The 56,438-nt window shown below is 71.3% G+C and carries 49 protein-coding genes and 3 pseudogenes (1 of these 52 running past the window's edge); 26 read left to right on the forward strand and 26 right to left on the reverse strand.

Going from position 1 to position 56,438, the window contains the following annotated elements; all coding sequences use genetic code 11:
• Positions 1-206: 206 nt before the first annotated feature.
• The 3 genes from ACFWWR_RS35960 to ACFWWR_RS35970 form a co-directional block, all read right to left on the reverse strand.
• A complete protein-coding gene (locus ACFWWR_RS35960) occupies positions 207-911 on the reverse strand; it encodes a DUF4142 domain-containing protein (protein WP_383865748.1) in 705 nt (234 codons plus the stop codon).
• A gap of 90 nt (positions 912-1,001) precedes the next feature.
• The gene (locus tag ACFWWR_RS35965) at positions 1,002-3,386 is read right to left on the reverse strand and encodes a tetratricopeptide repeat protein (protein ID WP_383865641.1); all 2,385 of its coding nucleotides are present in this window, start codon (positions 3,384-3,386) and stop codon (positions 1,002-1,004) included.
• A gap of 129 nt (positions 3,387-3,515) precedes the next feature.
• On the reverse strand, positions 3,516-4,640 hold the full coding sequence (locus tag ACFWWR_RS35970; RefSeq protein WP_384307759.1) for a M24 family metallopeptidase: 1,125 nt from the start codon (positions 4,638-4,640) through the stop codon (positions 3,516-3,518).
• Between the two features lie 306 nt (positions 4,641-4,946).
• On the opposite strand from ACFWWR_RS35970, the gene ACFWWR_RS35975 reads away from it, so the two are divergent.
• Positions 4,947-5,492, forward strand: coding sequence for a hypothetical protein (locus ACFWWR_RS35975; RefSeq protein ID WP_384307762.1), 546 nt, complete (start codon positions 4,947-4,949; stop codon positions 5,490-5,492).
• Positions 5,493-5,581: 89 nt separating this feature from the next.
• Here ACFWWR_RS35975 and ACFWWR_RS35980 read toward each other — a convergent pair whose 3' ends face one another.
• Complete coding sequence (locus tag ACFWWR_RS35980) at positions 5,582-5,953, reverse strand: DUF6479 family protein (RefSeq protein ID WP_383865647.1); 372 nt, start codon at positions 5,951-5,953, stop codon at positions 5,582-5,584.
• Positions 5,954-6,160: 207 nt separating this feature from the next.
• Complete coding sequence (locus ACFWWR_RS35985; RefSeq protein WP_383865649.1) at positions 6,161-6,718, reverse strand: TetR family transcriptional regulator; 558 nt, start codon at positions 6,716-6,718, stop codon at positions 6,161-6,163.
• On the opposite strand from ACFWWR_RS35985, the pseudogene ACFWWR_RS35990 reads away from it, so the two are divergent.
• The 3 genes and pseudogenes from ACFWWR_RS35990 to ACFWWR_RS36000 all read left to right on the forward strand — a co-directional run.
• Positions 6,671-6,919 (forward strand): annotated as a pseudogene (locus ACFWWR_RS35990) (dienelactone hydrolase family protein); the annotation flags it as partial. The gene ACFWWR_RS35985 and the pseudogene ACFWWR_RS35990 sit on opposite strands and share 48 nt — an antisense overlap.
• 477 nt (positions 6,920-7,396) lie before the next feature.
• On the forward strand, positions 7,397-7,561 hold the full coding sequence (locus ACFWWR_RS35995; RefSeq protein WP_383865651.1) for a hypothetical protein: 165 nt from the start codon (positions 7,397-7,399) through the stop codon (positions 7,559-7,561).
• Positions 7,562-7,683: 122 nt separating this feature from the next.
• The gene (locus ACFWWR_RS36000; protein WP_384307765.1) at positions 7,684-9,366 is read left to right on the forward strand and encodes a lysyl oxidase family protein; all 1,683 of its coding nucleotides are present in this window, start codon (positions 7,684-7,686) and stop codon (positions 9,364-9,366) included.
• Between the two features lie 292 nt (positions 9,367-9,658).
• Here ACFWWR_RS36000 and ACFWWR_RS36005 read toward each other — a convergent pair whose 3' ends face one another.
• Positions 9,659-10,018, reverse strand: a complete 360-nt coding sequence (locus tag ACFWWR_RS36005; RefSeq protein ID WP_383865655.1) for a hypothetical protein — start codon at positions 10,016-10,018, stop codon at positions 9,659-9,661.
• A 129-nt stretch (positions 10,019-10,147) separates the two neighbouring features.
• Between ACFWWR_RS36005 and ACFWWR_RS36010 the strand changes: the two genes are divergently transcribed.
• The 5 genes from ACFWWR_RS36010 (at position 10,148) to ACFWWR_RS36030 (ending at position 12,789) form a co-directional block, all read left to right on the forward strand.
• Positions 10,148-10,495 (forward strand): MerR family transcriptional regulator, encoded by a 348-nt coding sequence (locus ACFWWR_RS36010; protein WP_383865656.1) that lies wholly within the window; start codon positions 10,148-10,150, stop codon positions 10,493-10,495.
• Between the two features lie 256 nt (positions 10,496-10,751).
• A complete protein-coding gene (locus tag ACFWWR_RS36015; RefSeq protein ID WP_010986199.1) occupies positions 10,752-10,955 on the forward strand; it encodes a cold-shock protein in 204 nt (67 codons plus the stop codon).
• Between the two features lie 132 nt (positions 10,956-11,087).
• The gene (locus ACFWWR_RS36020; RefSeq protein WP_384307768.1) at positions 11,088-11,381 is read left to right on the forward strand and encodes an SCO5918 family protein; all 294 of its coding nucleotides are present in this window, start codon (positions 11,088-11,090) and stop codon (positions 11,379-11,381) included.
• A gap of 133 nt (positions 11,382-11,514) precedes the next feature.
• A complete protein-coding gene (locus ACFWWR_RS36025) occupies positions 11,515-12,102 on the forward strand; it encodes a TIGR03086 family metal-binding protein (protein ID WP_383865661.1) in 588 nt (195 codons plus the stop codon).
• 75 nt (positions 12,103-12,177) lie between these two features.
• Positions 12,178-12,789, forward strand: coding sequence for a phosphoribosylanthranilate isomerase (locus tag ACFWWR_RS36030; RefSeq protein WP_384307771.1), 612 nt, complete (start codon positions 12,178-12,180; stop codon positions 12,787-12,789).
• Between the two features lie 6 nt (positions 12,790-12,795).
• Here the strand turns inward: ACFWWR_RS36030 and ACFWWR_RS36035 are convergent, their stop codons facing one another.
• Positions 12,796-13,134: a MerR family transcriptional regulator gene (locus ACFWWR_RS36035; protein ID WP_383865665.1), complete on the reverse strand. Its 339-nt coding sequence runs from the start codon at positions 13,132-13,134 to the stop codon at positions 12,796-12,798.
• A gap of 439 nt (positions 13,135-13,573) precedes the next feature.
• On the opposite strand from ACFWWR_RS36035, the gene ACFWWR_RS36040 reads away from it, so the two are divergent.
• Entirely contained in the window at positions 13,574-13,948 is a 375-nt protein-coding gene (locus tag ACFWWR_RS36040) for a hypothetical protein (protein ID WP_383865667.1), read from the forward strand.
• A 75-nt stretch (positions 13,949-14,023) separates the two neighbouring features.
• On the opposite strand, the gene ACFWWR_RS36045 is transcribed toward ACFWWR_RS36040, so the two are convergent.
• From ACFWWR_RS36045 to ACFWWR_RS36080, 8 genes and pseudogenes are all read right to left on the reverse strand, one after another.
• Positions 14,024-14,341, reverse strand: coding sequence for an SCO5918 family protein (locus ACFWWR_RS36045; RefSeq protein WP_383865669.1), 318 nt, complete (start codon positions 14,339-14,341; stop codon positions 14,024-14,026).
• 6 nt (positions 14,342-14,347) lie between these two features.
• Positions 14,348-14,644 (reverse strand): hypothetical protein, encoded by a 297-nt coding sequence (locus ACFWWR_RS36050; protein WP_383865670.1) that lies wholly within the window; start codon positions 14,642-14,644, stop codon positions 14,348-14,350.
• A gap of 119 nt (positions 14,645-14,763) precedes the next feature.
• A complete protein-coding gene (locus ACFWWR_RS36055) occupies positions 14,764-16,344 on the reverse strand; it encodes a DEAD/DEAH box helicase (protein ID WP_383865672.1) in 1,581 nt (526 codons plus the stop codon).
• A gap of 238 nt (positions 16,345-16,582) precedes the next feature.
• Positions 16,583-16,786: a cold-shock protein gene (locus ACFWWR_RS36060; protein WP_030600152.1), complete on the reverse strand. Its 204-nt coding sequence runs from the start codon at positions 16,784-16,786 to the stop codon at positions 16,583-16,585.
• A 236-nt stretch (positions 16,787-17,022) separates the two neighbouring features.
• The gene (locus tag ACFWWR_RS36065; protein ID WP_384307773.1) at positions 17,023-17,193 is read right to left on the reverse strand and encodes a hypothetical protein; all 171 of its coding nucleotides are present in this window, start codon (positions 17,191-17,193) and stop codon (positions 17,023-17,025) included.
• Between the two features lie 35 nt (positions 17,194-17,228).
• A pseudogene (locus tag ACFWWR_RS36070) lies at positions 17,229-17,584 on the reverse strand (PRC-barrel domain-containing protein).
• An 89-nt stretch (positions 17,585-17,673) separates the two neighbouring features.
• Positions 17,674-18,891, reverse strand: coding sequence for a cytochrome P450 (locus ACFWWR_RS36075; RefSeq protein ID WP_383865676.1), 1,218 nt, complete (start codon positions 18,889-18,891; stop codon positions 17,674-17,676).
• A gap of 32 nt (positions 18,892-18,923) precedes the next feature.
• Positions 18,924-19,832 carry a patatin-like phospholipase family protein gene (locus ACFWWR_RS36080; RefSeq protein WP_384307806.1) on the reverse strand — a complete coding sequence of 303 codons (909 nt, stop codon included), beginning with the start codon at positions 19,830-19,832 and terminating at the stop codon, positions 18,924-18,926.
• Between the two features lie 192 nt (positions 19,833-20,024).
• On the opposite strand from ACFWWR_RS36080, the gene ACFWWR_RS36085 reads away from it, so the two are divergent.
• Positions 20,025-20,717, forward strand: coding sequence for a TetR/AcrR family transcriptional regulator (locus tag ACFWWR_RS36085; RefSeq protein ID WP_384307808.1), 693 nt, complete (start codon positions 20,025-20,027; stop codon positions 20,715-20,717).
• A 37-nt stretch (positions 20,718-20,754) separates the two neighbouring features.
• Here ACFWWR_RS36085 and ACFWWR_RS36090 read toward each other — a convergent pair whose 3' ends face one another.
• Entirely contained in the window at positions 20,755-23,883 is a 3,129-nt protein-coding gene (locus tag ACFWWR_RS36090) for a hypothetical protein (RefSeq protein ID WP_384307776.1), read from the reverse strand.
• A 343-nt stretch (positions 23,884-24,226) separates the two neighbouring features.
• Between ACFWWR_RS36090 and ACFWWR_RS36095 the strand changes: the two genes are divergently transcribed.
• Positions 24,227-24,739, forward strand: coding sequence for a signal peptide protein (locus tag ACFWWR_RS36095; protein ID WP_384307779.1), 513 nt, complete (start codon positions 24,227-24,229; stop codon positions 24,737-24,739).
• Positions 24,740-24,853: 114 nt separating this feature from the next.
• On the opposite strand, the gene ACFWWR_RS36100 is transcribed toward ACFWWR_RS36095, so the two are convergent.
• The 4 genes from ACFWWR_RS36100 to ACFWWR_RS36115 all read right to left on the reverse strand — a co-directional run bounded on the left by ACFWWR_RS36100 (position 24,854) and on the right by ACFWWR_RS36115 (position 31,367).
• Complete coding sequence (locus ACFWWR_RS36100; RefSeq protein WP_384307782.1) at positions 24,854-27,988, reverse strand: S8 family serine peptidase; 3,135 nt, start codon at positions 27,986-27,988, stop codon at positions 24,854-24,856.
• Between the two features lie 297 nt (positions 27,989-28,285).
• A complete protein-coding gene (locus tag ACFWWR_RS36105) occupies positions 28,286-28,813 on the reverse strand; it encodes a hypothetical protein (RefSeq protein ID WP_383865686.1) in 528 nt (175 codons plus the stop codon).
• Between the two features lie 197 nt (positions 28,814-29,010).
• Positions 29,011-30,375 (reverse strand): MFS transporter, encoded by a 1,365-nt coding sequence (locus ACFWWR_RS36110; protein ID WP_384307785.1) that lies wholly within the window; start codon positions 30,373-30,375, stop codon positions 29,011-29,013.
• 47 nt (positions 30,376-30,422) lie between these two features.
• A complete protein-coding gene (locus tag ACFWWR_RS36115; protein WP_383865690.1) occupies positions 30,423-31,367 on the reverse strand; it encodes an amidohydrolase family protein in 945 nt (314 codons plus the stop codon).
• Positions 31,368-31,531: 164 nt separating this feature from the next.
• Between ACFWWR_RS36115 and ACFWWR_RS36120 the strand changes: the two genes are divergently transcribed.
• From ACFWWR_RS36120 to ACFWWR_RS36130, 3 genes are read left to right on the forward strand one after another with little or no spacing between them, the layout of a single operon-like run.
• The gene (locus ACFWWR_RS36120; protein ID WP_383865692.1) at positions 31,532-32,200 is read left to right on the forward strand and encodes a response regulator transcription factor; all 669 of its coding nucleotides are present in this window, start codon (positions 31,532-31,534) and stop codon (positions 32,198-32,200) included.
• A gap of 11 nt (positions 32,201-32,211) precedes the next feature.
• On the forward strand, positions 32,212-33,654 hold the full coding sequence (locus ACFWWR_RS36125) for a sensor histidine kinase (protein ID WP_384307787.1): 1,443 nt from the start codon (positions 32,212-32,214) through the stop codon (positions 33,652-33,654).
• Positions 33,651-34,643: a TAXI family TRAP transporter solute-binding subunit gene (locus ACFWWR_RS36130; protein ID WP_384307789.1), complete on the forward strand. Its 993-nt coding sequence runs from the start codon at positions 33,651-33,653 to the stop codon at positions 34,641-34,643. Before ACFWWR_RS36125 ends, ACFWWR_RS36130 begins: the two co-directional genes overlap by 4 nt.
• Before the next feature lie 42 nt (positions 34,644-34,685).
• On the opposite strand, the gene ACFWWR_RS36135 is transcribed toward ACFWWR_RS36130, so the two are convergent.
• Positions 34,686-35,990 carry a helix-turn-helix domain-containing protein gene (locus ACFWWR_RS36135; RefSeq protein ID WP_383865698.1) on the reverse strand — a complete coding sequence of 435 codons (1,305 nt, stop codon included), beginning with the start codon at positions 35,988-35,990 and terminating at the stop codon, positions 34,686-34,688.
• Positions 35,991-36,206: 216 nt separating this feature from the next.
• Here ACFWWR_RS36135 and ACFWWR_RS36140 point away from each other — a divergent pair, with 216 nt between their 5' ends.
• Together ACFWWR_RS36140 and ACFWWR_RS36145 are read left to right on the forward strand one after the other, a co-directional pair.
• Positions 36,207-36,983, forward strand: coding sequence for a DUF4232 domain-containing protein (locus tag ACFWWR_RS36140; protein ID WP_383865700.1), 777 nt, complete (start codon positions 36,207-36,209; stop codon positions 36,981-36,983).
• 127 nt (positions 36,984-37,110) lie between these two features.
• Positions 37,111-37,902, forward strand: coding sequence for an Fpg/Nei family DNA glycosylase (locus tag ACFWWR_RS36145; RefSeq protein ID WP_383865702.1), 792 nt, complete (start codon positions 37,111-37,113; stop codon positions 37,900-37,902).
• 89 nt (positions 37,903-37,991) lie between these two features.
• Here the strand turns inward: ACFWWR_RS36145 and ACFWWR_RS36150 are convergent, their stop codons facing one another.
• A complete protein-coding gene (locus ACFWWR_RS36150; RefSeq protein WP_383865704.1) occupies positions 37,992-39,941 on the reverse strand; it encodes a glycoside hydrolase family 97 catalytic domain-containing protein in 1,950 nt (649 codons plus the stop codon).
• Positions 39,942-40,230: 289 nt separating this feature from the next.
• Between ACFWWR_RS36150 and ACFWWR_RS36155 the strand changes: the two genes are divergently transcribed.
• Positions 40,231-42,696 (forward strand): SpoIIE family protein phosphatase, encoded by a 2,466-nt coding sequence (locus ACFWWR_RS36155; protein WP_384307792.1) that lies wholly within the window; start codon positions 40,231-40,233, stop codon positions 42,694-42,696.
• Positions 42,697-42,737: 41 nt separating this feature from the next.
• Here the strand turns inward: ACFWWR_RS36155 and ACFWWR_RS36160 are convergent, their stop codons facing one another.
• Complete coding sequence (locus tag ACFWWR_RS36160) at positions 42,738-43,004, reverse strand: hypothetical protein (RefSeq protein ID WP_383865708.1); 267 nt, start codon at positions 43,002-43,004, stop codon at positions 42,738-42,740.
• Positions 43,005-43,352: 348 nt separating this feature from the next.
• Between ACFWWR_RS36160 and ACFWWR_RS36165 the strand changes: the two genes are divergently transcribed.
• The 4 genes from ACFWWR_RS36165 to ACFWWR_RS36180 all read left to right on the forward strand — a co-directional run bounded on the left by ACFWWR_RS36165 (position 43,353) and on the right by ACFWWR_RS36180 (position 47,334).
• A complete protein-coding gene (locus tag ACFWWR_RS36165; RefSeq protein WP_383865710.1) occupies positions 43,353-44,999 on the forward strand; it encodes a serine/threonine-protein kinase in 1,647 nt (548 codons plus the stop codon).
• Positions 44,996-46,078, forward strand: a complete 1,083-nt coding sequence (locus ACFWWR_RS36170) for a hypothetical protein (protein WP_384307795.1) — start codon at positions 44,996-44,998, stop codon at positions 46,076-46,078. The genes ACFWWR_RS36165 and ACFWWR_RS36170 overlap by 4 nt, the downstream gene beginning before the upstream one ends.
• Before the next feature lie 139 nt (positions 46,079-46,217).
• Positions 46,218-46,694 carry an SRPBCC family protein gene (locus ACFWWR_RS36175; protein WP_383865714.1) on the forward strand — a complete coding sequence of 159 codons (477 nt, stop codon included), beginning with the start codon at positions 46,218-46,220 and terminating at the stop codon, positions 46,692-46,694.
• A gap of 133 nt (positions 46,695-46,827) precedes the next feature.
• Positions 46,828-47,334, forward strand: coding sequence for an MSMEG_6728 family protein (locus ACFWWR_RS36180; protein ID WP_384307798.1), 507 nt, complete (start codon positions 46,828-46,830; stop codon positions 47,332-47,334).
• A gap of 24 nt (positions 47,335-47,358) precedes the next feature.
• Here ACFWWR_RS36180 and ACFWWR_RS36185 read toward each other — a convergent pair whose 3' ends face one another.
• Together ACFWWR_RS36185 and ACFWWR_RS36190 are read right to left on the reverse strand one after the other, a co-directional pair.
• The gene (locus tag ACFWWR_RS36185; RefSeq protein WP_383865718.1) at positions 47,359-48,051 is read right to left on the reverse strand and encodes a response regulator; all 693 of its coding nucleotides are present in this window, start codon (positions 48,049-48,051) and stop codon (positions 47,359-47,361) included.
• Complete coding sequence (locus tag ACFWWR_RS36190; RefSeq protein WP_383865720.1) at positions 48,048-49,244, reverse strand: sensor histidine kinase; 1,197 nt, start codon at positions 49,242-49,244, stop codon at positions 48,048-48,050. The genes ACFWWR_RS36185 and ACFWWR_RS36190 overlap by 4 nt, the downstream gene beginning before the upstream one ends.
• Positions 49,245-49,536: 292 nt before the next feature.
• On the opposite strand from ACFWWR_RS36190, the pseudogene ACFWWR_RS36195 reads away from it, so the two are divergent.
• A pseudogene (locus ACFWWR_RS36195) lies at positions 49,537-49,761 on the forward strand (DUF418 domain-containing protein); the annotation flags it as partial.
• Between the two features lie 52 nt (positions 49,762-49,813).
• Here the strand turns inward: ACFWWR_RS36195 and ACFWWR_RS36200 are convergent.
• On the reverse strand, positions 49,814-50,587 hold the full coding sequence (locus ACFWWR_RS36200) for a polysaccharide deacetylase family protein (RefSeq protein ID WP_383865722.1): 774 nt from the start codon (positions 50,585-50,587) through the stop codon (positions 49,814-49,816).
• Positions 50,588-51,060: 473 nt separating this feature from the next.
• Between ACFWWR_RS36200 and ACFWWR_RS36205 the strand changes: the two genes are divergently transcribed.
• The 3 genes from ACFWWR_RS36205 to ACFWWR_RS36215 form a co-directional block, all read left to right on the forward strand.
• A complete protein-coding gene (locus tag ACFWWR_RS36205) occupies positions 51,061-53,124 on the forward strand; it encodes a glycoside hydrolase (protein WP_383865724.1) in 2,064 nt (687 codons plus the stop codon).
• A 510-nt stretch (positions 53,125-53,634) separates the two neighbouring features.
• A complete protein-coding gene (locus ACFWWR_RS36210) occupies positions 53,635-53,883 on the forward strand; it encodes a S8 family serine peptidase (RefSeq protein ID WP_383865726.1) in 249 nt (82 codons plus the stop codon).
• Positions 53,884-54,093: 210 nt separating this feature from the next.
• On the forward strand, positions 54,094-56,438 hold the 5' portion of the coding sequence (locus ACFWWR_RS36215) for a BTAD domain-containing putative transcriptional regulator (protein ID WP_384307801.1). It continues 850 nt past the right edge of the window; only the first 2,345 of its 3,195 coding nucleotides appear in the window; the start codon lies at positions 54,094-54,096; its stop codon lies beyond the right edge, outside the window.

Consider the following 56,438-nt stretch of genomic DNA (forward strand, 5'->3'; position numbering starts at 1 on the left):
ACCTCCACCACACACGGAGGCCTTCGCCATGTTCAAGCCCGGTCAGCGTTAACAACGCTCGTGATCAATACACCTAGGGCCTGTCCGGCGGATCAAGTCGCAGGAAATTCGCGGCGGCTCATCGCCGCAGATCGGCGTGCCAGGCCCCGCGTCTGCGGCATGATCCGCCGGACAGGCCCTAGCGACCGGTCACCCCGCCGACGGACTCAGGGAGTGATGGTCGGCGTCGCGGTCGCGGTCGGCGGAGGGGTCAGGACGATCATCGGCTCGCCGGGCTGCGGCGCCGGCGGAGTCATGTCGCTCTGGGGCAGCTTCGGTGGGGTGGTCTGCTGGAAGAGGGCCTGGTCGAAGTTGACCAGGCCGGTCTTCTCCATGACCGTGATGTGGTCCAGGACGGTGTTGTTGGCCTGGTCGGCCAGCTGCCGTACCAGCGAGTTCTTGGTGGTGGAGCGGATCTTCGCGATGGTGTTGAAGATCGAACCGTGCGTGATCCGCAGGATGTTGGCGAAGTTCGAGTCGAACGCGTTGCCGGCCTGCGAGGAGTCGATCTGGTTCACGAACGCGACCTGCTGTGGGCTCGCCACGTTCGGCAGGGTGATGTTCAGCAACGGGGCGACCTTGCGGCAACTGGCGTCCAGTGCCGCGTGTCCGTCGATGAGGTGCTCGGACGCGGTCTTGACCTCCGGGGCCGTCCCCTTCTTCAGGCCGATCACGCCGAGGGGGTACTCCCACAGTCCCGCCGCCCGGACCTTCACCACGAAGTCCCGGTCCTGCTCGGTCAGCGGCCCCCACTGCGTCTGCGCGATGACCCGGTCCTGTGCGCTGGAGACGGTGTCAAGGCCGAGCATCGAGGGGTAGGCGAGCGCGCCCAGAGTCAGCGTGAGGGCACCGCCCACGAAGAGGGTTCCCATCGAGTTCCGCGAAAGTCGCACCGTGTCTCCTGCCCGGTAGGGGCCCGCCGGCAAGCGGGTCGGACGCTCAGAGGTACGGACACGGGAGCGTCAAAAACCTTTTGAATTGGTAAAATCTTCGGTGCGGGTGCGCAGGAGCTCTTCGAGCTTCTCCTGGTGCGACGCGAGGAGACGCAGGAAGCGTCCCGTCATGGGGTGTTCGGTGCCGAAGGCTTCGGAGCTGACCCTCAGTCCGCCCGCCGCCAGGATGAGCCCTTCGTCCAACCGGCCGTGCTCGCAGAGCAGGTGAGCGAGGTTGCGGACGTTGGCGAGCGTGGTGGGGTGCACGGGCCCGAGACTGCGATGGCTGAGATCCGCCGCCCGTCGGGCCAGGGACAGTGCTTCCTCGTGTCGGCCCGCCCTCGCGTGCACGGACGACAGGTTGCTCAGCCGGACCGAGAGCTCCGCGTGGTCCTCGCCCAGGACCCGCTCGCTGATCTCCACCACCTCACGGAGCACACGGGCGGCATCCTCGTGTTGTCCGAGGGCACTGTGCGTGATCGACAGGTTGTTGAGGTTCGTGAGAACCGTGGGGTGATCGGGCGGCAGCGTCTCCTGGCTGAGGCGCAGGGCGCGCTCGCCCAGCTCCAGGGCGTCCTCGTGTCTGCCGAGCCCCGACAGGGTGAGCGCGAGGTTGCTCAGTGACTTCGAAGTCGCCGGGTGACGCCCCATGGTGCGTTCGCAGATCTCGACGGACCTCTGGGCGAGCGGTAACGCCTCGTCGAAGCGGTCGAGGTTGCGGTAGACGGTGGCGAGGTTGTTCAGAGCGACGGTGGCGTCCAGCTCCAGTTCTCCGCCCGCTCGCTCGCACAGCTCCAAGGCCCGCCGGGCGAGTTCGCACGCCTGCGGGTAGTTCCCCAGGTTCCGGTGGATCACCGTCAGCTGGTTCAGCCCCAGGACCAGACTCCGGCTCGGTTCCGTGGGCCCGAGCCGCTTCTCCTCGGCGCCCAGGTATCTCTCGGCGTGCGGCAGGGCGCGCGCGTCGAGGCCCTGGGACAACAGATAGCCGCAGGTGGACTTCGACAACTCGCCCAGCATCAGCTGGTGGTCCTCCGCCGACCGGGAGAGGACCGCCTCCGCGTGGGGAAGCAGGACGCGCCAGCGGGGCCAGGCCCGGGGGTCGCCGGGGTCCGACTTCGGCAAGGCGCTCAGAAGCATGATCCCCGAGGACAGCAGGCCCGGATCGATGCGCAGGGTGACGGTCTCGGCATGCTTGCGCCGCCAAGGCAGTCGGCGGCGCGGGCGCCCACCCGAGGTGGGTTCCATGAACGCCACGATCTCCTTCGGCTCCGCCGACAGGGTGCCGCGGACGACGGACTGCAGGAGCCGGTGGATGGCGACGGCGTCGGGCGTGAGCGTGATGAGGCTGTAGCTGTTGAGGAGTGCCAGCGCCCGGTCGACGTCGTCGGGGGTCGTGAACGGGTGGTGGCGGAGAACGTCCCGGGGAATGTCGTCGGCGGCGAAGTGGGCCAGCGCACGCAGGAGTTCCACGGCTCCGGGATCACGTTCCCCGATGGCCCGCAGGGTGTGGCGCCAGATCCGGGCGACGGTCCGTTCGGGATCGCCTCCTTCGGGCACGTCGGCGTGCAGTCGTGCCGGATCCCGCCGCAACAGCTCCAGACAGTCCGGCAACGTGCCGTGCGTCTGCACGATGTAGGCGCCGATCTGCTGCAGGGCCAGCGGCAGATGCCCGAGTTCCGCCGCCAGCGCCGAGGCGGCCGCCCGTTCGGAGGCGCTCTCCCCGTACCCCGTGATTCCGGTGAGCACCGCGAGGGCGTCCGCCTCGTCGAGCACGTCGAGGCGGAGGCGGGCGCCGGGCGGGTCGACGCCGAGGTCGCGGCGGGTGGTGACGAGGACGTGGCCGGACATGGACTGGCGCAGGACCGGGCGTACGTGGGCCAGGTCCTCCACGTTGTCCAGGACCAGAAGCCAACCACCGTGCCCGGTCAGCCAGTTGACTGCCCACTTGGCGGCGTCCTCGCTCGTGACGGCCGTACCGAAGGCGGGATTGAGTCGGAAGGCGAGGTCCGCCAGTCCCGACGTCAGATGGTCGGGCGAGTCGGCGGTGATCCACCAGATCAGCGCGTACCGGTCCCGGTGGTGACGGGCGTAGTGCCGGGCGAGCGTGCTCTTTCCCACGCCGGCCAGTCCGCAGATCGTCTGCACGGTCGGCCCCTCGGCCCCCGGCGGTGGCGGCTCGGCCAGCTGTGCCAGGGCGCCCTCGCGGCCCACGAAGGGGCGGGGCTCGCTCCACGGAACGTTGTCGACGCCGTGCGGAGTCTCGTGGTCCAGGCGCAGCGCGGACTCCGGCCAGACGTGCACGTGCTGGGCGATCCGGGCATGGTCGCCGGTGCTGGCTATGCCGGGTATGGCCTGTGCCGCGATGGCGCGGTCGCCCAGGGCCCCGATGCCGGGGCGGCTTTCCTCGGAGGTCATCGCCGTCCAGTGTGCCGCAGCGCGGTTCCGCGTCCGGCGCTGCGCGAAGAGTCGAGCGGGCCCGGTCGAGGACACCTCGCCCGTGGGGCCCCGCCGCTGGATGGCGTGAGCCCCGTGAGCCCCCGAAAGTCAGCTGACGAGGGCCAACTCGTGCGAGGTGCCGTTCAGCCGCCGCCCGCCCGTCTCCGTGCACGTCACGACGTCCTCGATACGGACACCGAAGCGGCCGGGCAGGTAGATGCCGGGCTCGATGGAGAAGCACATCCCGGGTACCAGCGGCCGTTGTTCGCCCTCCACGAGGTACGGCGGCTCGTGCGTGGTGACGCCGATGCCGTGGCCGGTGCGGTGGATGACGTACTCGCCGTACCCGGCGTCCTCGATCACCCTGCGGGCCACCTTGTCGATCTCCGCGCACGGCACGCCTGGCCGTACGGCCTCGAAGGCGGCCAGTTGGGCCCGGCGCACGACGTCGTGCACCGTGCGTTCCTCGTCCGTGGGCTCGCCCACGTGCACGGTCCGGGTGGTGTCCGAGCCGTACCCGTCCTTCAGCCCCCCGAAGTCCAGGACCACCATGTCGCCGTCCTCGATGGTGCGTTCGCCGGCCCCGTGGTGCGGGTTCGCGCCGTTGGGCCCCGAGCCGACCACGGCGAAGTCGACCCGGCCGTGGCCGTGCGTGAGCAGGAGGCGGGCGAGGTCGTCGGCCACGTCGGTCTCCCGGCGCCCGGCGAACCGTACGGCGAGGATCTCCTCGTACGCCGCGTCCGCCGCCGCACCCGCCGCCGCGAGCCGCGCCAGCTCGTGGTCGTCCTTGACCGCCCGCAGCATCGGCACCGAGATGCTCAGCGCGCGGTACGTGGTGAGGGGCAGCGCCTCCTGGAGGCCGAGAAGGTGCAGGGCCCAGGTTGCGTCGGAGACGCCGTAGTGGCCGTGGGGGCGCAGCAGTCCGGCCGCCGCCGCGTACGGGTCCTGGCCGTCGTGCCACTCCGACAGCCGCAGGACGCCCGCGCCGGGGGCCGCCTCCGCGTCCGGGCGTTCCAGCGCCGGGACCAGCAGCCGGGGTTCCGACTCGGGAACCAGCACCAGCAGGGTGAGACGCTCGGTGAGCGCGGTGGGCAGGTAGCCGCACAGCCGGACCAGGTCGGGGCCGGGCGTGACGAGCAGCCCCGAGAGTCCGGCGTCGGCCGCGTCCCGGGCGGCCCGGACCATGCGGTCTGCGTAGTCCTGCTCGGTGAAGGCAACCGGTGTCTCGCTCATCGCCCTGCCCTGTCGTCGCGGGGTGCGTCAACTGTCCTGTGGGTCGGAGCCTTGTGGGTCGGAGCCCTGCCCGGCGTCCTGACGGTCGGCGCGTGTCCATTGGACGGGGGCGGCGTGGCGGGCGCGTGGATGGGCTGGGCCGGTCGGGTGACCACGGAGGGCCGACCCGTCGGGGTTCCGTAGCACCCGCGGGCCGCACCTCACCCGAATGGCCCACTCCCGTGGCGATGCCCGCCGTGCAGCCCGATCGTCGAAGAGTCGCAGGACTCGAAGCACTCGCAGACTCGGAAGAGACGGGGCCCGCCCATGACCCAGCAACCGCACGCGACGCAGCCGCCGACCGGCGGAGGGCAGCAGCCGACGGGAGGGCAGGGACAGCAGCCCGCCTGGGACGACACCCGGCGGTCGACGGACATGCCCGCCGGCAGGTCCGACTACGGCTACACACCCACGTCGGCCGAGAGCGGCTGGGCCTCGGGCGGCGTAGTCTTCGCCGGCGTCCTGATGCTGGTGAACGGCATCCTGGCGATCTTCCAGGGCATCTCCGCGCTCGCCAAGGACGACGTGTGGGCCAACCTCGGCGACTACGTCTACAAGATCAACCTCACGGGCTGGGGCGTGATCCTGATCGTCCTCGGTGCCGTGGCCGCGCTCACCGGCGCGGGAATCCTCAAGGGCGCCGCCTGGGCCCGCATGACCGGCATCTTCCTGGCGTCCCTGAACATGATCGCCCAGTTCCTGTTCCTGCCGTACGCCCCGGTCTGGTCGATCGTCATGATCGCCGTCAACGTCTTCGTGATCTGGTCGCTGGCGGTGTACCGGCCGACCTCCTCGGCGCGAGGCAACGCCTAGTCCTGGTCCGGGCCGCTTCGCCCGGCGGCCGGTCCCGCCCGGCGGTCGGTGACTCACTCCGGCGGTCGGTCGTCCCACCCGACCGTCGGTCACACGTGCCCGAGACCGCCGCCGCCGAAGGAACCGCTGGAACCGGGCAGCCAGCGCTTTCGGCGCTGGTCCTTGCCCCGTCGGGTTCCGGCGGGGTGGAGCTGATAGGGCATGAGCCGTTCCCGGCTGTCCCCGGGCATCGGCATCTCGTCCGGCTCCCGCACCTCCCGCATCTCGCGGATCGGTCCGGTCTCGGGGAGATGGGTCTGCTCCTCGGGGCGGGGCCGGGGCGATTCCCGGTCCTGGACCCGCATGCCGAACTGCACGGCCCACACCAGCGCACCGGCGATGAACAGGCCACCGGCAAAAGCGGCGATCACGTTGAGTACGTCGCTCGACGTGGCCGCAAGTACAAACGTCGCGGTACTCATGCTTCCGATTATCGCCCAAATGGGCGGCGGATGTGTGGTCGGGGTCACACGAGTTCGACGAGGTCGCCGGCTACCGGGATTCCGGGGCCGGGGCCGGGGTCGGCGCCAGGGCCGCGAACCTCGGCTGCCGGGATCCTGGGCCGGGGTCGCAAATTTCGGCTGCCGGGATTCCGGGGCCGGGGCCGATGACGGCGCCGCGAACGCCGGCTACCGGGATTCCGGGGCCCGGGTCGGCGCCAGGGCCGCGAACGCCTCGTCGAGGAGAGTGACCAGGTCGAGGCGGCCGTCGGAGGCGGTCCAGTGGTCGAGGGCGACGTTCAGGCAGTCGAGCGCGGCGGCGGCTCGGACGGTGTGCCCGAGGCCCACGGACTCCGGGGTGCCCGAGCGCTCCGCGAGCGCCCCGGCCAGTGCGGGCCGCCAGCCGTGCTGCTTCTCCAGTTGCCGGGCGCACAGCGCCGGCGTCTCCCTGACCAGCCGGGTCGTCGCCAGGGCACCCGCCGGGTCCTCGTGGTAGCGCCCGATGACCGCGTCCAGCGCCCGCCGCAGCGCCGTCCAGTCGTCCTCGTCGGCGGGGCGGGCGCGCAGCGCGTCGGCGACCCGCCGGTCGTGACCGTCGAAGGCGGCCAGGACGGCGTCCTCCTTGGTGCCGAAGTGCGGCAGCGGCATGATCGGCAGTGACTTCCGGCGCCCGCCCCACCAGCGCCGCCGACCGCCCGCCCCCACCTGCTCGCCGAACACGTCACGGCGGAGCTGTACTTCGGCCACGCCGACCAGGACTCCACCAACCCGGCCGAACAGATCGACCGCCTGGCCAAGGCCCTCACAGCGGCAGGCGTCCGCCACCGCACGGAGATCTACGAGGGCGCCCACCACGGCTTCACGCAGGCCGACACGGCGATGCACGACGCGCAGGCGACGGAGCGCCACTGGAGCGCCCTGCTGGACCTGCTGGACAGGGCCCTGTAGCGGGCTGGCTTTCCAGCCGTTGACGGACACGGACCGCAAGGGAGACGGCAGACTGCCGCTGTGTGGATGCCAGCGGCAGTGACAGTGCTGCTCATCGTGCTCGCCTCGGCCTCCGCGATCGCTCAAGCCCGCAAGGTCGGTGGTGGACCGCTGTTTCGGTCCTTCTGCCTTCCTTCGGGATGGTGGCCCTGCTCGGTGGCTTGCAGTCGCAGCGGACGTCTCTCCTGTGGCTGGCGGGCATGTTCGTCGTGGCCGGCTTCGGGGCGGAGACCATGGCTCATCGGCGGGCCCGGTCCATCGGGCGATCGGACGGCGCCTGAGCAAGCCGGTACTCATGGACTGCGAGGGGGCGACGGCGCCATCCGGTGGTCGGGTTCGACGCCGGCGCCGACCAGGTGGTGCTGCCTGCGGAGCCGCGGGCAGCTGATCGCGTACTCGCTTCCTTCTGTCCAAGGGGACGTCAGGCTGCCGTCCCCTTTGCCGACTCTTTGGGCCCCCGGACGGGGCTACGCCTTCACCGACCTGGCCACCGGCGAGGACACCGTCGTCGCCACCGGCTACCCGCCCGTCGCGGCCGCCCCGCCCCTCGACGAAGGCGGAGTCGACGACCACGACATCGAACTCGGCCATTTCGGCGCCTAGTTCGCGTCACCTGGCGGCACTTCACTTCATTTCGTTCTCAACAAGCAACCCCGACACGGCTCTCACGACTCTCACAGGGTGATCACAGGCTTGATCGAGAACACCTTGGGAGACAAGTACCGATGACTCACTTAAAGCGCTCCGCGCTCGCCGCCGGAGCCGCGCTCGCCGTTGTCGTCACCGGGACCGGAGCCATTCCCGGCACCGGAGCGGAGGCGGCGGAGGCGACCCCCGGCAATCCGAAGCTGAAGCTGATAGCCGCGTCGAACGCCGTGACGCTCGACCGCTACGAGTGGGACTCCGGCGTCTACCTCGACCTCGGCACGTACGTCACGGTCGACAACGCGCCGCTGGAGTTCAAGGTGACGCGGAAGTCGTACAAGGACCCGGTCGTCGCCCGGCAGATCCTCCGGGACGGGACGAGCACGCGGACCAGGACCCTGCCCGCCGGGCTGGTGAAGGACTTCTCGGGGCTGCCGGGCTTCCTCGACGTGTCGATCACCGACGCGGCCGGCAAGGAGGTAACGGCGAGCAAGGGGACCTTCTGCCCGAACAACGCCTCCGGGCGGCTGCGTCCGGACGCCCCCGCGACCTCGCACTATCCGGAGAGCTGCCCCACCAACCCGTGGACACTGGGCTCGGTGTGGGGTGTGGAGAAGGGCTGGGCGTCCAACTCCACCATGATCGACTACGAGAAGCCGGTGGACCTGCCGGCGGGCGAGTACACGGCCAAGGTGTCGGTGGCGAAGAAGTACCGTGACCTGTTCGACATCCCGGACGACCAGCCGACCGTCAAGGTGACGGTGCGGGACATGGGTGACGGCGGCGGGGAAGGACTGGCCTCCGCCCGCCAGGGCGGGCACGACGCCCACGCCGGCACCCAGGGCGGGCACGACGCCCACACGGGCGCCCGGGCCTCGGCCTCCCACCACTACGGCCCCCGCGGCGCCGACGCGCCCACACCCCCCGCCCTCTCCCACGCCCTCGAAGACCGCGGTACGGCCCACCACCTCGGCGACGGAAGCGGCCACACCGACGGCTCCCGCATCGCGCCCGCGCAGACGCCCAACGCCAAGCGGCCCACCGGCCGGGCCGGCGTCGCGGCGAGCGTGCCCAAGCCGGACCTGCGGTCGCTGCCGGCGTGGGACATCGCCATCACCGACGGCGAGGACGGGGACGTGGCGGGCAAGGACTACCTCGCGTTCAGCGCCAACGTCTGGAACGCCGGTCCCGCTCCGCTGGTCGTGGACGGGTTCCGCAGCCCCGGCGAGGACCTGATGGACGCGTACCAGTACTTCTACGACGCCGACGGCAAGCAGGTCGGGTACGCGCCCACCGGCACCATGGAGTGGGACCCGCGCAGCGGCCACGAGCACTGGCACTTCACGGACTTCGCCAGCTACCGGCTGCTGAGCGAGGACCAGACCAAGGAGGTGCGCAGCGGCAAGGAGGCGTTCTGCCTGGCCAACACCGACGCCGTCGACTACACGGTGAAGAACGCCAACTGGCACCCGGACAACACCGACCTGTCGACCGCCTGCGGCCAGCAGAACTCGATCTCCGTCCGCGAGGTCCTCGACGTGGGTTCCGGCGACACGTACACCCAGTACCGTCCCGGGCAGTCCTTCGACATCACCGACCTGCCGAACGGCACGTACTACATCCAGGTGATCGCCAACCCCGAGAAGCGGCTCCAGGAGACCAACACCGCCAACAACGTCGCACTCCGCAAGGTCGTCCTGTCGGGTGAGCCGGGCGCCCGCAAGGTGAGCGTGCCGCCGCACGACCTGATCGACGCGCCGTAACGGCATGTCGTCCTCCGCTCGCCGTCAGGTGCGGTGCGGATGACGACGTTCCCGCCCCCGTCAGCCCGGCCGGGCGCGACCTCTACCTTCCCGCGGCCGTCCTCTTCACCGCGTACGCCACCTTGTCCGTCGCCCGCTTCCGGCACCCATCGAGACGTACGTCCACGGCCTGCACCCGCGCGTCTTCTGAACGATCGTCGGCGCCACGTACAAACGGCCGCCGTCGGCCCCGTACATAGGGGACGACGGCGGCCGTCTGACGTTCGCGTACGCGCGGACCGGTGTCCGTGGGTCAGCCGGGCTCGTCGGTGTGCGCGCGACGGCCCTTGGAGCGGCTGCTGACCAGCCAGTTCGAGGGCTCGGGCGGTGCCTCGGCGGTGTGACCGGTGTCGACCGTCAGGTGGAGCAGGGTGCCGAATCCGTCCGGGCCCGTCGGATAGCTGCGCGGCTCGTCACACAGGAACACCTCGCGCAGGAGCAGTGCGACGCGCTGGGCGACATCCGGGTCCGCGGCGATGATGCGGACCTCGGCGAGGCCGTCTCCCTCGGGCGGGCGGTCGGACGTCGAGCCCATGACGGTCACCAGTTTCTTCTTCTGCCGCAGGTCTGAGGCGTGCCCCCGGTCGAGTCCACGGTACTCCCGAGGGGTCATGCCCCCCTTCGGGCACCGCACATCTGTGTCCGCCGCAGCAGGGATTCCACCCGGGCGACTAGAGTTCTCGCGCGGGGAGACCGCCCCATGCGCCGGGCAGCGCCCCGGCGACACCTCGGGAAGGCGTACATGTCCTCGGAAGACCAGTCGCAGGCCGCCGACCGGCTCGACGACGACCACTACCCGGCGTACACCATGGGCCGGGCCGCCGAGCTGATCGGTGCCACGCCCGGCTTCCTCCGGGCCCTCGGCGAGGCGAACCTGGTCGCCCCGAAGAGATCGGACGGCGGCCACCGCCGCTACTCGCGCCACCAGCTCCGCCTGGCCTCCCGGGCCCGTGAGCTGGTCGACCAGGGGACCCCCATCGAGGCCGCCATGCGCATCATCGGCCTCGAGGACCAGCTCGAAGAGGCCCTGCGCGACAACGGTGACCTGCGGCCGGACCAGAAACCTGACGTGGCCGGAGAAGAAACCTGATGTGACCGCAGAAGAAATTCGAGCGGATCCGGGAAAAGGATTCTCGGACGACGCGGAGCGTCTCCCGCGTGCGCTTTTCCGGTCGGTCGGCACGCCGAACTCTTCCCCTGGCGCCGAATTCTTTCCGTGCTAGGCTCAGCGTCAGTTGCAGTTGTTGGTTGCCTTTTTGCTGTCGGTTTTCCGGGCAGGTGATCATCACGGCGATGAGTGAGATTCGCGAAGTGCGAGTCCCTAGCACTGCCTCAGGAGATATGACATGGCCACCGGTACCGTGAAGTGGTTCAACGCGGAAAAGGGCTTCGGCTTCATCGAGCAGGACGGCGGCGGCGCCGACGTTTTCGCTCACTACTCGAACATCGCCACCCAGGGCTTCCGCGAGCTGCAGGAAGGCCAGAAGGTGACGTTTGACGTCACCCAGGGCCAGAAGGGCCCGCAGGCGGAGAACATCGTTCCCGCCTAATTGCTCGCACGATCGGGGCCCGCACCTTGGGTGCGGGCCCTCTTCGTTTTCCCTGGACCGGCCGTGCGACGTGCCGGCCTCGCGCTTCCCCGCGCTTCCGCCATGCTCCGCCCGACCCTTGGTGAGGCACCCATGCGCTGTGTGATCGCCCGTTTTCCCTTCGACCTCGTGAAGTCCGAGGTGGAGACAAAGATGGAGGGCATCGCCCCGGAGGATGTCACCGGGGCCTGCGTGGTCATCGGACGCAAGGTGTACCCGGTCAAGCAGGTCGGCGAGATCATCACCCGCCAGGACCGCCGCGACTTCACCGCCGGTGAGGTGACCCGGGCCCTGGTCCGCCTCGGCTTCACCTGCCACGAGACACCCCCTCAGGCACCGCACGCGTCCGGCTCGACGCCGGATCCCTTCGGCGGAACCGGCGCCTGACGCCGACCCTTCCCGGTCAGCTCCGCCCCTTTGACCAGCCCACTCACCCCGGACGACCTCCCTGGTCCGCCCGGGGTTCCTGTTGTCGCGTTTCTTCAAGAGTCGGCCGTGTCGTCCTGCTTACCGTGGGGTCATGGAACTGGCACCTGTGATGGCCCGGGCCTCGGCCGCCGCCGTGGACGTCGTGCGGGGGATCCGGCCGGGCGACTTCGACGGCCGCACCCCGTGTGAGGAGATGACGGTCGGCGCCCTCGTGAACCACCTGATCCTGTGGACCGCCGTACGGGGGCACGCCGCCGGACTCAAGCAGTCACCGCCGGACCAGGTGGCGGAGGGGCACGACTTCACCGCGGAGCCGGACTGGGCCGAGACCTACGCCACGCGGTCGGCGGCGGCCGCCGCCCTCTGGAGCGAGCCGCCGGCGTGGGCCGGAGAGACGGGTCTGACCGGCGGTGGCCGGATGCCGGCCCCCTTCGTCGGCGGAATCCTGTTCTGCGAGTGGCTGCTGCACGGCTGGGACCTGGCCGTGGCCACCGGTCAGGAGCTGCGGGTGGACGACGATCTTGCCGCCGCGGTGTACGAGAACGTGGCCGCCAGGGCCGAGACGGCCCGACGGTACGGCGTGTTCGGGCCCGAGGTTCCGGTGGCCCAGGCCGCCCCGCTGTTCGACCGCGCCCTGGGCCTCGCGGGCCGCGACCCCTCGTGGAAGCGCGGAACCTGACCGCGGGGCGACCGGGACCACGCCGGTAACGTGGTCTCGCCCGGTTCCCGTCGTCCGCCGCAATGGAGCACCAGCGTGAGCAACTCCCTGTTCGTGAAGATCTGTGGCCTGAAGACCGAGAGGGACGTCGACACGGCGGTCGAGGCGGGGGCCGACGCCATCGGGTTCGTGTTCTCGGAGAGTCCGCGTCGCATCGACGTCGCCACGGCCGCACGGCTGTGCCGGCGCGTACCGGAGGGTGTGCTGACGGTGGGCGTCTTCCGCGAGGAGCCCGTGCACGAGGTGCGGTCCGTGGCCGCCGACGCGGGGATCGGTGCCGTCCAACTGCACGGGCCGGAGGACCGCGGGTACTACGACGACCTGGCCACCGGCGGGTGGACGCTGATCCGGGCCGCGGCGTTCGGCGACCTGGTACCGCGCTTCGGGGACATGGGGGAGGACATGCTCCTGCTCGACGCGCCCGTGCCGGGCTCCGGCGTCGCCTGGGACTGGAACAGCAAGCCACTGGCCGGGTCCGGAGAGAAGTGGCTGCTCGCCGGAGGCCTCAGCCCCGACAACGTAGGGCACGCCGTCGAGGCCACGCGCCCGTGGGGCGTCGACGTGTCCAGCGGCGTGGAGCAGAGCCGGGGGGTCAAGGACCCCGCGCTGATCAAGGCGTTCGTGAAGGCCGCCCGCGCACAGTCCTGATGCCCCTCAGCCCGAACCGTGGGACGCCTCACTCGCCGCGCGGCGGTACTCCGCGTTGATGCGCTGGGCCTCCTCGAGCTGGTCCTCGAGGATGACGATGCGGCACGCGGCCTCGATCGGCGTGCCCCGGTCGACGAGTTCGCGGGCGCGGGCGGCGATCCGCAGCTGATAGCGGGAGTAGCGGCGATGGCCGCCCTCGGAGCGGAGCGGGGTGATCAGCCGGGCCTCGCCGATGGCTCGCAGGAAGCCCGGCGTGGTGCCGAGCAGCTCGGCGGCCCGGCCCATCGTGTACGCGGGGTAGTCGTCGTCATCCAGACGATCGCTGAGCGGAGTATCTGCTGTCATGTCACCTCGTTGAACCAACGCGTCGAGGGGCCCTGGCGCCGAACGGCACCAGGGCCCCGAAGGAAATTGAACACCATCTGTCGGCCCTATTGCTGTGCCGACCTGCTACGTCCGCCGCCCGGCCCAGAAGGGCGGGACTGCGGGGATCGCGGCTGCGTGACCGGGGACCACCTTCCAATCCGGGGTCTTGCGGTACCCGGCCCGAGCGTGCTCGGTCCGGGCGATCCTGATGGCGTCTGCTCCTCCGTCCTTCCTGCTACCAGGCAGTTCGTGTCTGCCTGGCCTTGCTGAACCATGTCTACGAGAGAAACGCTACCCGTGGCATCGGCCAATGTCTACTCCCTCAAAAGTAGATTTGGGCTCAGGGGGGTGCCAGGTAATCTGCGGTCCGCACAGGGTCCGCGCGGCCCGCGCCGGTCGCCGCATAGAATCGGCTCTCATGCCGAACCCTGACGAGCTGCTCATCGCCATCTCCGCCATGGTGGAGTCGGAGCAGAGCAATCAGATGTCGCTGACCGTGGTCGTCGGAGGCGCCGTCATCACCGGCCGACTGGCACCCGAGGCCGTGTGGCGGGAGAGGGTGTCGGAGGTCCTGAAGGACTCCGACCACCTGGGCCCGTTCGCCGACGTCTTCACCGCCGGCCGGGCGGAGCGCCGGCCGGACCCCGGCGAGACGCCCACGCATCTGCACTTCCATCTGGCCCGGATCCTGCAGGGCACTGTCGGGATCCCCGACACGGGCGGAATGTACCGTGTCGCGATCAAGGACGTCAGCGCCTGGACCGTGGGCGACTTCAGCTACTCCGACCAGTGAGAACAGCAGTGAGGGCCCTGCCGACGTCTGTCGGCGGGGCCCTCACTGTCGTCCTCGGGCGGCTTGCGCCCGTCCTCACGCCTCCTGGTGCTCGGGGGTGCCGAGCAGCGCGGACGCGGTCTGGAGCGGGCTGAGGACCGGCGCCACGGGCACGGCCTCGGGGTGGTCGTGACAGGTGAAGCCGAGGCGGGCCATCGCGCGGGTGACCTCACCGGCGGAGAAGTCGCGGCGGTCCTGACGGGTGATGATCTCGCCCACCTGCTTGACGGGGTAACGGCGGCGGCCGATGGTCACGGACTCACCCGTGACGAGTTCGGGCTTGATGCCCTTCATCGAGTCCAGGACCCCCATCTTCGTGAGGTCGAAGGGGTAGCGGGCGATGACACAGCGCATGATGCCTCACAGGGAGAAGGAGAACGGGCTGACCGCGTGGCCGCCGAGGATGTCCCGCAGCCGGATCCGGTCCGTGTACGCGGAGCTGTCCCGGAGGCGGGCGAGCTGGGCCCGGGTGATCGAGCCGGTGCTCTCGTCGTCCCCGTCGCACACGAGCAGATACTGCACACGGGCGCCGGCCATGACCGACAACGCCACTTCGACCGTCATGTCGTCACAGACCCGCGGCCCGGACACGTCCACGTCGACCACAGTAGTGGTGGCGGGACCCGCCGGGTGCCGCTGCATCTGAACCGATGTCAAAGAGTGCCTCCTGCGAGATGGCGGACAGGGCGGAGAGGGAGGGACGCCGGTGAGCGGGGGACGGCACGCCGCAGATGGGCGTGCCGTCCCCCGGTCTCCGTACGATCGCCGGACAGGTCCTAGGCCGCCGAGCCGTAGGAGGTCCTGCGCCGCGCGGTGCTGCGTCCGGCCTCGCCGGTGGCCCGGCTCTGACCGCCACGGCCCTGACCGCCCTGGCCGCCACGGCTCTGGCCGCTCTGCGTACCGCTCTGACCGCTCTGGCCGCCCTGGGCGCTGCCACGGCCACGACGGCCCCGGGAGGAGGACGAGGAAGCGGAGCGACGGGGGCGTTCCACCACCGGCGTGGTGATGACCACCGGGACGCCGGAAGGAGCCTGGGCGCCGGTGATACGGCTCAGCTCCTCCTCGCCCGAACGCACCGGGGTCACCGTCGCGTTGATGCCGGCCGACATCATCAGCCGGGTCATGTCGCGACGCTGATCGGGCGTCACCAGGGTGACGACGCTGCCGGACTCGCCGGCACGGGCCGTACGGCCGCCGCGGTGCAGGTAGTCCTTGGGGTCGGTGGGCGGGTCCACGTTCACGACCAGGTCGAGGTTGTCGACGTGGATGCCACGGGCCGCCACGTTGGTCGCCACCAGCACCGTCACATGCCCGTCCTTGAACTGGGCGAGCGTCCGGGTGCGCTGCGGCTGGGACTTGCCGCCGTGCAGGGCCCCGGCGCGGACGCCGCTGCTCAGGAGGTGCTTGGTCAGCCGGTCCACCGCGTGCTTGGTGTCCAGGAACATGATCACGCGGCCTTCGCGGGCCGCGATCTCGGTGGTCGTCCGCTGCTTGTCCGTGCCGTGGACGTGGAGCACGTGGTGCTCCATCGTGGTGACCGCGCCCTGGGACGGGTCGACGGAGTGCACCACCGGGTCGGTCAGGTAGCGGCGGACCAGCAGGTCCACGTTGCGGTCCAGGGTGGCCGAGAAGAGCATCCGCTGGCCGTCGGCGCGCACCTGGTCGAGCAGGGCGGTGACCTGGGGCATGAAGCCCATGTCCGTCATCTGGTCGGCCTCGTCGAGGACCGTGATGTCGACGTCGTCCAGCCGGCAGTCGCCGCGGTCGATCAGGTCCTTGAGCCGGCCCGGCGTCGCCACGACGACCTCGGCGCCGCCTCGCAGCGCGCCGGCCTGCCTGCCGATCGACATCCCGCCGACCACGGTCGCCAGCCGCAGCTTCACGGCGCGGGCGTACGGGGTGAGCGCATCGGTGACCTGCTGGGCGAGCTCGCGGGTGGGCACGAGGACCAGGGCGAGCGGCTGCCGGGGCTGGGCGGTGCGACCCGCCGTGCGGGCCAGCAGCGCCAGGCCGAAGGCGAGGGTCTTGCCCGAGCCGGTGCGGCCACGGCCGAGGACGTCCCGGCCGGCGAGGGAGTTCGGCAGCGTCGCGGCCTGGATCGGGAACGGTACGGTCACGCCCTCGTGGCCGAGTGCGGCCAACAGCCTCTCCGGCATGTCGAGTTCGGCGAACGCCTCGACGGCGGGCAGGGCGGGGGTGATGGTCTTCGGCAGGGCGAACTCGCCCTGCACTGCGGTCTGTCGACCGCCGCGGCCGGGATTGCCGCGCTTCTTGGAGGCCGAACCCGAGGCCGTGCCTCCGGTGCGGGTACGGGCGAAGCGGTCGTTTGTGCGGGTGCGCGTGTGGGCGCGGTTCATAGGGAACCTTCCTTGATGCGGCACGTACCAAGGAATTCCCGCAGCAGATGAGCAGCGCAGAGAATTGCAAGAACGAGCCGAATGTGAATTCCAACCGATATGGTCAAGCAATGGATATCGGGAATTCGATATCCGGTTTCGGGCGCGGTATTTCTACCCGGCGCCCGGGAACGCAGCGAGCTGGGGCCCGCACCCCAAGGTGCGGGCCCCAGCTGCGAAGTCTGCGTCTGATTCAGTGTCAGGCGGGAACGATGTTCTCGGCCGTCGGGCCCTTCTGGCCCTGAGCGATGTCGAAGGACACCTTCTGACCCTCCTGAAGCTCACGGAAGCCCTGGGTGGCGATGTTCGAGTAGTGGGCGAAGACGTCGGGGCCGCCGCCGTCCTGCTCGATGAAGCCGAAGCCCTTTTCCGCGTTGAACCACTTCACGGTGCCAGTAGCCATGATGTTTCTCCTTATTGGGACGGTGTTCGGAGTTCGCGGTGTGCGGACTCCGGTCGCCGTGATGATCAGCCCGTCGGAAAAAACCTTCTGGCAACCACACCTGCAACTGAGATCGACAGTAGCATGGTGCCATCGGCCGTGCACGGTCGATGATTTCGGCTGCTCGGCCGACCGGGGAATACTCATCGCGCGTCGCGTCGAATTCTCACTTCACGGTCACAGATATTGCTCCGTGGTCAGCGAATCGGCCGCCGACGGAGCCGCCGAGCGCCTCGTACCGTGATGAAGACCACATCGGCCACGAACAGCACGATGCCGATGGCCAGCAGGTGTCCCAGACCGTCCGCCGCGGCGCCGATGATGCCCAGCGCGACGGCCACGAGGACGAGCAGCAGGAAGATCACCATCGACTCGTACACCTCCCGGTGCCGCGGATGAGGGGTCAGCGGCGCGCGAGTTGGCGTTCGCCGTTGAGGCCCGGACGGTACGTCATGCCGTAGTGCTGGAAGATCGCTTCCTCCTGCTCGGCGGGCAGTACGTCGTCCGTCCCGATGGAAGGAGCCTTCCGCACCTCGCCCTTGGGGTGGGAGACCTTGACGTGGCCGGGGCCGAGGACCGCCTCGTCGAGCGGGACGAAGACCAGTCGCCGGCGGGACGGCAGTCCGGTGCGGACCGTGACCACGGCCGGTTCGTCGGTGGCCGTGTCCACATAGACCGCTTCGAGCATGCCGATCCTGTGGCCCTTCGGTCGACCACGTCATGGTTGCGCCACTCGCGGATGTCGGCTGAACGGATCATGCCTGCTCCCTGTGTGCCGGCCCACTTGTCATCGTGTGACCGGCCGACCCTTCCGGCATCACCCGCGTACGGTCCGCCCGGGTGGTCTTTCAGCCCAGTCGGACCGGCAGTTCGGCCAGGCCCCGCAGCAGTGTGCTGGTACGCCACCGGAGCGTCGCCGGTTCGGTGGCGAAGGTGAGGGAGGGGTGGTGCGCCAGGAGCAGGCGTACGGCGATCTCGGCTTCCAGGCGGGCCAGCGGGGCGCCCAGACAGTGGTGGAGGCCGTGGCCGAAACCGAGATGGCCCTGGACACGCCGGGTGATGTCGAAGCGGTCGGGGTCGTGGAAGTGCAGCGGATCGCGAGAGGCCGCGGCGAGGGAGACCAGGACCGCGTCGCCGGTGGCGATGCGGGTGCCCGCGAGGTCCAAGGGCTCGGCGGCGAAGCGGAACGCCGTGGCGTGGACCGGTGAGGTGTGGCGCAGCGACTCCTCGACGGCACGGCCGGTCAGCCCGGGGTCGGCGCGGAGCAGGTCGAGTTGCTCCGGGTGGGTGAGCAGGCCGTGGAGGGTTCCGGAGATCAGGTTGACCGTCGTCTCGTGGCCGGCGACGAGGATGAGGAAGGCCATGCCGAGGAGTTCCTCGTCGGTGGGACGGGCCCCGTCCGGCGTCGGGTCGTCGGCGGATGCCGGTTCGCGGGACGCCGCGGCCAGATCGGCGAGCAGGGTGCCGTCCGCGGTGCCGGCCTTGCGGTCGATCAGCTCGGTGAGACAGCCGGCCAGCGCGCCCCCGGCCGAGGCCGCCGCCTCCTGCGAGGTGGGCATGACCAGTTCGTTCGACCAGGCGTGGAAGGCGGCACGGTCCGCCGCGGGGACACCGAGGAGATCGCAGATCACCGTGACCGGCAGCGGGAGAGCGTACCGGCTCACCAGGTCCGCGGTCCCCTGTGGCGGCAGCGCGGCGAGCAGCTCACGGGCGGTGCCCTCGATCCGCGGGCGCGACGCGGCAACCCGGGCAGGCGTGAAGTGGCCGGCCACCAGGCGGCGCAGCCGGGTGTGCTGCGGGGGATCGCTCTGGAGCATGTTGCGGCCGAGGGCGTGGCCGCCGTCGGTCCGCCAGGACGAGGAGTACCGGATGTCGTTGCGCAGGCGCGGGTCGGTCAGCGCGGCACGTGCCGCGTCGCGGGTCACGACCAGCCAGCACTCTCCGCTTCCGGGGACAAGTACGCGATGCACGGGGCCCTTGGCGCGGAGGGCCGCGTAGACGGGATACGGGTCACTCGCCAGGTCGTGGCCCTCGGGGGCCAGCTCCTCCAGCGTGGGTGCCTGCACGGCTTCGCCTTTCGTCAGGGGTCGTCGGTTCGCTATCGCTCGCTACGACGGCCGTGCCATACGTCGGCCACGGTGTCCGCGAGGGCGGTGGCCTGGGCGTGTCCGGCAAGGGCGGCGTCCAGGCGGTGGGCGTCGGCGGTCATGTCGCGGCCCATGGCCCGGCGGGAGGCGCGGTCGGGGGCCAGGAGCGTGACGGCGGCCCCCTCGGCGACGAGTGCGGCGGCCTCCTGCCGCGCGTGGGGGTGTGGTCCGACGGCGGACGGAATCGGGGCGACGGCCAGCACCCGCCGACAGTCGCGGGCCAGGTGGAGGTTGGTGGTGGAGCGACTGCCGCCGTCCATCCAGCGGCGGCCGGCGGCCGTGACGGGCGGCCAGACCAGGGGGACCGCGCAGCTGGCGGCGACCGCCTCGACGAGGGTGAGCGTCGAGTCCGCGCCGAAGGCCTCCACCTGCCCGGTGTGGGCGTCGACCGAGGCGATCCGCAGGGCGCGCGCGGGCCATTGCGACGCCCCGCGCAGCAGCGGCCGCACAACGTCCGGCAGGTCGGGTCCGGGAGTGAGCCGGGCGGCCAGGGCGGCGCGGCCCAGACGGCGTACGGAGCGGTCGGGGTCGCGGGATCCGAGCGCCGCCCACAGGAAGCGGAGGGTCTGGGCCGTGGTGACGCTCATGACCAGCCGGTCGGCGCCGGTGAGTTGACGTTCGTACATCTCGCGCGGCGGCTCCCCGCACGCGAGCCGGGAGCCGAAGATCGCGCCCGCCGAGGTGCCGATGACGACGTCGGCCCGGTCGAGGTCGATGCCGGCGTCCGTGAGACCGGCGAGCACGCCGGTCATCCAGGCGCCGCCGACCGGGCCGCCGCCCCCGAGTACGAGTGCCGTGCCGCCTGTGGCGCCTGTGGCGCCTGTGGCGCCTGTGGCGCCTGTGGCGCCTGTGCCGCCCATGTCGCCCATGTCCTGCCCTCCCGAATGCGCGAAATGGGGAGTGATCCCCGTTTTGGATTCCGACGATAACATCGCCACCGGGGAGTGCTCCCCGTTTCTGGGATTCGGGCTTCCGGGGGATTCGGGTCTCCGGGCTTCCAGGTCCTGGGCTTCCGGGCTTCGCGGGTTCGGAGCTTTGTGCGGAGGGTGATGATGAACGTCGAAGGACACCGTGCGACGCCCCCACGGCGACGCGACGCGCGGCGCAGCTGGGAACTCCTGGTGGCCGCGGCACACGAGGTGTTCACCCGGCAGGGACTCGAAGCCCCGCTGGATGTGATCGCCCGCCGGGCGGGCGTCGGGAACGCGACGCTCTACCGGCACTTCCCCACCCGCGCCGCCCTCATCGACGCCGTCTTCCACGACCTGCTGACGGACACGATGACCGCGGGCGAGCAGGCCCGGACCGCGTCGGACGCGTGGGCGGGCCTGAACGCGTACCTCCAGGCCGTCTTCACCACGCTGGCCGCCGACCGGGGCACCAACGACCTCATGACCACCCGGCTGGAGGGCGTCGACGCGCTGCGGGCCGTGCACGTCCACAACCGGGAGACGGTGGAACTCCTGCTGCGGCGTGGCCGCGACGAGGGCACCGTCCGCGCCGACGTCACCGTCGAGGACGTCCTGTTCGCGCTCGCGGCCCTCGGCCGTGCCGTCCCGGCCCTGACCACCGCCACGACCCCCGACGCCTGGCGACGCCCCCTCGCCCTGCTCCTCGCCGGCCTGCAGGCCTCGCCGACCGCCTCCCCGCGGCTTCCCGGCCCGCCCCTCACCGCCGACCAACTCGGCGATGTCTTGCAGGAGTTGGGCCCGCACCGCAACAGCGGACAACCCCCGGGCCCATGACCCGGGGGTTGTCCGCTGTTGCCGCTGCGACTACTTGCTACTTCTGTGGAGACGGGGACGGGGACGGGGACGCCGAGACGGCGTCCGAGGGCTTGCCGGGCAGGGGCTCGAAGGCCAGCGCGTCCCAGGCGATCGAGTCGTCGCCGGTGCCGTCGGCCGTGGCCGAGCTCAGAGAGACGCTCGGAGTGCCGTGGAACTCGTACGAGCCCAGGGAGACCCAGGTGTTCTTGCCGCCGGTGTCCTGGGAGATCGTCTTCTCCACGACGGTTCCGTCACCGAGATCGATGCGGTAGGCCGCCTGGCCGGTGTTGGCCTCGTGGTCGGGCAGGTGGACCATGACGCGCGCCCAGCCCTTGATCGACCGGTCGGGCGTCCAGGTGCCGGTGACGACCGAGTCGGTGAAGGTCGGCACCCGGGTGTGGGTGAACCAGAAGTGACCGCCGAAGCCCGAACCGAGCTGATGGAAGTCGATCTTCGACGGATAGACGGTCGCGCCGTTCTGCACCGCGGAGCCGAAGGTGAACGACAGGGTGCCCCGGCTGGTCCAGTTCTTCTGGTCGGCGCAGGGGTTGGTGCTGCCCACCCGGAACTTCACCGTGTTCGGCACGTCGTCCACGATCAGCGCGTTCGACGGCAGGGTGGAGGTGCAGGACGCCGGACGGGGCGAGGTGGCCTTCGGCTCGGGGTCGCTCGCCTCGTAGGCCAGCACCTCGGTGCCGCACGTGGTGGTGCAGTCCGTCCACGTCGAGGGCTCGTGCCACCAGCACTTGAAGTCGTCGCGCTGGCAGGGGCCTTCGGGCTGGCTCGAACCTTCGACCTTGCGGGGCTTGGAGGTGTCGCACTCGTTGTCGGCGGGCTTGCAGAAGGTGTCGTGCGGCGGCTCGGCGGCCGGCGCGCCGCCGGTGGGCCAGTTGCCGACGGTGAAGGCCGCACCGGACGTGCCGGTCGCCGGGTCGGTCTTCTGCTGGGAGTACGCCGCCCAGCCCAGAACCCGCTCCGGGTAGGTCCACAGGTTGGGGTTACGGGCGTCGTCGTAGCCGGAGGACAGGAACATCTTCCGGTCCGGCGGGTAGAGGCCGTTGGCCGGGTTGTTGAACCAGCCCAGGCCCCAGGGGGCGGCGGTGTCCGACGCGTTCGGCTCGTTGAAGCCGCTGTTGTACGCCCACAGTGCGTACCACCAGTTCTCCAGGTACTGAGGGTCACCGCCGTTGGCGAGCATGCCGTGCGTGTACAGCTGGTTCCACTTGGCCTGGAGGATCTGCAGGCCGGCCGCGATGTTCGCCGCGTAGTCGACGGTGATCGCCTTCTGCTGCTCGGCCGTGTACGTGGTGTCCGAGCGGGCCATCCCGCTGGTCACCTGGGAGATGCCGTAACCGCAGTCGACGGCGGACCAGTCGACGGTGTGGACGCTGCCGCCGTTGCCGTAGTAGCCGCCCTGGATGAAGTTGCCGCTCTCGCCGGCGGCCGCCCGCGAGGTGGCCTGCACGAGGTTGGACTCCTGGGTGAGCACGCCGAGCATGATCTGCGCGGGCACCCGGCCGCCGCCCTTGAGCTCGACCGGCGGGAACATCCCCTGGGGGGTGTACGACGAGAGGTCGGTGCCGTTCCATCCGCTACGGCGGCGGACGTCGAGCTTGCCCTGTACGGCGAGGTCCGTCGCCCACTCGACCATGGCGGGTGACGACTGGAGCGACTGGAGTCCCGGGTCATTGCGGGTGACGGCGCAGGCACGGTCCGGGTCGGTGGTGGTGTGCTCCGGGACGTCGTCGTCGACGCTGTCGAGCCGCATGCCGGCCGACGGACTGCCGATGCTGTTCGTGCGCATGCCGGCGGACGAACCGTCGATGCTGTCCGTGTGTATCCCGGCGGACGAGCTGTCGACGCTGTTCGTGTGCATCCCGGCCGACGGGCTCGCGCCGCTCGGGTCGGTGGTGAGGGCGGACAGGGCCGGGGACTGCTCGGCGCCCTGACCCTGCTCGGGCGTCTTGGGCTTCACCCGGAAGTCGAAGGTGGCGCCGGTGCCCGTGGCCAGGGCGTTGATGCCGACCGGCTGGGCGGTGCCGGCGGCGAGGGCCCTGCCGACGCCCTTGCCGCCGGCCGCCTCCGCGCCGTTGCCGACACTGGTCAGGGCGAGAGCGCCGGTGGTGGAGACCTCGGAGGAGGCCGGGACGTCGAGGACCTTCCAGCCCTTCGGCCAGCTCTGCGGAGCGTTCTCCGGCGAGCTCTGCGGCGAGTTCTTCGGCTGAGCGGAGCCCCGGATGTCGTCCTGGGCGTCCGTCCCGGTGACGAAGACCCGGCCGCCGGTGCCGCGCACCGCCAGCGCGCCGAGCGCGCCGGAGCCGAGCAGCCGGTCGGAGCCGTCCTGCGTGACCCGGCGGACCTGCACCTTCTTCCCGGCGGCCGGGGCCTGGTAGGCGAGGCCGCCGTTCGCGTCCGGCACCAGCCGGAAGGGCGTTCCCGCCGTACGGGCCAGGGTGCTGACGTCTCCCTGCCGGTTCACCGAGACCACCGAGGAGCCGTTGGCCGCCGCGATGCCGGTGCCGAAGGGCACGGCGGAGGTCAGCTGGCCGGGGACGGTCTGCTGACGCGTCAGCTTCCCCTGCCGGGCGTCGACGGTCAGCAGTTGCGTGCCCTCGCCCTGCGGCCTGGAGAGCACGGCCTGCTCGCCGTCGCCGCAGCCGGGGTTGAAGTAGGCGAGGGAGACCAGTTGGGGCAGCTTGGTCACGGTGCCGTCGGCCAGGTCGACCACGGCCGCGAAGGCGCCCTGCTGGAAGCCCTGCTGATCGTTGATCACCTGTCGGGGCGCGTAGACCACAACGGCCCGGTCGCCCGACGCGGTCACACAGCTCTGCCCGATCCACTGGTCGGTGTCGATGCCCGGCTCGGACAGGGTGGCCGCGGTGCGCCAGGCGTAGGCGTGCGCGGCGTCGGCGACCAGTACGTGCAGTCCGGTGCCGTCTCCGTCGTACGTGACGATGCGGTCGTCGGACTGCCGCCATCCCGAGGGCAGTCGGGAGGTGTCGGTCACCCGGTCCGGCGGTGGCGTGGCGCCGGGCTGGGGGGAGGAGTCGGTGAAGGCCGCCGATGCCAGCGGGGCGACGAGAGCCATCGCCAGTACGGATGTCGCGCCGGCCGCGAGTATGCGGCCGCGTCGGCTCTTCGGCACCCGCCAGCGGTGCCTTCCTCCTGCATTTTCACGAGAAGTGCGCAAGGCATTCCGTCCGGGTTCACTTGTCAAGGTCTGGTACCGGCTTTGATGGTTCCCCCGGGCCGGTGAAGCGGAAGCTATCAGTCCGATAAGACGTCAGTTGACGCCCGCGGACCCCTACCGGGGGGTATCCACGAAATATCCACGGGAGGTGAAGAGGTCTTCATCTCCCGCTTCGCGGCGCCCAGTTGTCGACAGGTGCCCCTGCGGTCCGCCTCGTCCTTTCGGCCGATACGCCGGGTGCCGACCGCGCCTACGATGCGGTCCAGTTCACTCAAGCGAACCCGAAGGATCAGCGAACGTGTCGTCGAAGAACAGTCGTCTCAGGGTTGCTCTCGTGGCCCTCGTCGTGGCCGCGGCCGGTCTGGCCGTGGCCGGGCCCGCCGCGGCAGCCACCCAGCAGGCTCCCGCGGCGGTGTCCTCGGCCCTGCCCGAGCAGGCACCCGCCATACTCACCGGCTTCGTGGACCTGCCCACGAGCCCCCTCCCGGCCGACAGCCGGAAGCACAAGTTCACGGTCACCTACCGCAACGACTCCTCGGTGGACCAGACCGTCGCCCCGCAGCTCCTGGTGGAGTCACCGGACGCGGGACCGTTCCTCGACCCCTCGGACGTCAAGGTCGAGCGCCGCACCGCGACCGGCTGCTGGGAGGCCGTCCAGCTCGGCAGCCAGACCGGCACCCTGTACACCGACCTCTCGACCGCGCAGCGCACGCTGCACGCGGGCGACACCCTCACCGAGCAGTACCGCCTCACCGTCCTCGACCCGGACGCCGAGGGCACGGTGCACCCGCGGGTGGGCCTCTACGGCTGAGCCTGACGGCTGATCACCTCCGCGCACGGCAAGAAGGCCCGGGTCCAGGACCCGGGCCTTCTCGCGTGCTTCAGAGGCAGTGACCGTCAGGGAGTGACCGTCAGGCAGTGACCGTCAGGGAGTGACCGTCAGCACGGTGGTGCCGATGGTGTCGCTTCCGTCGCCGTACCCGACAAGGCCCAGGTACGTGCGGCCGTCCGGGAGGTTCTGCCAGGACACGGTGGTCTTGGCGGTGCCGCCCGGGGTCGCCCGCTGCTCGGCCGGATCGGCGGTGGCCGCGTGGTCCGGGCGGGTGCCGGGGCCGATCAGCCAGGTGTGCAGGGTGTAGGTCTGGCCGGTGACGCCCAAGGGCAGGGCGTACTGGTTGACGTACACCTCGTAGGTGCCCGGCTCGAGGTCGACGTGCTCCTCGTTGCCGTCGGTGGGCGTGGAGAGCAGGTTGCCGTCCTTGTCGAAGACCCACAGGTCCACGTCACTGCCCGCCAGATGGTCGGCCGACAGGAGCGCGACGCGGGCCAGTTCGGTGCCCTCGGGGACGGTGAGTTCGGTCCTGACCGCGGAGGCGGGCAGCGGCGACGGGGGCGGGCCGAAGTCGGGGTCGGTCCCGGTGAGCGTGCCGGTCTTGGTGGTGCCTTCGTACAGGCCGTTGACGGCGGTGGTGAGTGTGCCCTCGTAGCCCGTCTTCTCGGTCAGGGTGACGGAGCCGGTGGCGTCCTTGCCGGTGACCGCGTCCACGGCGGTGATCGCCAGGGCGCGCAGCGCGACGGTGCTGCGGACCCGGTGTCCGTCCTGGCCGCTCAACAGGACCGAGCCGTACGACCAGTCGCCGAAGGCGGCGGAGGTACGGGTGAAGGTCACCTTGTACGTGGCCGAGCCGCCGGGCGCGACGACCAGCCGCTTCGGCGAGACCACGGCCTTGTAGCCGGGCGGCGTCTGCAACTTGGCGGTGTAGACGCCGGCGGTGGCGCCGACGTTGGTGACGGTACGGGTGACGGTCTGCTGCCCGACGAGGTCGCCCACCGAGATCGTCGGGTAGTTGAGGTCGCTCGGGTCGATCTTCCGGGCGGTGGCGCAGACGTCGGAGCCGTCGGCGGTCGCCAGGTGGTCACCGAGGGCGCAGGAGTACGCCGTCCAGTCCGCGGACGTGGAGTCGTAGACCAGGCCCGGGTCGTCGGCGGCGTTCGGGACGACGTGCCCGGCGCCGTAGTCGAGCGGGGTGGCCGGGGCGTCGGAGCCGGAGCGCCGGATCGCGTCGCCCTCGCTGTCCTTGGTGGTCGCGGTCGTCATCAGCGCCGACTTGACCTCCATGGGGGACCAGTCGGGGTGCAGCGCCTTGATCAGCAGGGCCAGACCCGAGACGTGCGGGGCGGACATGGAGGTGCCGGACATGATGCCCTGGTCGCCCTTGAAGGTGCCGTCCTCGCCGCCCGGCACGGTGCCGGCGACGATGTCCACGCCGGGTGCCGTGATGTCGGGCTTGAGCAGGTCGCCGCCGCTGAGCGGGTCCGGGCCGCCGGAGGAGAAACCGGCGATCAGGGAGCCCGCCTGGTGCACGGCCTTGGCGGCGCTCAGTGCGGCCGTGGCCCCGGAGCCGTCGGCGTACGCCTTGACGGCCTCGCCGGTCGCCCGGTCGACGTGGACGCTCGGGATGGTGTGGGCGTCGGCGACCTCCTCGTCGGCCGGACTGACGTTGTACAGCACCATGCCGACCCCGCCGGCCGCCTTGACCTGGGCGCTCTTGTCGACGCGGGCGTTGGTGCCGCGCGCGCAGACCACGATGGCGCCCTTGACCTTGTCCGGGTCGAGTGCGTCCGCCTGGCACTGCGCGGCCTTGAGGGTGTCCACGCCGCTCTTGGCCGCCTCGGCCGCGTCGACCAGGGGCGCGGACGGTACGGCGGAGGCGCTGATGCCGACGCCGGTGTAGGACGTGCCGTCGCCGAGGGTGACGGTCGTGCGGTAGCCGACGTCATGGGTGGAGGCGGCCACGGTGGTCACCCACGGCGGGGTGTTGCTGGTGGTGTTCGGCCCGTCGTTGCCCGCCGAGGCGGAGATGAAGACGCCGGCCTTGGCGGCGTTGAACATGGCCGCGTACTCGGGCTGGGTGGTGCTGTCGGCGGGCCCGCCGAGGGAGTAGTTGATGACGTCCACACCGTCGGCCACGGCTTTGTCCATGGCGGCGACGAGGTCCACCGTCGCGCAGCCGACGCTCCAGCAGACCTTGTAGGCCGCGACGCGGGCGGCCGGGGCGAGCCCCGATATACGCCCGGATATACCGCTGTCGGGCACGGAGGCGGGCACGTCGATGTCCCCCGCCGCGGTGGTCGCGGTGTGTGTGCCGTGCGCCTCGGCGTCCAGCGGGGACGCCCAGTCGGTGGGGCCGGGATCGGTGATGCCCTTGCGGAACCACTGGGCGCCGATCACCTTGTTGTTGCAGGTGACCCGGTGCGCGCTGTCCTGCCCGGAGTCGCAACTGCCCTTCCACTTCTTGGCGATGACCTCGGCGTCGGGCCGCGGCTCGGGCAGTGCCTTCAAGGAGGGGTTGCTCGTGTCGATGCCGGTGTCCAGGACGCCGAGGATCAGGCCTTGGCCGGCGTTGCGCTGTCCGCCGGGAACCTTGGCGTACAGGCCGCCGCGGTCCTTCAGACCGAGGAACTTGGCGGTGTCGGGGACGGGGAGGGTACCGGCCGTGGTCGCGGCCTTGGTTCCGGCCGTGGTTTTGGACGTCGCAGCCGTCGCAGCCGTCGCAGCCCTCGCCGCCGTGGCCGACTCGGTGTCGGACGTGGCGGTCACCTGGCGCATCTGGTTGCGGACCAGGGAGACGACGCCCGGCGTGCGGGCCAGCTTGGCGGCCTCGCCGGCCGTCAACTCGGCGGCGAATCCGTTGAGTACGTACTGGTAGCTGTACAGCGGAGCGACGCCCTGGACCGCGTCCAGTACCTTGTCGCGCTCCTGCTTCAGCTGACCGAGGTAGTCGCGTACGGCCTTCGTCCGCGAGTCGAGTCGTTCCCCCGGCTCGGGCGCGGTCTTGGAGTACGTGGCGACGGGCTTGCCGACGAGTTGCACGAAGTACGTGCCGCCCTTGTACGTCTGCCGCGCGGCGTCCGCCGATGAGTTCGGCGTCGGCCCGGTGGGCGTCGCCCAGGCGGCCGGGCCGGAGGTGAGGATGAGGCCGCCGACGAGTGCCGGGGCCAGCAGGGAAACCGTTCTACGGCCGACGCGGCGGCGCCGACCGGGGTGGTGCTGGGACAAGTGGATTGCCTTCCCCCTGCGCACGCCTGAGAGACGGGTGCGCATGACGGTCGCTGGAGTGGTCAGTCCCCCGAGATTGCCGTCATCGTTGCCCCTGAGAGATCACTGTGAGAAGAGCAAGATCTCTGAAAGTGCAACAACTCCACACCGTATCCACGGTGTTCGCCGCCCGTTTCCCAACCTCCCTGCGGGCGAGGCTGCTTCGGTGCGGCAAGGGTGAAGGTCGAGGGGGGATGAGGGGGGAGGGGAGGAGGGGGAAGGCTGGTGCCGTGAGGGCTGGTGCCCTCCGGTCTCAAGTCACGCAGCCGAGAGGACCGCGGACCGTACCGACCGCGGGGCCGCCACCTTCGCCCGCACCGGAACCGGAACCGGAACCGGCACCGCAACCGCCACCGTCGTCCGGCTGCGGCCGGCGGCGAAGACGAACAGGCGCAGGATCAGGAAGCGGCCGAAGCCGGCGAGACCGGAGGCGCCGAGGTAGACGAGCTGCTCGGTGAGCATCCCGGGCGACGCCTGCACCAGGTGCAGGACGAACACCGCGGCGCAGGTGACCGCGTAGGCCACCGCGGCCGAACCCGCGGACTGCCAGTGCCGCCGCCATCCGGCGCGCCGGCCCGACCCGAAGGTGAAGCGGGCGTGGAGCTCCGTGCACAGGAGGGTGGAGGCCGCGGTGATCAGCGCGTTCGCCACCGCCCACGGCATCAGCCCGGCGAGCGACGGGATGGCGAGGCTGGAGAGGACGCCGACACCGCCGCCGAGTACGACGAACCGGGCGAAGGAGGCGAACGGTCCGGGTGCGGCCGGGCTTCGGGGCGCGCTGTCCATGGCGGTCTCCATCCGCTCCGTACGCTGCGCCTCGTTCGGCCGCGTATATTTGCTTGACTTACTCAAGCATAAAGGGATTGCTTGAGTTACACAAGTAAGCAGCTTTGGTGGCGCCAGCGCTGCCGAAAAACCCCGGCCATGGAGTCCTGGGACCTCCGTGGCCGGGGTTTTCGCAGGTGAGCGGGCCCGCTCGGGCTTCAGGCAGGCACGCTCGCGGCAGGCCGCTGCCGGTCCGTCTCGGCGAGGCGTGCCGAGCGGGTCAGCGGGCCGAAGACGGCGAGGGCGATCGCGCCGACCATCCAGGTGCCGGCGATGAAGTAGAAGACGCTCCGGTAGCCGTGGCCGTTGTAGAGCGCCGCGACGATCAGCGGACCGGCGGCGTTCGACAGCCGGCCGAGGCCGTAGGAGACGCTCGTGCCCAGAGAGCGGCTCCGGGTGTCGAAGAGCTCGGGGGAGTAGGCGTAGGCGAGGGCGGTGTAGCCGCGCTCGAAGAGGTTGACCAGGAAACCGAACACGATGATGTAGACGGGGTTGAAGGTGAGGCCGTAGAACAGGCCGCACACCGCGATCACCGCACCGAAGGCGACCAGGCACCACTTGCGCTCGAACCGGTCGGTGACCAGGGACGCGAGATAGCAGCCGAGCGGCGCGCCGACCGTGGTCAGTGCCACGTAGAAGACGGACTTCTCGACGCTGAACCCCTCCTTGGCCAGCAGGGTGGGCGCCCAGCTCGAGTAGCCGAAGAAGCCGATGGTCTGCGTCATCCAGAGCACCGTGAGCAGCAACGTCGGGAACAGGTACTTCTTCCGCAGCAGCAGGCGCAGCGGGGCCTTGGTCGACGGCGTCTCGGCGACGGGGGGCGCGGGCTCGGGCAGTGGGCCCTTCTCCGCGGTGACGCTCTCCTCTATCTCCCGCAGGACCGCGTCCGCCTTGGCGTTCTCGCCCCTGCTTTCGAGCCAGCGTGGTGATTCCTTGAGGTGCCGGGTGAACAGGACGAGCAGGATGCCCAGGGATCCCCAGAGGTAGACCAGCCGCCACGACCAGTCGCTGAGCGGTACGACCGCGCTGGCGATGAGGTTGGTGACGGGCGTGCCGCAGATGCCGATGACGATGGCGTACGCCTGGTACTTGCCGCGGATCGCCGACGGGTACATCTCGTTGATGTAGACGACTCCCACAACGGTCATCGCCGACAGGCCCGCCGAGGTCAGGACGCGGAACACGCCCAGGGACACCAGGTCCCAGGAGAACACCGCCGCGAACGAGGAGAGGCCGAAGAACAGGGTCGTCCACAGCAGCGCCCGCTTGCGGCCCCACCGGTCGGCGACGGCCCCGGCGACGATCGCGCCGATGAACATGCCGACGAACGACAACGAGGTGACGTAGGCGACCTGGTCGACGGTGATGCCCCACAGGTCGATCAGTTTCGGCGCGGTGGTGGCGAAGCTGTTGATGTCCGCGAACTCGAAGAAGTAGGCGAAGGCGACGGCGAGCATGGTGGTCTTGTGGAACCGGGAGACCGGAAGCCGGTCCAGCCGGTTGAGTGCGTTGGAGGGTTGCATGAGCGGCCCTTGTCGAAGTCGGGTAGGAGGATGGGGAGTTGGGCGGGTCAGACGTCCTCGCCGGGCCAGTAGAGGCTCATGGGGTTGTCGACGAGCAGCCTGCGCTGCTCCTCGGCGGTGACCGCGACCTGCGGGACGTGGTCGACGAGGAGCCCGTCGTCGGGCATGTGGTCGGTGAGGTTGGGGTGCGGCCAGTCGGTGCCCCACAGCACCCGGTCGGGGAACTCCCGCACGACGCTGCGGGCGAAGGGGACGACATCGGTGTAGGCGCGTCGCTCGCCGTCGAGGGCGGCGGGTCCGGTGGCGCTGAGGCGCTCGGGGCAGGTCACCTTCACCCACACGTCGTTGTCCTCGACGAAGCGCAGAAACCGGGTGAACTCCGGCCCGCCCACCGGCTGCGTCACGTCCGGCCGGCCCATGTGGTCCACCACCAGCGGCGTGGGCAACGAGGCGAAGAACCTCTCCAGTTCGGGCAGGTCGGCGCTCTCGAAGTAGAGGACGACGTGCCAGCCCAACGGGGCGACCTTCTTCGCGATGGTGCTCAGGTCGTCCTCGGGCGATGCGTCGACCAGACGTCGTACGAAGTTGAAGCGCACTCCCCGTACGCCCGCCGCGTCGAGGTCGAGCAGCTCGCGTTCGGAGATGTCCGGGCGGACGGTCGCGATGCCGCGCGCCCTGCCGTCGGCCGCCCGGACGGCGTCGACCATCGCGGTGTTGTCGGCGCCGTGGCAGGTGGCCTGCACGATGACGTTGCGAGCGACGCCCAACCGGTCGCGCAGTGCGAACAGTTCGTCCTTGCCGCCGTCGCAGGGCGTGTACTTCCGCTCCGGGGCGAAGGGGAACTCGGTCTGTGGGCCGAAGACGTGGCAGTGGGCGTCGACGGTCCCCGGCGGCAGCCGGAACGTCGGCACGGACGGGTTCCGGTACCAGTCCAGCCAGCCGGCGGTCTTGGGGGAGAGGGGAGCCTTGGGGGAGGGGGTGCTCGTGATCATTTGCGGAGTCCTTCTCGCTGGGCGCTCTCGCACCCTGGCTCCGCCCCGCACCGCCGGGCGAGACACCAGCACACAGAACTAACCTCCCCTTAACACTCCGGCCAGCCCGCCGTCCGTGTGGTCTAGATTCGGACCCGGCATGTGGCCGAAGGGAGGTGGGCGGGGTGCAGATACTGCTGGCCGAGGACGACGACGGAGTGGCCGCGGCCCTCGTGGAGGTCCTCTACGATCATGGTCATGTCACCAGGCGGGTCCGGTACGGCAGCGAGGTGATGACCTACCACCGCAGCTCCGACCTGCTCCTTCTCGATCTGGGCCTGCCCGACATCGACGGTCTCGAGGTGCTTCGCGCCGTGCGGGCCGTGAGCGATCTGTCGGTGGTGGTGCTCACCGCGCGCGGCGACGAACGTTCGGTCGTACGGGGGCTGCGGCTCGGGGCCGACGACTACCTCGTCAAGCCCGTACGCCTCGCCGAACTGCTCGCCCGGATCGAGACCGTCACTCGGCGCACCGCCGCCAAGGGCGCCCCCGCGGTACGTACGGTCCGTGCCGGTGACGTCGAAATCGACCTCGACGCACGCCGGGTCCGGGTCGGCGGGGCGGAGGTCGAACTGACCACCAAGGAGTTCGACATCCTCGCCGTACTGGCCGGGAGGGCGGGCACCGCGGTCAGCCGTGAACAGCTCCTGGACGAGGTGTGGGGCGACGCCCACCACGCCGTGTCCCGCTCCCTCGACGTCCACCTCACCCAGCTGCGCGCCAAGCTGCGCCGCCCCGAGCTGCTCACCACGATCCGGGGCTTCGGCTACCGCTTCGGGGACCTCGGCGACTGAGGAGCCGAGGCGTGCGCACCAGGGTCCAGGCCGCGCTGTTGGTGTTCGCCGTTCTCGCGGTGGCCGCGTTCGCCGTACCGCTGCTCTTGTTCACCGCCTCCGACCGCACCCAGCAGCTGGTCCTCTCCCGCAGCGCCGACCTCGACCGCTTCGCGTCCCTCATGGACCAGGCCGCCGCCACCGGCGACACCTCCGCGCTCACCGCCGAGGCCAGGCGCTACACCCAGCTGTACGGCGAACCGCTCGTCGTCACCGACACGCGCCGCAGCCCGGTCGTCGAGACCGGCGGCATGCGGGCCGCCGACCCCGCCGTGGCCCAGCTGCTCGACGCGGCCCTGCGCAACCAGACCGCGCGTCCTTCGGCCGCGCTGCGCCCCTGGTCACGCGGGTACCGGATGTTCGCCGAGCCCGCCGGCACCGGGACCCGGGTCTCGGGGGCCGTCGTGCTGCGGGCCTCGGTGGCGACCGCGGCGGACGACCTCACCCGGCGCTGGGCCGCCGTCCTCGCCGGAACGGCTCTGGTCGCCCTCGCCTGTACGGTCCTCGCCCGGGCCGCGACGGGCTGGGTGGTCAGCCCGCTGCGCCGCCTCGACCGTGCGGTCGGCCAGCTCGCGGCGGGCCTGCCGCCCGAACAGACCCGGGCCGGCGGCCCACCGGAGCTGCGTCAGCTCGCGACCGGCTTCAACCGCATGGCGCGTACCGTCACGGCGGCCCTGGAGCAGCAACGCCGGCTCGTCGCCGACACCTCGCACCAGATGCGCAACCCCATGGCGGCGCTCAGGCTGCGCGTCGACGCCCTGCACGCTCACCTGCCGTCGTCGGCCGACCGTACGTACACCGGGGTCACCACCGAGCTCGACCGCCTGGAGAACCTCCTCGACGACCTGCTGGCCCTCGCCGCCGCGGAACACCGGGCCGGGGAACTGACGGTGACCGACGGGTCGGACGCCCACTGCGACACGACGGAGGTCGCGGCCGCCCAGTACCGGCTGTGGGAGCCGGTCGCCCGGCGCGCCGGAGCCCGCCTCATCCTCCGGTCCGCGCCGGCGCCGGTCACGGCCGCCTGCACGGACCGCGAACTCGCCCAGGTCACGGACATCCTGCTGGACAACGCCATCAAGTACGCGGGCCCGGGCGCCGAGATCTCGCTGCGCTGCACCACCGAAGGCGCTCGCGCGATCCTCACGGTCACGGACGACGGTCCCGGCCTGGCCACGGAGGAACTCGCCCTCGCCACCACCAGGTTCTGGCGCTCGGGCCGGCAGAACGGGACAGCGGGCACCGGGCTGGGCCTGGCCATCGCCGAACAACTGCTGGCGGGCCGGGGCGGCCGGCTGGAGCTGGGGGCGGGGCGGCCGCGGGGGTTGCGGGCCCGGGTGGTCGTGCCCGGGGGCCGGGCCGCCGCCGACGGGAGTAGCGGCGCCGGTGCCGGTGCCGAGGGTGGTCTGTCATGACCCGCCCCGTCGACCGCCGCACCGTCGTCCGGGCCGCTCTCGGCTCGGCGGCCGTCGCCGTCCTCGGCGGTGCGCTCACGGGCGACGCCTCCGGGCAGCGTCCCGGACCGAGCGGTGTGCTGCGGTTCGCGACCGGTGAGCCGACGGCGTTCTACGCGGCCTTCGGCCGCCTCCTCGCCGCCCAACTCGAAGCGGAGTACCCCCGCCTGGACTGCCGCGTGCGCACCACCGCGGGCAGCGTCACCAACATCGAGCTGCTCCGCGACCGACGCGCGGACCTCGCCCTCGTCCTCACCGACACCGCGCGGGCCGCCCAGGGCACCGCCCTCTTCCCGCGCCCGGTGCCCCTGCGCGCCATCGGCAGGGTGTACGAGACCTACCTCCAGTTCGCCGTCCGCGCCGACTCGCCCGTGCGTGCCGTGTCCGACCTGGCCGGACACACAGTGTCGCTCGGCGCGGCCGGATCGGGCGCGGCCGTGCTCGGCGAACGGCTCCTGCACGCCGCGGGTCTCGCGCCCGGCACCGACGTCCCCGTACGTCATCTGCCACTGGCCCCCGCGGCCGACGCCATGCGGGCGGGCGGCGTCGACGCCCTGCTCGTCGCCGGCGGCGTACCGCTGCCCGTCCTGTCCGGACTCGACGACCGGCCCGGCCTGCGCTTCCTGCCGCTGGCCGGCCTGCTGCCCGGACTCGGCGACCGCGACGGCCGGGCCGGCTCGGGCCTGGAGGAGGTGTCCCTGCCGCAGGGCGCCTACCGGAGGGCGGGCGGCGTCGCCACCATCGGGGTGTCCAACCTGCTGGTCTGTCGCGCCGACCTCTCGCGCACCGTGGCCGACGCGCTCACCCGCCTCCTGGTGCTCCGCGCGACCGCACTCGTCCCCGACAACGCCGTCGGCACCCAGTTCCTCGACGTCGGCAGCCTGATCGGCACGGGCAGCATCGCCCTGCACCCCGGGGCGGCCGCGGCCTACCGCTCGCTGCACGGCTGAGCGCCCGCCCCGACGACCGTCATCCGGCCGCCTGCCGCGCACTCAGCCGGGAACGTCGGGATTCCACTCGTCCCGCGACCACTCGGAGTCACCGAGCGGGTAGATGTACGCGGGCCGCCCCACGTTCCCGCTCGTGCGGAACGGGTTGCCCTTGTCGTCGATGCGTACGGTGCCCTGTTCGTCGCCGCTGGACCATTCCAGCTCCAGGTACCAGCTCACGTAGTGCGTCCGCGCGTCCGCGAAGATGTAGAAGACCTCGGGGTCGGACTCACTCACTTTGTACGGGAAGTCCCGCTGCCCGGCCTTGGGGGAGAGCGCGGGCCGCCCGGCGTCGAGGTCCACACCGAACGCGGCCGTGTCGACACCGCCTCCGCACCCGACGCCCATCGAGAAGTCGTTCCAGGCGAGCGGCGCGCTCTTCTCCACGACCCGCACATGCAGGTCATCCAGGACGACGGTGGCCTTCCCGCTGCCCTGCACGTTCAGCGCGAGCATCTGCTGTCCGCCGGCGACCGCGCCGAAGGCGGTGACCCACCCGCGGGCGTCGGGTTCGTTCGGCGGCGGAGGCACCCGTTCGGGCTTCTGGTCGACGAGGTAGTGCTGGCTGCACGGCCCTTCCCACTTGTACGGATTCACGGAGACGGCGGGCGCGGTGGCCCCGTCCTCGGCACCGCCCCCTCGGGGCGCCCCGGCCGCCGCACCGCTCCGGGAGGCGGAGACGGAGACGGAAGCCGTGGGACTGCCGCTGCGCGAGGCGGACGGCGAGGCCGACCTGCTCTTCGGGTCCGCCGACCTGGAAGCCGCCGGACTGTCGTCGACGGACTCGGAGGCGGCCCCTACGGACTGCTTCCCGCCCTGGTCGTCGTCGCCCGTGCCGGGCACGAGATCCGCCACGAGCGCGGCCGACACGAGGGCGGCGGCCACGGCGGCACCGGCGAGGACGACGGTACGCCGCCGCCGCGCCACGGGGGCCACGGGCGGCTCGGCCGGAGACCTCCGCTCGACCTCGGGGACGGCCTCGCCCTCCGACACCGCGGTCTCGGCCTCCGCCGCTGTCGCCACCGTCCCCCGCGGCTGCTCCTCCGCAGGGCCCCCGTCCGCCTTCTGCCCGCGCCGGGCATCCGCGAGAACCCACCGCCGGTGCAGCTCCACCAGCTCCTCGGGCGTCGCCTTGCACACCCGCGCGAACCGCTCCACGGGCGCGTAGTCCGTCGGTACGGCGTCCCCGTTGACGTACCGGTGAAGCGTGGACGCGCTCGTGTGCAGCCGCTTACCGAGCACCCCGTAACTGAGCCCGGACCGCTCCTTCAACTGCCCCAACAACTCCGAGAATGCGTCCCCCGCCACCGTTCCTCCCACTCCCCACGTCCCGGGCCACCGTTCCAGGGGGAGGTCATTTCCCCAGGTCGGAGGCGCTACCAGCGTTCCAGCGTCCCGGATGCCGCGGCAGTCGTGGCGGCCGGGACGGATCACCGCACAAGCTTGGGCCATCCAAGCACGCCGCTCCCGGCACCCGGTCGAGCGGCCCGTGCCAACACCCGTACACACCAGGGGGATTCACTCATGTCCGCACGCACCACCCGCGTCCACATGCTCGCCGCCGCGCTCAGCATCGCCGCGCTGACCTTGACGGCGTGCAACAACGGAGAGGGCGTCCAGGACGAGGGAGCATCAGCGGGCTCCGCGTCCACGGCGGCACCGGCGGCCTCCACCACCCCTTCGCCCAAGGCGAGCGGCGGAGCGTCGGCGGGGACGGGACAGACCGACGCCGGGGGCGCGACCGGCGGCGCGGCCGGCTCGGGCGGTACGACGGGTTCCACGGGGACGTCGGGCTCCACGGGCTCGGGCACCACGGGTTCCCGGGGCACTGCCGGGTCTACGGGCACGGCGGGGTCTTCGGGCACCTCGGGTTCGCAGGACTCGGCGTCCGCCACAATCCCCTGCTCCGGCACCGCCACCCGGACGACCGCCACGGTGGTCTCCCGCCCCCTGAACCACCTCCTCCTCACCGTCACCAACACCGGCTCGAAGAACTGCAACCTCACCGGCTACCCCGCCGTCCGGTTCGGCGAGGCCCAGTCCGTCCCGCCGGCCTTCGAGGACTCCAAGCCGCAGGCGGTGGTCACGCTGGCCCCCAACGAGTCCGGCTACGCGAGCGTCCTGCTCGCGGCCGCGGACGGCAGCGGCTCCAACGGCTACACCGCCAAGTCCCTCGAGGTCTTCCTCGGCAACGGCGCGAGCGCCGCCCGCCCGTCACTGCCCGCCAAGGGCGTGTACGTCGACGACTCGATCGGCGTCTCGTACTGGCAGTCGACGATGGCCGACGCCCTGGCCTGGTGACACACCGGCGAGTCAGGCTCCCTGCGAGGTCGGCGCAGGGGGCCGGATCTCTCGACCGCCCGGCGCCGGCACGCCGGCCTGCCGCGAGCGACCATGGCGGGAGGGCGGGGAGAGAGGACGTACCGCCATGCCTGAGCTGCCCGACGTCGAGGGATTCCGCGAGGTGCTCGAGTCCTGCGCCAGGGGCAGGCTCGTCCAGCGTGTCGACGTACGTGACGCGGGGGTCCTGCACGAGGTGAGCGTGCGGCGGCTGCGCCAGGCGCTGGAGGGGCGGCGGTTCGGCAGGCCGGAGCGGCACGGGAAGTGGCTGCTCGCCCGCACCGACGACGGCCCCACGGTCATGCTGCACTTCGGCATGACCGGCCAACTGGTCTGCGGTCGTCCGGGCGATGAGATCGAGGCCCACGACCGCGTCCTGTTCACCCTGGAGGGCGACCGCGGGCTCCGCTACCGCGATCAGCGCAAGCTCAGGGGGCTCTGGCTCGCCGACGACGACTCCGACGTCGTACGGCTGCTGGACGGGCAGGGTCCCGACGCGATGGCGGTGGATCGCGAGGAGTTCGAGGCCGCGCTCGTTTCCCACCGCGGCCGGGTCAAGACCGTCCTCACCGACCAGTCCGTGGTGGCCGGGCTCGGCAATCTGCTCGCCGACGAGATCCTGTGGCGCGCCGGGCTGAGTCCCACCGGGCGGGCGAACGACCTCACCGAACCCGAACGCCGCCGCCTCTACACCCACATGCGCCGCACGCTGCGCTCCGCGGTCACCGCCCGCCGCGTTCCCCCACGCGACACCTGGCTCACCGGCCATCGCGACGCCCCGACCCCGACCTGCCCCCGCTGCGGCACGCCCCTGCGCCGCTCCCGCCTGGCGAGCCGCACCACGGTGTGGTGCCCCCATTGCCAGCCGGACGACTCCTGAGCCGTTCACGGACCCGGTCGACAACGGCTGGAATGCACACCTTTCCCGGCCCCGGGCCCGGTATCGCGTGGCTCCGCTCCTCGCCGGGGTCAGCTCGGCTGCAGGACGACGGCCTGGCCGCCCGCACCGGCCATGACCACGTCCAGTGTGGTCGCCGCAGTGACGGTCTGCGTACTGACCACGACCGGGGTCCGGTACGGGCTGCTGCCGGGCGTGCCGTCGGCGTACACGGTCGCCGTGTAGGTGCCCTCGTCCAGGAACGACAGCGGGAGCGACAGCGTCCGGGCCGTCTCGTCGGTCATCGCCCCGAGGTACCAGGTGGAGCCGTTGCGCCGGGCCACCGCCACGTACTCGCCGATCGATCCGGCCAGGGTCCTGCTCTCGTCCCAGGTCGTGGGGATGGCGTTGAACCAGGGCAGTCCGGGCCAGCCCGCCGTGCCCGCGTACTTGGACGGCTTGTCGTACCAGAAGAGGAAGTTGAGCGGCTGGTAGTAGACGGCGGCCATCGCCATCTGGTGGGCGTTGGTCGTCTTGTTGCGGGACTGGCCGTAGCAGATGGTGTAGTCCAGCGGGCCGCCGATGTTGCGGGCGAAGGGCAGCGTCACGTTGTGGGTGGCGGTCGGGAACTGCTCGTTGCCCCGGACGCCTTCCAGGCTGATGTAGTTCGGGTAGGTGCGCTCGTAGCCGAAGGGCCGGACGTCGTCGTGCATGTCGATCAGCAGCTGGTACTTCGCGGCTGTCTCGGCCCAGCCGGTGATCTGGTTGGTCATCGTCTGCGTGCCGTCGTTGATGAAGCCGAGCTTGATGCCCGCGACGCCCCAGCTCTTGTACAGGCCGAACAACGAGTCCCCGTCGGACAGGGCGAGCCGGTTGACGTAGAGGAAGACACCGATGCCCTTGCCGGTGGCGTACGAGATGACCGAGGGCAGGTCGATGGCGGCGATGGGCGTCGTCGCGTCGGTGGTGGTGAACTCGGGCCCGTACCAGCCGGCGTCGTACTCGATGTAGTCGATGCCGCGGGCCACCGCGAAGTCGACGCCCGCCAGGCCGGCGGCGGTGGACAGTTCGCAGCGGAAGACCTTGCCCGGCTTGATCCACGAGGTGTCGGCCAGGGCGGTGGGCGGGGCGAGATTGAGCACCAGCTCGGCGTTGTCGACCAGCTCGGCGTGCGTGGATCCGATCACCACCACGCGCCAGGGCGTCGCGAAGGGGGTGTCGACCGTGGAGGTCGTCTCCACCGGTCCGGTGCCGCGGGCGGTGTGCTCCATCAGGAAGGCCGAGAGGGTGTCCGGCTGCCCGTCGACCGAACTGAGCATCAGGCGGGGGAAGTTCACGCGGGACGACTCACAGACGCAGGCGAGGTACCCGTTGGAGAGGGAGGCGGTCAGCGGCAGGTCGGTCAACGGGCCCTGGTCCGTGCCCGAGGTTCCGGTGACCGGGATCGAGCCGGGAGCGACCGGGACGTAGGCGTCCTCGTCACGGGCGCTGTAGACGGTGGTGTCGGCCGGGAAGGCGAACGTCGTCAGCTCGTCGGAGATGGTGGCGGTGCCCTCGTCGAGCAGGACGTAGCGGAGCGCGACGCCGGTCCTGTAGGCGCGGATCTGGACGCCGAAGCGGATGCCCGAGGCAGTGTCCCGGAGATGCCAGCGCTGTTCCTGGTAGAGGTCGGTGACGGTCGCGTTGCGCCCGTACACCGGAGACCAGGTGTCGTGGACGGTCCGGTACTGGTTCCGGGTCACCGTCACGTCGCTGCCGAGGACGGTTCCGTCGCCCAGCCTGAGCCCCAGGGCCGAGGTGTCGATCACGGTCCTGCCGTTGCGCTTGGCGGACCACCGGAGCGCCCCGTTCACCACCGACATCGTGATGGACGTGCCGCCCATGCGCGCGGTCGCGCCCGCCGCGCCGACCGGGGCGTCGGCCGCGTGGGCGGGCTGCGTGGTGCCGAGCCCCACCGCCGCCACACCGACGGTGACGGCCGCGCCCTTGAGCACGCCCCGGCGGGACAGCGCGGGCTCTCCCGGGTCTCCTGGAGTTCTCATCGTGAAGGGACCTCTCCTTCGAGGATCGCGTCGGTACGCGCTCGCAGGCGGACGGAATTTGGGTAGTAACCGGTTACTTCCGTGGGGAACGTACGCGCCGAAGAATCTTGGGTCAAGGGTTTCGACCGACGGCGAACCGGCCCTCGACGGCGGTGGTGGGGCCGCTTCGCAGGGGTGGCCTGCTCGCGGAGCCGCATGGAATTACAGTGAAAAAAGGGTGAATGATGCCATAACGGGGCATGTGGAGCCCGTTGGGGGTGAGAGCTCAGCGAGAGCGAGATGAGCGGTCATGGAGCGGCGTATCGTCGACGACCCGGGAGTGAGCCCTGGCCCGGATGTCGTCCGTGGGGCGCTCACCGCGAGCGCCACCGTCGACGAACACGGCACCGTGACCGGCTGGAGCGAGGGCGCCGAACACCTGCTCGGCTACGCGGCGACGCAGATCCTGGGCCGACCGGTCGCCTCGCTCCTCGCCGAGCAGCCCACGGCGAGCGACCTCCAGCCCTTCTCGGAGCTGCCGAGGTGGCACGGCGCGCTCACTCTCCGGCACCGGGACGGCCACCGCGTCGGAACCAAGGTCCTGGCGCATCACCGGACGCGGGAGGACGGGACCCGCGACTGGCTCATGATCTCCGCCGTGACCGGGTCGCGGCCCCACCCCGACGACGACGCACTCATGCGGCAGGGTCTCCTCCTGTCCCCGTTCTGCGCGACGTCGGTCCACGACACGGACCTGCGCATGCGCTGGTCGAACCGGGCCTCGCGCGGCGCACTGGGTCTGAGCGACGACGAGATGCGCGGGCTGCGGCTGTCGGACGTGCTGGACGACCCCGTGGTCGGGGAGGTCGAGCGGCTGATGCGGCGGGCCCTGGAGACCGGCGAGGCGCAGTACATGGAAAACCATGCGCGTGCCCCCGGCGAGACCCGTGAGCACGCCTGGTCGGTCCACCTCTACCGCCTGGAGGACCCGGACGGCCGCGTCCTGGGCGTCGCCTCCACCGGGCACGACATGACGGAGCAGTACTGGGCCCGCAAACGCCTCCAGCTGATCGCCGAGGCCGGTCAGCGCATCGGCAGCACCCTCGACGTGACGCGGACGGCACAGGAACTGGCGGACGTGGCGGTCCCGGACCTCGCCGACTTCGTCAGCGTCGACCTGCTGGCGTCCCTCGACGACCTGCACGAGGAGGCCCAGGTGATTCCGGCGGCCAGCTCCCTCGCGCTGCGGCGCATCGCCCACCGGTCCGTGTATCCGGGAAGCCCGGAAGCGGTCGTGAGGCCGGGCGAGGTGGACGAGTACCCGGACGGCTCCCCGCCGGTGGAGAGTCTGCGGTCGGGACGCGCCGTACTGCGCAAGGTGACCGAGCCCGCGATCGCCGACTGGGTGGCCCAGGACCCGCTCAGGACCTCCCGGATCCGCGAGTTCGGCTTCCACTCGGTGATGGCCGTGCCCCTCTCGGCGCGCGGAACCACCCTGGGCGTCGCCGTCTTCGCCCGGCACCGGCACCCCGAGCCGTTCCAGCAGGACGACCTCGTCCTCGCGGAGGAACTCGCGGCCCGGGCGGCCGTCTGCATCGACAACGCCCTGCGCTACACCCGCGAACGCGGCACGGCCGTCACCCTGCAACGCAGCCTGCTGCCGCGGAGCCTGCCCGACCAGGCCGCGGTCGAGGTCGCCTTCCGCTACCTCCCGGCCGGCGCCCGGGCCGGAGTGGGCGGGGACTGGTTCGACGTCATCCCGCTGTCCGGATCCAGGGTGGCGCTGGTCGTGGGCGACGTCGTCGGCCACGGCATCCACGCCTCCGCCACCATGGGCCGGCTGCGAACCGCCGTACGCACCCTGGCCGACATCGATCTGCCCCCCGACGAACTGCTCACCCACCTCGACGACTTGGTGGGCCACCTGGCGATCGAGGCGGAAGGCACGGAACGGCGGACCGCCGGGGACGCGGAAACCGCGGGCGACGTCGGAGCGACCTGTCTGTACGCCGTCTACGACCCCGTCTCCCGGCACTGCACGCTCGCCCGAGCCGGGCATCCGCTGCCGGCCGTGGTGAGCCCCGACGGCACCGTGGAACTGCTCGACCTTCCGGCGGGACCCCCACTGGGCCTGGGCGGACTTCCCTTCGAGTCGGTCGAGATCGAACTGCGGGAAGGCAGCCTGCTCGCCCTCTACACCGACGGCCTGGTCGAATCCCGCGACAACGACGTCGACATCGGCATCACCCGGTTGTGCCAGACCCTCGCCGGCCCCGCCGCTTCCCTGGACGTCCTGTGCGACACGGTACTGGGAGCCGTACTCCCCGAGCGGCCCACCGACGACGTCGCCCTCCTCATCGCCCGCACCCGCGCACTCGACGCCGACCAAGTCGCCGCCTGGGACGTGGCCCCCCACCCCTCCGCCGTCGCCGAGGTTCGCAAGAACGCCGTGGCCCGGCTGGAGGGCTGGGGTCTGAACGATGCGGCCTTCATCACGGAACTGGTCGTCAGCGAACTGGTCACCAACGCCATCCGGCACGCCCAGCCGCCCATCCAACTGCGCCTCATCCACGACACGAGCCTCATCTGCGAGGTCTCGGACGCCAGCAACACGGCACCCCACATGCGCCGCGCCCGCACCTACGACGAAGGCGGCCGCGGGCTCCTCCTGGTCGCCCAGCTGACCCACCGCTGGGGCACCCGCCCCACCCCCAGCGGCAAGACGATCTGGGCGGAACAGAGCATCGATCCTGTCCAGCCGCCTTTTACCGACTGAACCCGCTGTCGAAGTCCCAGGTAGGAATTCGCCCCAGGCACTCACTGCGGCTGTCGGGTGTGCCGGTGCCGGCGTCGGCGCACAGTGACGACGCAGGCGAGCATGCCGAGGCCCCAGGCGATCAGAAGGGCGCCCCACATCGGCATGGTCACCAACGGGACGAGCAGACGAATCTCCACGCTCGTGCGGTTCTCGAAGATGAAGAGCAGAGCGATCGCGGTGATCAGAACGAACGGAGCGAGGCGGCGGACGCCGGGGCGGGACAGAAACGGCGTGTGCGCCTTGTGGTCTGGGCTGGTCTGAGCCATGGGGTGTCTCTCCATCACATAGCCCCCGCCTCCAGCGTCCCCTGTCAGCACGTGGCGCGCCACCGAGGATCCGAGGATCGATCCCTGATCCTTTTCAGCCAGCCCTGATCCACACCGCGGCGGTGGCGAAAGGGGTCAGGGAAGGGTCAGGGAGCAGGCTTGGCCGGCCGGACAGCCGCCTGAAACGGGACCGCACGCCGTACTGTCACCAGTGTTCCGGGCCGAGCCGCGAGGCAGTCCTGGAAGCCGCACCGCAACCACAGTGGCTGAAAGTGTGTCTTTGGGTGCATGCTCCGTGCTCCGGGGCGGGTGAGTTTCCGGCAGCACGTGCGGCCTTGGGGGGCTGGAATGAACACATGGGCAGTGCCCGGATACTCCGAGTCACTGGAGCTCGGGTCAGGGGCGAGCGGGCGGGTCATCCTCGCCGTGCACGAGGAGACCGGCGTCGAGGTCGCGGTCAAGTACCTCAGCGAGTCACTGCGCACCCGGCCCGGCTTCGTACGCGACTTCAGGGCGGAGGCGCGGCTGCTGGGCGGCCTGGAGAGCCCGTACGTCACCGGGTTGTACGAGTACGTCGAGAGCCCGGACGGCGCCGCCATCGTGATGGAGCTGGTGGAGGGTGTCTCGCTGCGGACCCTGCTGACCAGGCAGGGCCCGCTCGATCCCGAGGCCGCCCTCGTGGTCCTCAAGGGCTCGTTGCTCGGCCTGGCCGACGCGCACCGCGTCGGCGTCGTCCACCGCGACTACAAGCCGGCGAACGTCCTGGTCGTGCCGGACGGATCGTCCAAGCTCGTCGACTTCGGGATCGCGGCCGACGCCGGCACCAGCGTCGGCGTGGCGGGAACCCCCGCCTACATGGCCCCGGAGCAGTGGACCGGCGCGCCCGCCTCTCCCTCCGCCGACGTGTACGCGGCCACGGCCACGTTCTTCGAGTGCCTGACGGGCCGCAAGCCCTACTCGGGCGACAATCTCGCCGAACTCGCGCTGCAGCACGTCGATGCGCCCGTCCCCGCCGAGGAGGCCCCCGAGGCGGTGCGGGAGCTGGTACGCCGCGGTCTGGCCAAGGACCCGCGGGAACGGCCCGGACACGCCGAGGCATTCGTCACGGAACTGGAGACGGCCGCCCGCGCCGCCTACGGGCCCGACTGGGAGGAACGCGGCCGCGGCCGGCTCGCCGCGCTGGTGGCCCTGCTGCCGCTGCTGCTGCCCTCGGCCCGCAACGCCCCGCGCACCACGACGGACACCGCGCGCACGGTCCTGCGCGGCGAACCGGGCCTCGGCCCGGCGCAGTCGTGGCGTCCCGGCCGGCCGGGGATGCTGGTGGCCGGTGTGGCCGTACTCCTGGCAGTCCTCCTCTCCTACGGCAGCCGGCTCACCCCGGGAGCGAATCCGCAACAGGCGGGGCAGGCCCTGGCCACCACCAGTGCCCAGCCCGGCGCGGAGCCGGGAGGGCCCACCGCTGCGCCCACGCCGGCGGACTCCTCCCCACCGCCCTCGACGTCCACCGGGTCCTCCGACCCCTCTCCCTCGGACCCGGACACCTCCGGCACCGGCGAGCCCTCGGCGTCCGCCGCCACCACGACTGCGGCCCCTGCGGCGACGACACCCGGCGCGGCCACCACCGAGGCAACCCCGACGACCGCTTCCCCCACCGGGCCGGCCGCTCCCGCCGTCAAGGACGTCACGGTGTCGAGCTTCCAGCAGACGGGTGCGACGACCGGCACGGCAACGATCGACATCACCACGGACGGCGCCGGGCCGATCGCCATCACCGTCTCGTGGTCCACGGGCGACACCGGGCTGCAGCTCGGCACCACCCCGGACGGTGCGCCCCAGACGTTCGAGCGCAGCGGCGCCACCCACTACACGCTCACCGTCGACCACACCTTCCAGGGCAACGGCTGTTACTGGGCGGTGCAGGCCACGACCACTCCGGCCTCCGCCGACGGCGGCGCCTCGCAGCAGCTTCTCACCAGGCGGTGTGACATCCGATGACCACTCACGACGACCACACCCCCGCCCCTCCCGACGACGGAGAGCCCACCCGGGTGCTCGACCCGGCCGACGAGCATGCGGCTGCGGTGCGCCTGGGCTCCGCTGACGCGCACGCCCCTGCCGTGCCCTTGGGCTCGGCCGACGAGTACGCCTCCACCGTGCGCCTGGGCTCCGCTGACGGGCGCGCTTCGACGGTGCGCGTGGGCCCTGTTGATGAGCATGCCTCTACTGTGCCCTTCGGCTCGGCTGACGGAGGCGCCTCCACCGTGCGCCTGGACCCTGCTGACGGACGCGCTTCGACCGTGCACCTCGGCCCCGCCGACGAGCACGCCTCCACCGTGCACCTTGGCCCCGCCGACGGACGCGCCTCGACCGGTGAACACGCCTCGAGTCGTGAACACGCGCCGAGCGACGAGCCCAGCTCCGCCGACGCCGAGTACAGCGCCACTGTGCTGGCCAGCCACTGGATCCAGCGGCCCGAGCCGGACACCACCCTCGTCGGGCCGCCCGCCACGGGGATCCTGCCGACGCCGACGCCGACGCCGACGCCGACGCCGACGCCAGCACCGACACCACCGGATCGCGTCGAAGGCACCGTGCTCCGCTTCGGCCCGGGGGTCACGGCCGCCGTCGCGCACCGCACCCACATGACGCTGCCCGCCGTGCCGCCGCCCCTCGTGCCCCCGCGCCGGCGTCTGCGCAGACACGCACTGCCCGCGTTGGTGCTGGTCTCGGTCATCGCCTTCCTCGCCTGGCAGCGCCACGGGCCCGCCGTCGCGGTGCGTACGGCGTCGGTCACGGCCCGGCCGACGGTTCTGGGATGTGACGCCACCGCGGACATCGTCGCCCTCGTCGCCACGAACGGCCGGCCGGGCACGCTCTCCTACCGCTGGACCCGAAGCGACGGCACCGCCTCGGGCGTGCTGCGCGAAGTGGTGGTCCGTGGCCAGACACAGGCCCGTCTGCACCTGCTGTGGACCTTCCAGGGCAAGGGCCACTACACGGCACGCGCCGAACTGCGCGTCCTCACCCCGACCCACCGCACGGTCACGGCCCAGCTCACGTACGAATGCCCCTGACCTGCCGTCCGAGTGCCGACGGGTCAGGGGCATACGTGATTCAGGGCGGTATGCAGGTCTTCACACCTCCGCACTCGGGTACTCGACGGCGCGACGGAGCGTGCGACGGCCGTCAACGATCGTCAGTGAGGAGGAGCCCGTGAGCACGGTGAAGGATGCAGTGGACGTCGAGGTTCCCGTCCACACCGCCTACAACCAGTGGACGCAGTTCGATGAGTTCCCGAACTTCATGGAGGGCGTCGAGGAGGTACGGCAGCTCGACGAGCGGCACAACCACTGGAAGACCAAGATCGGGGGAGTGCAGCGCGAGTTCGACACCGAGATCGTCGACCAGCTGCCGGACGACCGGATCACGTGGCGGGTCGTCGACGGCGACACCCGGCAACGGGGATCGGTCAGGTTCGAACGACTGGACGACACGCACACCCGCGTGGAACTCACCATGGACTTCGAGCCCTCCGGCATGGTCGAGAAGGGTGCGGACATGCTCGGCATGATCGACCGCCGGGTGAAGGGAGACCTGCACCGCTTCAAGGACTACATCGAAGGGCGCGGGGGAGAGACAGGCGCCTGGCGAGGACGGATCCGGCCCGAGAACCCCGGTTCGGCCCTCTGACACGCACAGACGCGACGGGCAGGCGGGGCCGGCCCGTCGCCGAGAGGTGGCCGGACCGTCCCGGGCCAGCCAGGGGGCTCTTGCGGCGCCGAGCCACGGGGGACAGAGCTCCTTATCCGTAGGGGACGACGGCATGCAGACCTTCTTGCCCTATCCCGACTTCAGAGCCTCGGCGCTGGTCCTCGACCGGCGCCGACTCGGCAAGCAGCGCGTCGAGGCGTTGCAGGTCCTTCGCGGCCTCATCGTGCCGGGCTACGGATGGCGTCGGCATCCGGCCGTGCGCATGTGGGCGGGCTATGAGGAAGCCCTGGTCCGGTACGGACTGGAGGTCTGCAAGGTGTGGTGTGACCAGGGGCATCAGGACAGCTGTGCGGCCACACTGGTCGCCGATCTCGCGGCGTTCCGTCCCGACGGTGCACCGACACGTGACCAGCCGCGACTGGCGGCCGCCGGGGAACTGCCCCCTTGGCTCGGCGACGATGCCTTTCACCGCAGCCACCGGTCGGCGCTGGTACGCAAGGACTCGGCCGCCTACGCACCGCTCTTCCCCGACGTGCCGGACGATCTGCCGTACGTCTGGCCGACGTCGGACCGGGAAAGCGACGCACCTTCCGCCGGGACATCCAGTTCTGCCCGCTAGACCGCCGCCCATGGGCCCGCCGCGTCAGGCGGGCGGCATCTGGCGGTCGCGGACGAGACCGGCGTCCCAGGCCCAGGCGGCGATCTCGACGCGGTTGCGCACGCCGAGCTTGTCCTTGATGTTGGCCAGGTGGGTCTTGACCGTGCCCAGGGACACGTACAGCTCGCCGCAGACCTCCTGGTTGGTGCGGCCCACCGCGACCAGGCGTACGACGTCGACCTCCCGCTCGGAGAGCGGATGCGGGACCGCTGCCGGCGGCTGCTGCCCGGCGAGGTGCTTGAGCAGCCGGACGGTGACGGCGGGGGAGACCAGGGCGTCCCCGCGGGCGGCGGAGCGCACGGCCTCGATCAGCAGGGTGGAGCCGGCGTCCTTGAGGAGAAAGCCGCAGGCGCCGTTGCGCAGGGCGGTGTAGGCGTAGTCGTCCTGGTCGAAGGTGGTCACCACGACCACGCGCATCGGGTCGGTGACGCCCGGCCCGGCCAGGGCCCGGGTGACCTCGAGACCGTCCAGCCTGGGCATACGGATGTCGACGAGACACACGTCGGGACGCATCCTGCGGGCGAGTTCGACGCACTCGGCGCCGTCGGCGGCCTCGCCGATCACCTCCAGGTCTGGCTGGGAACCGAGGATCAGCCGGAAGCCGGTGCGGACCATCGCCTGGTCGTCCGCGATCAGTACGCGCGTCCGTGGGCCGTTCCGATCGCTGCCGCCGCTCATGCCGGTGATCCTTCCACGGCCGCCAGGACGGGGAAGGCGGCACTCACGCACCAGCCGCCGTCCGCTGTCCGGCCGCTGGTCAGCGACCCCTCCACGGCCTCCACGCGTTCCCGCAGGCCCACCAGGCCGAAGCCGCCCCGCCCGCCGGTCGGCACAGTGGCGCGCGTCTGCGGCGCCGTGTTGCGCGCCTCCACCCGCAGGCGGTCGCCGCCGGGGTGTCGGTCCAGATCGAGGCGGACGACGACGTCCGCACCATGGGCGTGGCGGCGCACGTTCGTCAGCGCCTCCTGCACCACGCGGTGGACGGACGTCTCCACTTCGGGAGCGAGCCGGAGACCGCTCACCTCGGGCGCGATGTACAGCGCCGCGTCGGTCCCGTTCTCGGCGAACTCGGAGACCAGGCGGTTCAGCTCGGACGGCAGCTCACCCGGGCGGGCGGCCCGGTGGTCGTCCTCGCGCAGCACCCGCACCAGACGGCGCATGGAGTCCAGGGTCTCCCCGCCGGCTCGGGAGATGCCCTCCAGCAGGGGCTTGATCTGCTCCGGCGAGGTCTCCTGGATCACCAGCGCGGCGTTGGCGTGCACGATGATGCCGGTGACGTGGTGGGCGACGAAGTCGTGCAGGTCCCGGGCGAGTTCCAGGCGCTCGTTGTGGCGTACGGAGGTCACGGCCCGGGCCCGGCGGGCGTCCAGGAGACGCAGATAGCAACCGAGGCCCGCGGCGCCGCCGACGGCGAACGTCAGCACGAAGGAGAAGAAGAGGAAGTCGTCCTCCGTTCCTCCGCGCAGCGGCATGGCGATCACCGCGACGGCCAGCGCCACCGACAGCGTCACGGCGGTGGCCGGGCGCTCCACCCGCCGCGCGGTCCGGGCGAGCAGCACGAGCAGGGCGACCGTTTCCAGCAGGCCCCACGTACCGCTGGTGAGCGGGGCGTACGCGCACAGGCCCACGGTCAGGGCCAGGGAGCCCAGCGCGGCAGCGCCGGCACGCCATGCGGGACCCGGCCGGTGGGCGGGGATGAGCAGCGCGGCGGCGGTGAGGGGGCCGGAGACCATGGGCAGCCAGCTCGACCAGCGGTCCTGCGGGTCGTAGTAGGCCACCAGGTCGAACAGCCACACCAGGGCCAGGCCTCCGCAGAGGGAGACCGTGATGGCGCGCCGGACGGCCGGGGAAAGCGGGGTATCGGGTTCCACGCGGCACAGAGTACGGACGTACGGCCGAGCGGCGGGTCGGCCCGCAGGCCGATGCCGGCCACCCCGGACCGGCCCGGCGGCCGAGGACAGGCGCGCGCGTCCGGCGGGATCGTCGACGGCATGCAGATACTCACCGTTCTCCAAATGGCCCTGGCGGCGCTCGCCGGGCTGTGCCTGATCCTGTGCGCCCTCGTCACCGTCGAGGCCGGCCGATGAACTCGTCCGAGATCGCCGACCGGCCCGCCGGCCGCGATCACCGGATGGAGAGAGAGGGGAACCTACCAACTACCTCACCGCCACACTCGCCGTCACCGCCGCCACCCCGCTGCTCGGCCTCAAGGACTCCGCGCGCTGGGGCACCGCCATGCTGCTGGCAGCGGGAATCCTCGCGGTGCAGGCCGTCCTCAGCCGCTGGTGGCTGCGCCGCTTCCGCTACGGCCCCCTGGAGTGGTGCCTGCGCTGTGTCACCTGGTGGAGCATCGTGCCCATCGCCCGCTCCCGAACGGCAGCCGCCTGAAGCGGGGCCGACCTGCCGGCGGTAAGTGCGCCGGGATCGACCGGGCCGGGGCTCAGCGCACCGGGAAGCCGAAGGAGTAGCCCTGCTCCTCGAGCCCGGGGAGGATCCGGCGCAGGGCCTCGACGGTCTGGGAGCGGTCACCGCCCGCGTCATGGAAGAGGAGCGTCGGCCCGCCTGGCAACTCACGCTCGACGGTGGCGACGATGGCGTCCGTGCCCGGCCGCTCGAAGTCCTTGGTGTCCACGTTCCAGCCCAGCGGGCGCATGCCCCGGGAGGCCGCGAGGGTGCGGCTGTAGGGGGTGAAGGCTCCGCCGGGCGCCCGGTAGTACATCGGCCGTACGCCCCCGGACGCCTCGGTGATCATGCGCTCCGCGTCGAGGATCTGCTGCGACTGGTAGGCCTGGGACTGCTTGTCCATGGTGGTGTCGTGCGACACCGAGTGGTCGCACAGCCGGTGCCCGGCCGCGACCACCTTCTTCACGAGGTCCGGGTGGGCCTGGGCCTGCGTCCCCACCATGCAGAAGGTGGCCTTCACCCCGTACTCCCGCAGCACGTCCAGTACTTGCGGGGTCCACACGGGGTCGGGGCCGTCGTCGATGGTGATGTTGACGCCGCGCGCCCCCTTGTCCGAGGCGTGCACGATGGACACCGCGACCGGCTTGACGTCATTGCCCGGCGTGGGCGACGCGGCCGCCTTCGGCGACGAGCCGCTGACGACACCGGCCTGCGCGGTCCACATCGAGGCACCGGCGGCGAGCAACGTCACCCCGCACGCCGCGCCGAGCACCTTGCCGTACCAGCCCCGCCCGCCGCTGTGCCGTGCCATGTCCGCCCCGCCTTCGCGCAGTTCCGCACTGATCCTCGGTCGACCTGCGACCACCTGGCAGGACGAGAGACGGCGGCCTCGGGATGCGTCCGTTACCGATCACGGACAATCCCGGGGGAGTTCGCGGACAACTCGGCGAGCAGCGGCCGGGACCCTGCGCACACGCCGTGCGGCCGGCCCGGCAGACAGGCGATCTGGAGCTCGCACGTGTCCGCGGAGCTCGCATGTGTCTCGCACATGTCCGACGGACCTCGCACGCGTCCGACGCCGGAGCGTGGCGTGACCGCGCGCGGTGGCTCGAGTACGCAACTTTCGGTCCCGGCAGAGTCCTTGACCGTCGAGATCCGCACCGTGTAGACATCACGCCTACTGGATGTTTACGTAAACATGACATTCCGACCCCCACCACGCAGGCCCCCGATCTCTGTGTCCCGCCGGGACGCGCGGCACACAGAAGAGCTGGAGTACTCGAGATGGCACACCCCACCCGTAGGAGAAGGCTCCTGGGCATCGGCATCACAGCCCTCGCCACCGGGACCGTCCTGGCCGCCACCGCGGTGCCGGCCGCGCCCGCGGAGCCGACCGCCACCGCCTCGGTCACCGTCCGGCCCGACCCCTCCTACCAGCAGGAGAGGTTCGAGGGCTGGGGCACGAGCCTGGTCTGGTTCGCCAACGCCACCGGCGACTACCCGCCCGCGGTACGCGAGAAGCTGGCCCAGCTCCTCTTCGGGGACGACGGCCTCGCCCTCAACATCGCCCGCTACAACATCGGCGGCGGCAACGCCCCGGACGTCAAGGACTACCTGCGCGCCGGCGGCGCGGTCGAGGGCTGGTGGAAGGCCCCGGCCGGCACCACCCGCGAGGACGTCGACTGGTGGGACGCCGACGACCCCGCCGACTGGAACAACAAGGCCGACAAGACGCAGCGTTGGTGGATCGACCGCATCAAGAAGGACATCACCCACTGGGAGACGTTCAGCAACTCGCCGCCGTGGTTCATGACCGAGAGCGGGTACGTCTCCGGCAACTTCGACGCGGGCAAGGACCAGCTGAAGACCGAGTCCGTGGACGACTTCGCCAAGTACCTGGTGGGGGCCACCGAGCGCCTGGAGAAGGCGCACGGCATCAAGGTCGACACGCTCGACCCGTTCAACGAGCCGAACACCAGCTACTGGGGCACCAAGCTCGGTGCGGACGGCGAGCCCGTCGGCGGCCGGCAGGAGGGCGCCCACATCGGCCCCGAGCTCCAGCAGAAGGTGATCCGCGCGCTGGCCCCGACCCTGGAGGCGTCCAGGACGAACGCGGAGATCTCCGCGATGGACGAGACCAACCCGGGCCTGTTCGCCACCAACTGGAACTCCTACCCCCAGGAGGTCCGCGACCTCGTCGGCCAGATGAACGTCCACACCTACGGCACCGGCCAGCGCACCACCGTGCGCGACCAGGCCAAGGCCGCGGACAAGCCGCTGTGGATGAGCGAGGTCGAGGGCGACTGGGGCGACGGCCAGAGCTTCACGGACATGCGGCCCGGCCTGGGCCTGGCCCAGCGCATGGTCGACGACCTGCGTGAACTGGAGCCCAGCGCCTGGGTGTTCTGGCAGCCCGTCGAGGACTACGACAACATGAAGCCCGGCGGCGAGTCCGCGAAGGGCGGCAACTGGGGCGAGATCCAACTCCCGTTCAGCTGCACGTCCGCGGACACCCTCAAGACCTGCCCGATCTACACGAACACGAAGTTCGACACAGCCCGCAACTTCACCCACTACATCAAGCCCGGCGACCGGCTGATCAAGACGGACGACACCTCCAGCACCGCGGCCATCTCCAAGAAGGGCAACGCGGCGACGGTCGTCCACGTCAACAGCACCACCGAGGCGCGCGACGTCACGCTCGACCTGTCGAAGTTCGGCCGGATCTCCTCGCACGCCACCGTCACCCCGGTGGTGACCAGCGCCGACGGCAAGCTGGAGAAGCAGAGGCCCGTCCGGGTCACCGGCAAGCAGGCGACCCTCACCGTGCCCGCCCAGTCGGTGACGTCCTTCCTCGTCAAGGGAGTCTCCGGCGTCGCCAAGGACGCGGCCGAGCTGCGCAAGGGCCACACCTACCGGCTGACCGGCGTCCAGAGCGGCAAGGACCTCACCATCGCCGACAACGGCACCGGCCTCGTCATCAAGAGCGCCGACTCCACCGACCCCAGCGGTCAGCAGTGGCGCCTGGAGCGGATCACCGGCACCGACAACCGCAAGCGGTACACCTTCACCGAGGCCGCCGAGGACAAGCGGCTCGCCGTCCGGGACGGCGCCCTGGTGGCGGAGCCCGCCGAAGGCCGCCCCGACAGCGCCGCCCAGTGGATCATGTCCACCACCGGCGACGGCACCTGGACCCTCGTCAACGCCGCCACCGGCCGACTCGCGGACGTCAACGGCCAGTCCACGAACGAGGGCGCCGGCGTGGGCGTATGGCTGGCGAACTCCGGCACCAACCAGCGCTGGAAGGTGACGGACGTGACGGCCACCGCCGCCGCGCAGACCGAGTAACACGTCTGCCGCGGTCAGCCCACCGGTCACCTTCCCCCCACCCCCCACCTGCGACGCCCCCGCCCGTCGCCGCCCTGCCCGGGCGGCGTGGCCGGGGGCGTCGTGCCGTCGAGTAGGTGGGCCGCGCCGACCTGCCGCTGATCGTCACGTTCCGGGGCGAGAAGGCGCCCACGATGAGAGGTCCTTCGAGGCCAGCGATCCCAGATGCGCGCCCACCAGGCGCAGCACCCTCTCATCGCCGGGTGTCAAGTGCTTGAGACGGTCCGCACGGCCACACCACCAGGACCGGACACGACGAACGGCGACGCGATGCTCCTCAGCCCACCCACCCCGCCACACCCCCGCCCGATGCCACCCCAAGAACCCTGTCGCCATGACAAACGAGAACCCCCCAGGAAGGTCACGCATTCGATGAAAGAACGTCAGTTCCCCGCCGGAAAGCGACCGCACGGCTGAGGCGCGCGACACGACACAGCCCACCCGCACGCACTCCCGCGCACCAGAACGCTCATGACGCACTCCAGAGTCAGCAGCTCCAAACCCCTCCGACACCCCGGCTACCTCACCATCGACGGCACCTCGATGGCGACCCCGCATGTGGCGGGCGCCGCCGCCATCCTCGCCCAGCAGCACCCCGACTGGAGCGGCGAGCGCCTCAAGGCGGTCCTGACCGGCTCCGCGAGGCCGGGCTCGTACAGTTCCTCCCAGCAGGGCATCGCCCGCACCGACTGGTGCGGGCGATGGGCCAGAGTGCCGTGACCGAGCAGGGGCCGCTCGGCTTCGGCATGCAGCGGTGGCCGCGTCGCGCAGGGCGCCCCGCAGCCGCCGTCAGTGACGGGTGCGGCCCCTCGCACCGAGGTGCCGTCCGGTGCGCCCGTTGCCGGAAGCGTCAGGTGGGTGACGCTGACACCGCGTTGGAGGGATGATCGACACGGTAGGGGCCGGTCGGGTCAGGAGGGGGAGGCCGCCGTGGTGCGCGTGGAGCTGCTGGGACCAGTTCGGGTGTACGCCGACGATACGACGCCGGTCGAGGTGGGCGGCGTCCGGCTGCGGATGCTCCTCGCCAGGCTCGCCCTCGAGGAGGGCCGGGCGGTGTCCGTCGACTCGCTCGTCGACGGCCTGTGGGGAGAGCAGCCGCCCGCCGACACGGCCAACGCGCTGCAGGCGCTGGTGTCCCGGCTGCGCAGGGCGCTGCGCGGGTCCGCGGCGGTGGAGTCCGTGTCCGGCGGGTACCGGCTCTCGGTGCGGGCCGAGGACGTGGACGTTCACCGCTTCGAGGATCTGATCGCTCGGGGCAGGCGGGAACTCGCAGCCGGGCGGGCCGACGAGGCGGCCTCGCTGCTCGGAACGGCGCTCGGGCTGTGGCAGGGCGCGGCGCTCGCTGATGTCCTCGACGCCCCGTTCGCCGGGCCCGTCGCGACCCGGCTCGACGATCTGCGGACTGCGGCGGCCGAGGACCGCTGCGATGCCGAGTTGCGGCTCGGACGGTACGGAGAGGTGCTGGTCGACCTCGAAGCGGCCGGGGCGGAGCGGCCGTTGAGCGAGCGGGTCGCCGGGTTACGGATGCGGGCGCTGTCCGCGGCCGGACGGCAGTCCGACGCTCTCGCGGTGTACGAGGCGATACGGGAGCGGCTCGGCGACGAACTCGGCGTCGATCCGTCGGTCGAGCTGCGAGAGGTCCATCTGGCCCTGCTGCGAGGAGAGTTGGAGAAGCCCGCCGAGCGGGCCGAGGCCGCCCCGAGCCGCCTCCCGGCCCGGCTCACCAGCTTCGTCGGCCGTGACGGTGAACTGAACCGACTCTTCGGGCAGTTGGCCCGCGGCCGGCTCGTCACCATTGTCGGCCCCGGCGGCGCGGGCAAGACCCGGCTCTCCCTCGAAGCAGCCACCGGGGACCGCGCACACGCGCGGGGCCGGGTCTGGTTCGTGCCGCTCGCCGGTGTGAGCGCACCGGACCAGCTGGCCGACGCGGTCCTCGGCGCCCTCGGCTCCACCGACGGCCGCCTCTACGACGCCGGCCAGGGGCAGCGGGCCACCCCGGTCGAGCGCATGGCCGGCCTCATCGGCAGCGGCGACGCCCTGCTCCTGCTCGACAACTGCGAGCACCTCGTCGAGGCGGCCGCGGAACTCACCGCCGAACTCCTCGACCACATACCGGAGTTGCGGATTCTCGCCACCAGCCGCGAGGCCCTCGCCATCACCGGCGAGGCCCTGTGCCACCTCGGCCCCCTCGACATGCCGACGGGATCACCGGAGCCCACCGAGGCCGCGCAGTCGCCCGCCGTCCGCCTCTTCGTCGACCGGGCCGTCGGAGTCCGCCCGGACTTCGTGCTCGACGACTCGACCCTCGACGCCGTGGTCGAGGTCTGCCGACGGCTCGACGGCATGCCGCTCGCCCTCGAACTGGCCGCGGCGAAGCTCCGCTCGATGAGCGTCGAGCAGATCGCGCGCCGCCTCGACGACCGCTTCCGCCTCCTCTCCTCGGGCAGCCGCACCGCCCTGCCCCGCCAGCGCACCCTGCTCGCGCTCGTCGAGTGGAGCTGGGACCTGCTCGACGAACCCGAGCGGATCCTCGCCCGCAGACTGTCGGTGTTCCCGGGCGGCGCTACCGTCCCCGCGCTCGAAGCGGTCTGCGCGGATCCGTCGCTCCCGGCCGCCGACATCCCGTACGTCCTGGACACCCTGGTAGAGAAATCGCTGGTCGACGCCGTCGGCGAAGGGGCGGTCGAGCCGCGCTACCGGATGCTTGAGACGGTACGCGCTTACGCGGCGAGGCAGCTCGCCGTCGCCGAGCCCGGGGACGCCGTCACCAAGCGCTATGCCGCGTACTTCCTGGCCCTCGCGGAAGAACACGAACCCCGCCTTCGTACCGGCGAACAGCTGCACGCGATCGAGGTCTTCGACGCCGAACACGACAACCTCGTCCTCGCGCTGCGCTCGGTCGTCGACGCCCGGGACGGGGACCTGGCCGCACGCTTCGCCGGGGCGATGTTCTGGTACTGGGGGCTCAGGGGGATGAGCACCCAGCTCGACACATACATGGCGGAGGTCGCCGGGCAGAATTCCCTACAGGCACGGGATTCCCTACAGGCACGGGATTCCGTACAGGCACGGGATTTCGTACGGGCAGGGGAGCGGGAACGTCCGGCCGCGAACGGCGAGTCGGCGACGGCACGTGAGTTCCACCCGGCCGTACTACTCCTGCGGATGTCTCAGGTCTCCCTGCCCGCAAGCGCGTCAGGACCGGGCGGAGCCGCGGACCAGGACCCTCTCGACTCGCCCGACCCCTGGGTGCGGGCCGGCGCCCACCTGGCACG

Origin of the sequence: Streptomyces sp. NPDC058678, from assembly GCF_042714835.1 — a bacterium.
GTDB lineage: Bacteria > Actinomycetota > Actinomycetes > Streptomycetales > Streptomycetaceae > Streptomyces.

Excerpts from the sequence above, each read along its gene's own strand:
- ACFWWR_RS36015 (WP_010986199.1), top strand. The coding sequence starts at position 10,752 with ATGGCCACCGGTACCGTGAAGTGGTTCAACGCGGAAAAGGGCTTCGGC.
- ACFWWR_RS36000 (WP_384307765.1), top strand. The coding sequence starts at position 7,684 with ATGACTCACTTAAAGCGCTCCGCGCTCGCCGCCGGAGCCGCGCTCGCC.
- ACFWWR_RS35965 (WP_383865641.1), bottom strand. The coding sequence starts at position 3,386 with ATGACCTCCGAGGAAAGCCGCCCCGGCATCGGGGCCCTGGGCGACCGC.
- ACFWWR_RS36025 (WP_383865661.1), top strand. The coding sequence starts at position 11,515 with ATGGAACTGGCACCTGTGATGGCCCGGGCCTCGGCCGCCGCCGTGGAC.
- ACFWWR_RS36010 (WP_383865656.1), top strand. The coding sequence starts at position 10,148 with ATGTCCTCGGAAGACCAGTCGCAGGCCGCCGACCGGCTCGACGACGAC.
- ACFWWR_RS35970 (WP_384307759.1), bottom strand. The coding sequence starts at position 4,640 with ATGAGCGAGACACCGGTTGCCTTCACCGAGCAGGACTACGCAGACCGC.
- ACFWWR_RS36165 (WP_383865710.1), top strand. The coding sequence starts at position 43,353 with ATGAACACATGGGCAGTGCCCGGATACTCCGAGTCACTGGAGCTCGGG.
- ACFWWR_RS36080 (WP_384307806.1), bottom strand. The coding sequence starts at position 19,832 with ATGGGCGGCACAGGCGCCACAGGCGCCACAGGCGCCACAGGCGCCACA.
- ACFWWR_RS36170 (WP_384307795.1), top strand. The coding sequence starts at position 44,996 with ATGACCACTCACGACGACCACACCCCCGCCCCTCCCGACGACGGAGAG.
- ACFWWR_RS36035 (WP_383865665.1), bottom strand. The coding sequence starts at position 13,134 with ATGACAGCAGATACTCCGCTCAGCGATCGTCTGGATGACGACGACTAC.
- ACFWWR_RS36085 (WP_384307808.1), top strand. The coding sequence starts at position 20,025 with ATGAACGTCGAAGGACACCGTGCGACGCCCCCACGGCGACGCGACGCG.
- ACFWWR_RS36200 (WP_383865722.1), bottom strand. The coding sequence starts at position 50,587 with ATGGCACGGCACAGCGGCGGGCGGGGCTGGTACGGCAAGGTGCTCGGC.
- ACFWWR_RS36150 (WP_383865704.1), bottom strand. The coding sequence starts at position 39,941 with ATGAGAACTCCAGGAGACCCGGGAGAGCCCGCGCTGTCCCGCCGGGGC.
- ACFWWR_RS36180 (WP_384307798.1), top strand. The coding sequence starts at position 46,828 with ATGCAGACCTTCTTGCCCTATCCCGACTTCAGAGCCTCGGCGCTGGTC.
- ACFWWR_RS36130 (WP_384307789.1), top strand. The coding sequence starts at position 33,651 with ATGACCCGCCCCGTCGACCGCCGCACCGTCGTCCGGGCCGCTCTCGGC.
- ACFWWR_RS35960 (WP_383865748.1), bottom strand. The coding sequence starts at position 911 with ATGGGAACCCTCTTCGTGGGCGGTGCCCTCACGCTGACTCTGGGCGCG.
- ACFWWR_RS36105 (WP_383865686.1), bottom strand. The coding sequence starts at position 28,813 with ATGGACAGCGCGCCCCGAAGCCCGGCCGCACCCGGACCGTTCGCCTCC.
- ACFWWR_RS36160 (WP_383865708.1), bottom strand. The coding sequence starts at position 43,004 with ATGGCTCAGACCAGCCCAGACCACAAGGCGCACACGCCGTTTCTGTCC.
- ACFWWR_RS36145 (WP_383865702.1), top strand. The coding sequence starts at position 37,111 with ATGCCTGAGCTGCCCGACGTCGAGGGATTCCGCGAGGTGCTCGAGTCC.
- ACFWWR_RS36155 (WP_384307792.1), top strand. The coding sequence starts at position 40,231 with ATGGAGCGGCGTATCGTCGACGACCCGGGAGTGAGCCCTGGCCCGGAT.
- ACFWWR_RS35975 (WP_384307762.1), top strand. The coding sequence starts at position 4,947 with ATGACCCAGCAACCGCACGCGACGCAGCCGCCGACCGGCGGAGGGCAG.
- ACFWWR_RS36210 (WP_383865726.1), top strand. The coding sequence starts at position 53,635 with ATGACGCACTCCAGAGTCAGCAGCTCCAAACCCCTCCGACACCCCGGC.
- ACFWWR_RS35980 (WP_383865647.1), bottom strand. The coding sequence starts at position 5,953 with ATGAGTACCGCGACGTTTGTACTTGCGGCCACGTCGAGCGACGTACTC.
- ACFWWR_RS36045 (WP_383865669.1), bottom strand. The coding sequence starts at position 14,341 with ATGCGCTGTGTCATCGCCCGCTACCCCTTCGACCTCACGAAGATGGGG.
- ACFWWR_RS36020 (WP_384307768.1), top strand. The coding sequence starts at position 11,088 with ATGCGCTGTGTGATCGCCCGTTTTCCCTTCGACCTCGTGAAGTCCGAG.
- ACFWWR_RS36005 (WP_383865655.1), bottom strand. The coding sequence starts at position 10,018 with ATGACCCCTCGGGAGTACCGTGGACTCGACCGGGGGCACGCCTCAGAC.
- ACFWWR_RS36115 (WP_383865690.1), bottom strand. The coding sequence starts at position 31,367 with ATGATCACGAGCACCCCCTCCCCCAAGGCTCCCCTCTCCCCCAAGACC.
- ACFWWR_RS36060 (WP_030600152.1), bottom strand. The coding sequence starts at position 16,786 with ATGGCTACTGGCACCGTGAAGTGGTTCAACGCGGAAAAGGGCTTCGGC.
- ACFWWR_RS36205 (WP_383865724.1), top strand. The coding sequence starts at position 51,061 with ATGGCACACCCCACCCGTAGGAGAAGGCTCCTGGGCATCGGCATCACA.
- ACFWWR_RS36140 (WP_383865700.1), top strand. The coding sequence starts at position 36,207 with ATGTCCGCACGCACCACCCGCGTCCACATGCTCGCCGCCGCGCTCAGC.
- ACFWWR_RS36055 (WP_383865672.1), bottom strand. The coding sequence starts at position 16,344 with ATGAACCGCGCCCACACGCGCACCCGCACAAACGACCGCTTCGCCCGT.
- ACFWWR_RS36065 (WP_384307773.1), bottom strand. The coding sequence starts at position 17,193 with ATGGTGATCTTCCTGCTGCTCGTCCTCGTGGCCGTCGCGCTGGGCATC.
- ACFWWR_RS36040 (WP_383865667.1), top strand. The coding sequence starts at position 13,574 with ATGCCGAACCCTGACGAGCTGCTCATCGCCATCTCCGCCATGGTGGAG.
- ACFWWR_RS36110 (WP_384307785.1), bottom strand. The coding sequence starts at position 30,375 with ATGCAACCCTCCAACGCACTCAACCGGCTGGACCGGCTTCCGGTCTCC.
- ACFWWR_RS36185 (WP_383865718.1), bottom strand. The coding sequence starts at position 48,051 with ATGAGCGGCGGCAGCGATCGGAACGGCCCACGGACGCGCGTACTGATC.